At 43.0% G+C, this 56,816-nt stretch carries 59 protein-coding genes and 1 pseudogene (2 of these 60 cut by a window edge); 13 read left to right on the top strand and 47 right to left on the bottom strand.

Features of this window, described 5'->3' with window-relative positions; all coding sequences use genetic code 11:
• On the top strand, window positions 1-452 hold the end of the coding sequence (gene gorA / locus AC5FEC_RS00560) for a glutathione-disulfide reductase (RefSeq protein WP_493660939.1). 898 nt of this gene lie to the left of the window's left edge; only the last 452 of its 1,350 coding nucleotides appear in the window; its start codon lies beyond the left edge, outside the window; it ends in the stop codon at window positions 450-452.
• Window positions 453-972: 520 nt separating this feature from the next.
• Here gorA and AC5FEC_RS00555 read toward each other — a convergent pair.
• Window positions 973-2,115, bottom strand: a complete 1,143-nt coding sequence (locus AC5FEC_RS00555) for a 5-methyltetrahydropteroyltriglutamate--homocysteine S-methyltransferase (RefSeq protein ID WP_493660938.1) — start codon at window positions 2,113-2,115, stop codon at window positions 973-975.
• Window positions 2,116-2,558: 443 nt separating this feature from the next.
• Between AC5FEC_RS00555 and AC5FEC_RS00550 the strand changes: the two genes are divergently transcribed.
• The gene (locus AC5FEC_RS00550) at window positions 2,559-3,107 is read left to right on the top strand and encodes a biotin transporter BioY (protein WP_493660937.1); all 549 of its coding nucleotides are present in this window, start codon (window positions 2,559-2,561) and stop codon (window positions 3,105-3,107) included.
• 9 nt (window positions 3,108-3,116) lie between these two features.
• On the opposite strand, the gene AC5FEC_RS00545 is transcribed toward AC5FEC_RS00550, so the two are convergent.
• Entirely contained in the window at window positions 3,117-3,332 is a 216-nt protein-coding gene (locus AC5FEC_RS00545) for a YdbC family protein (protein WP_234550019.1), read from the bottom strand.
• 89 nt (window positions 3,333-3,421) lie between these two features.
• On the opposite strand from AC5FEC_RS00545, the gene AC5FEC_RS00540 reads away from it, so the two are divergent.
• On the top strand, window positions 3,422-3,778 hold the full coding sequence (locus AC5FEC_RS00540; protein ID WP_493660936.1) for a hypothetical protein: 357 nt from the start codon (window positions 3,422-3,424) through the stop codon (window positions 3,776-3,778).
• 277 nt (window positions 3,779-4,055) lie between these two features.
• Here the strand turns inward: AC5FEC_RS00540 and AC5FEC_RS00535 are convergent, their stop codons facing one another.
• Both AC5FEC_RS00535 and AC5FEC_RS00530 read right to left on the bottom strand, forming a co-directional pair.
• Window positions 4,056-5,342 (bottom strand): peptidase U32 family protein, encoded by a 1,287-nt coding sequence (locus AC5FEC_RS00535; protein WP_493660935.1) that lies wholly within the window; start codon window positions 5,340-5,342, stop codon window positions 4,056-4,058.
• A 159-nt stretch (window positions 5,343-5,501) separates the two neighbouring features.
• The gene (locus AC5FEC_RS00530) at window positions 5,502-6,431 is read right to left on the bottom strand and encodes a peptidase U32 family protein (protein WP_037616830.1); all 930 of its coding nucleotides are present in this window, start codon (window positions 6,429-6,431) and stop codon (window positions 5,502-5,504) included.
• Between the two features lie 129 nt (window positions 6,432-6,560).
• On the opposite strand from AC5FEC_RS00530, the gene AC5FEC_RS00525 reads away from it, so the two are divergent.
• Window positions 6,561-6,860: a DUF3270 family protein gene (locus AC5FEC_RS00525; protein ID WP_217472391.1), complete on the top strand. Its 300-nt coding sequence runs from the start codon at window positions 6,561-6,563 to the stop codon at window positions 6,858-6,860.
• Between the two features lie 192 nt (window positions 6,861-7,052).
• Here the strand turns inward: AC5FEC_RS00525 and AC5FEC_RS00520 are convergent, their stop codons facing one another.
• From AC5FEC_RS00520 to hprK, 5 genes are all read right to left on the bottom strand, one after another.
• Entirely contained in the window at window positions 7,053-7,862 is an 810-nt protein-coding gene (locus tag AC5FEC_RS00520; RefSeq protein WP_493660934.1) for a C39 family peptidase, read from the bottom strand.
• Window positions 7,863-7,942: 80 nt separating this feature from the next.
• Window positions 7,943-8,392: a YtxH domain-containing protein gene (locus AC5FEC_RS00515; RefSeq protein WP_234550014.1), complete on the bottom strand. Its 450-nt coding sequence runs from the start codon at window positions 8,390-8,392 to the stop codon at window positions 7,943-7,945.
• A gap of 15 nt (window positions 8,393-8,407) precedes the next feature.
• A complete protein-coding gene (locus AC5FEC_RS00510) occupies window positions 8,408-8,803 on the bottom strand; it encodes a DUF948 domain-containing protein (RefSeq protein WP_037616837.1) in 396 nt (131 codons plus the stop codon).
• Window positions 8,804-8,815: 12 nt separating this feature from the next.
• The gene (lgt, locus tag AC5FEC_RS00505) at window positions 8,816-9,595 is read right to left on the bottom strand and encodes a prolipoprotein diacylglyceryl transferase (protein ID WP_493660933.1); all 780 of its coding nucleotides are present in this window, start codon (window positions 9,593-9,595) and stop codon (window positions 8,816-8,818) included.
• Complete coding sequence (gene hprK / locus AC5FEC_RS00500; protein ID WP_493660932.1) at window positions 9,588-10,523, bottom strand: HPr(Ser) kinase/phosphatase; 936 nt, start codon at window positions 10,521-10,523, stop codon at window positions 9,588-9,590. Before hprK ends, lgt begins: the two co-directional genes overlap by 8 nt.
• A gap of 141 nt (window positions 10,524-10,664) precedes the next feature.
• On the opposite strand from hprK, the pseudogene AC5FEC_RS00495 reads away from it, so the two are divergent.
• Window positions 10,665-10,952, top strand: a pseudogene (locus AC5FEC_RS00495) (phosphoesterase); the annotation flags it as partial.
• 99 nt (window positions 10,953-11,051) lie between these two features.
• Here AC5FEC_RS00495 and AC5FEC_RS00490 read toward each other — a convergent pair.
• Together AC5FEC_RS00490 and AC5FEC_RS00485 are read right to left on the bottom strand one after the other, a co-directional pair.
• A complete protein-coding gene (locus AC5FEC_RS00490) occupies window positions 11,052-13,748 on the bottom strand; it encodes a cation-translocating P-type ATPase (protein ID WP_493660931.1) in 2,697 nt (898 codons plus the stop codon).
• Between the two features lie 207 nt (window positions 13,749-13,955).
• Window positions 13,956-14,342, bottom strand: coding sequence for a YwiB family protein (locus AC5FEC_RS00485; RefSeq protein ID WP_234550009.1), 387 nt, complete (start codon window positions 14,340-14,342; stop codon window positions 13,956-13,958).
• A gap of 117 nt (window positions 14,343-14,459) precedes the next feature.
• Here AC5FEC_RS00485 and AC5FEC_RS00480 point away from each other — a divergent pair, with 117 nt between their 5' ends.
• Genes AC5FEC_RS00480 through AC5FEC_RS00465 form a run of 4 tightly spaced genes read left to right on the top strand, consistent with a single transcriptional unit; the run spans window position 14,460 to window position 19,037 of the window.
• On the top strand, window positions 14,460-15,761 hold the full coding sequence (locus AC5FEC_RS00480) for an HD domain-containing protein (protein ID WP_493660930.1): 1,302 nt from the start codon (window positions 14,460-14,462) through the stop codon (window positions 15,759-15,761).
• A 2-nt stretch (window positions 15,762-15,763) separates the two neighbouring features.
• Window positions 15,764-16,573, top strand: a complete 810-nt coding sequence (gene yidA / locus AC5FEC_RS00475) for a sugar-phosphatase (protein WP_493660929.1) — start codon at window positions 15,764-15,766, stop codon at window positions 16,571-16,573.
• Window positions 16,573-17,787, top strand: a complete 1,215-nt coding sequence (locus tag AC5FEC_RS00470) for an aminoacyltransferase (protein WP_493660928.1) — start codon at window positions 16,573-16,575, stop codon at window positions 17,785-17,787. The genes yidA and AC5FEC_RS00470 overlap by 1 nt, the downstream gene beginning before the upstream one ends.
• A gap of 14 nt (window positions 17,788-17,801) precedes the next feature.
• Window positions 17,802-19,037, top strand: a complete 1,236-nt coding sequence (locus AC5FEC_RS00465; protein WP_493660927.1) for an aminoacyltransferase — start codon at window positions 17,802-17,804, stop codon at window positions 19,035-19,037.
• 115 nt (window positions 19,038-19,152) lie between these two features.
• On the opposite strand, the gene glmM is transcribed toward AC5FEC_RS00465, so the two are convergent.
• The 3 genes from glmM to cdaA are packed head-to-tail and all read right to left on the bottom strand — an operon-like array spanning window position 19,153 to window position 22,137.
• Window positions 19,153-20,505, bottom strand: a complete 1,353-nt coding sequence (glmM, locus tag AC5FEC_RS00460) for a phosphoglucosamine mutase (RefSeq protein WP_493660926.1) — start codon at window positions 20,503-20,505, stop codon at window positions 19,153-19,155.
• Between the two features lie 29 nt (window positions 20,506-20,534).
• Complete coding sequence (locus AC5FEC_RS00455) at window positions 20,535-21,293, bottom strand: CdaR family protein (protein ID WP_304948395.1); 759 nt, start codon at window positions 21,291-21,293, stop codon at window positions 20,535-20,537.
• A complete protein-coding gene (gene cdaA / locus AC5FEC_RS00450; RefSeq protein ID WP_304948396.1) occupies window positions 21,280-22,137 on the bottom strand; it encodes a diadenylate cyclase CdaA in 858 nt (285 codons plus the stop codon). The genes AC5FEC_RS00455 and cdaA overlap by 14 nt, the downstream gene beginning before the upstream one ends.
• Before the next feature lie 106 nt (window positions 22,138-22,243).
• Here cdaA and murT point away from each other — a divergent pair, with 106 nt between their 5' ends.
• The 3 genes from murT to AC5FEC_RS00435 are packed head-to-tail and all read left to right on the top strand — an operon-like array spanning window position 22,244 to window position 24,647.
• Complete coding sequence (murT, locus tag AC5FEC_RS00445; protein ID WP_493660925.1) at window positions 22,244-23,587, top strand: lipid II isoglutaminyl synthase subunit MurT; 1,344 nt, start codon at window positions 22,244-22,246, stop codon at window positions 23,585-23,587.
• Complete coding sequence (gatD, locus tag AC5FEC_RS00440; protein WP_493660924.1) at window positions 23,587-24,372, top strand: lipid II isoglutaminyl synthase subunit GatD; 786 nt, start codon at window positions 23,587-23,589, stop codon at window positions 24,370-24,372. Before murT ends, gatD begins: the two co-directional genes overlap by 1 nt.
• A gap of 17 nt (window positions 24,373-24,389) precedes the next feature.
• Window positions 24,390-24,647: a lipopolysaccharide assembly protein LapA domain-containing protein gene (locus AC5FEC_RS00435; RefSeq protein ID WP_037616871.1), complete on the top strand. Its 258-nt coding sequence runs from the start codon at window positions 24,390-24,392 to the stop codon at window positions 24,645-24,647.
• Window positions 24,648-24,661: 14 nt separating this feature from the next.
• Here the strand turns inward: AC5FEC_RS00435 and AC5FEC_RS00430 are convergent, their stop codons facing one another.
• From AC5FEC_RS00430 to AC5FEC_RS00275, 32 genes are all read right to left on the bottom strand, one after another.
• Window positions 24,662-25,843, bottom strand: coding sequence for an MFS transporter (locus AC5FEC_RS00430; RefSeq protein WP_493660923.1), 1,182 nt, complete (start codon window positions 25,841-25,843; stop codon window positions 24,662-24,664).
• 78 nt (window positions 25,844-25,921) lie between these two features.
• Window positions 25,922-26,785, bottom strand: a complete 864-nt coding sequence (locus AC5FEC_RS00425; RefSeq protein ID WP_493660922.1) for an Rgg family transcriptional regulator — start codon at window positions 26,783-26,785, stop codon at window positions 25,922-25,924.
• A gap of 539 nt (window positions 26,786-27,324) precedes the next feature.
• Window positions 27,325-29,220 carry an ABC-F family ATP-binding cassette domain-containing protein gene (locus AC5FEC_RS00420; RefSeq protein WP_493660921.1) on the bottom strand — a complete coding sequence of 632 codons (1,896 nt, stop codon included), beginning with the start codon at window positions 29,218-29,220 and terminating at the stop codon, window positions 27,325-27,327.
• A gap of 238 nt (window positions 29,221-29,458) precedes the next feature.
• Window positions 29,459-30,865: a 6-phospho-beta-galactosidase gene (gene lacG, locus AC5FEC_RS00415; RefSeq protein WP_493660920.1), complete on the bottom strand. Its 1,407-nt coding sequence runs from the start codon at window positions 30,863-30,865 to the stop codon at window positions 29,459-29,461.
• Between the two features lie 82 nt (window positions 30,866-30,947).
• Entirely contained in the window at window positions 30,948-32,660 is a 1,713-nt protein-coding gene (locus tag AC5FEC_RS00410) for a lactose-specific PTS transporter subunit EIIC (protein ID WP_493660919.1), read from the bottom strand.
• Window positions 32,660-32,977 carry a PTS lactose/cellobiose transporter subunit IIA gene (locus AC5FEC_RS00405; protein ID WP_037616882.1) on the bottom strand — a complete coding sequence of 106 codons (318 nt, stop codon included), beginning with the start codon at window positions 32,975-32,977 and terminating at the stop codon, window positions 32,660-32,662. The genes AC5FEC_RS00410 and AC5FEC_RS00405 overlap by 1 nt, the downstream gene beginning before the upstream one ends.
• 25 nt (window positions 32,978-33,002) lie before the next feature.
• The gene (locus AC5FEC_RS00400; protein ID WP_493660918.1) at window positions 33,003-33,836 is read right to left on the bottom strand and encodes a PRD domain-containing protein; all 834 of its coding nucleotides are present in this window, start codon (window positions 33,834-33,836) and stop codon (window positions 33,003-33,005) included.
• Window positions 33,837-34,164: 328 nt separating this feature from the next.
• On the bottom strand, window positions 34,165-35,145 hold the full coding sequence (gene lacD, locus AC5FEC_RS00395; protein ID WP_493660917.1) for a tagatose-bisphosphate aldolase: 981 nt from the start codon (window positions 35,143-35,145) through the stop codon (window positions 34,165-34,167).
• 3 nt (window positions 35,146-35,148) lie between these two features.
• A complete protein-coding gene (locus AC5FEC_RS00390) occupies window positions 35,149-36,078 on the bottom strand; it encodes a tagatose-6-phosphate kinase (RefSeq protein WP_493660916.1) in 930 nt (309 codons plus the stop codon).
• A gap of 12 nt (window positions 36,079-36,090) precedes the next feature.
• The gene (gene lacB / locus AC5FEC_RS00385) at window positions 36,091-36,606 is read right to left on the bottom strand and encodes a galactose-6-phosphate isomerase subunit LacB (protein ID WP_493660915.1); all 516 of its coding nucleotides are present in this window, start codon (window positions 36,604-36,606) and stop codon (window positions 36,091-36,093) included.
• Between the two features lie 16 nt (window positions 36,607-36,622).
• A complete protein-coding gene (gene lacA / locus AC5FEC_RS00380; RefSeq protein ID WP_009659075.1) occupies window positions 36,623-37,048 on the bottom strand; it encodes a galactose-6-phosphate isomerase subunit LacA in 426 nt (141 codons plus the stop codon).
• A gap of 186 nt (window positions 37,049-37,234) precedes the next feature.
• Window positions 37,235-37,990, bottom strand: a complete 756-nt coding sequence (locus tag AC5FEC_RS00375) for a DeoR/GlpR family DNA-binding transcription regulator (RefSeq protein WP_493660914.1) — start codon at window positions 37,988-37,990, stop codon at window positions 37,235-37,237.
• Between the two features lie 160 nt (window positions 37,991-38,150).
• Window positions 38,151-38,516: a hypothetical protein gene (locus AC5FEC_RS00370; protein WP_493660913.1), complete on the bottom strand. Its 366-nt coding sequence runs from the start codon at window positions 38,514-38,516 to the stop codon at window positions 38,151-38,153.
• Between the two features lie 4 nt (window positions 38,517-38,520).
• Window positions 38,521-39,237: a matrixin family metalloprotease gene (locus AC5FEC_RS00365; protein WP_493660912.1), complete on the bottom strand. Its 717-nt coding sequence runs from the start codon at window positions 39,235-39,237 to the stop codon at window positions 38,521-38,523.
• A 141-nt stretch (window positions 39,238-39,378) separates the two neighbouring features.
• Window positions 39,379-40,236 (bottom strand): DNA/RNA non-specific endonuclease, encoded by an 858-nt coding sequence (locus AC5FEC_RS00360; RefSeq protein WP_493660911.1) that lies wholly within the window; start codon window positions 40,234-40,236, stop codon window positions 39,379-39,381.
• A gap of 73 nt (window positions 40,237-40,309) precedes the next feature.
• The gene (locus tag AC5FEC_RS00355) at window positions 40,310-40,498 is read right to left on the bottom strand and encodes a DNA-directed RNA polymerase subunit beta (protein ID WP_037616288.1); all 189 of its coding nucleotides are present in this window, start codon (window positions 40,496-40,498) and stop codon (window positions 40,310-40,312) included.
• Window positions 40,491-41,771: a UDP-N-acetylglucosamine 1-carboxyvinyltransferase gene (murA, locus tag AC5FEC_RS00350; RefSeq protein WP_493660910.1), complete on the bottom strand. Its 1,281-nt coding sequence runs from the start codon at window positions 41,769-41,771 to the stop codon at window positions 40,491-40,493. Before murA ends, AC5FEC_RS00355 begins: the two co-directional genes overlap by 8 nt.
• Before the next feature lie 68 nt (window positions 41,772-41,839).
• Window positions 41,840-42,070: a DUF1146 family protein gene (locus AC5FEC_RS00345; RefSeq protein WP_037616426.1), complete on the bottom strand. Its 231-nt coding sequence runs from the start codon at window positions 42,068-42,070 to the stop codon at window positions 41,840-41,842.
• Between the two features lie 92 nt (window positions 42,071-42,162).
• Entirely contained in the window at window positions 42,163-42,585 is a 423-nt protein-coding gene (locus AC5FEC_RS00340) for a F0F1 ATP synthase subunit epsilon (protein WP_148881415.1), read from the bottom strand.
• Between the two features lie 7 nt (window positions 42,586-42,592).
• Entirely contained in the window at window positions 42,593-43,999 is a 1,407-nt protein-coding gene (gene atpD / locus AC5FEC_RS00335; RefSeq protein ID WP_217472365.1) for a F0F1 ATP synthase subunit beta, read from the bottom strand.
• Between the two features lie 37 nt (window positions 44,000-44,036).
• Window positions 44,037-44,915, bottom strand: coding sequence for a F0F1 ATP synthase subunit gamma (locus tag AC5FEC_RS00330; protein WP_485671209.1), 879 nt, complete (start codon window positions 44,913-44,915; stop codon window positions 44,037-44,039).
• Between the two features lie 15 nt (window positions 44,916-44,930).
• The gene (gene atpA, locus AC5FEC_RS00325; protein WP_037616296.1) at window positions 44,931-46,436 is read right to left on the bottom strand and encodes a F0F1 ATP synthase subunit alpha; all 1,506 of its coding nucleotides are present in this window, start codon (window positions 46,434-46,436) and stop codon (window positions 44,931-44,933) included.
• Window positions 46,437-46,451: 15 nt separating this feature from the next.
• Window positions 46,452-46,988 (bottom strand): F0F1 ATP synthase subunit delta, encoded by a 537-nt coding sequence (locus AC5FEC_RS00320; RefSeq protein WP_234549986.1) that lies wholly within the window; start codon window positions 46,986-46,988, stop codon window positions 46,452-46,454.
• Window positions 46,988-47,482, bottom strand: a complete 495-nt coding sequence (gene atpF, locus AC5FEC_RS00315; protein WP_037616299.1) for a F0F1 ATP synthase subunit B — start codon at window positions 47,480-47,482, stop codon at window positions 46,988-46,990. The genes AC5FEC_RS00320 and atpF overlap by 1 nt, the downstream gene beginning before the upstream one ends.
• Before the next feature lie 18 nt (window positions 47,483-47,500).
• Entirely contained in the window at window positions 47,501-48,217 is a 717-nt protein-coding gene (gene atpB, locus AC5FEC_RS00310; RefSeq protein ID WP_493660909.1) for a F0F1 ATP synthase subunit A, read from the bottom strand.
• Between the two features lie 32 nt (window positions 48,218-48,249).
• Window positions 48,250-48,450 (bottom strand): F0F1 ATP synthase subunit C, encoded by a 201-nt coding sequence (locus AC5FEC_RS00305; RefSeq protein WP_125381528.1) that lies wholly within the window; start codon window positions 48,448-48,450, stop codon window positions 48,250-48,252.
• Between the two features lie 611 nt (window positions 48,451-49,061).
• On the bottom strand, window positions 49,062-50,438 hold the full coding sequence (locus AC5FEC_RS00300; protein WP_037616307.1) for a sensor histidine kinase: 1,377 nt from the start codon (window positions 50,436-50,438) through the stop codon (window positions 49,062-49,064).
• Entirely contained in the window at window positions 50,435-51,091 is a 657-nt protein-coding gene (locus AC5FEC_RS00295) for a response regulator transcription factor (protein ID WP_037616309.1), read from the bottom strand. Before AC5FEC_RS00295 ends, AC5FEC_RS00300 begins: the two co-directional genes overlap by 4 nt.
• A gap of 21 nt (window positions 51,092-51,112) precedes the next feature.
• Complete coding sequence (locus AC5FEC_RS00290) at window positions 51,113-52,267, bottom strand: ABC transporter permease (RefSeq protein ID WP_493660977.1); 1,155 nt, start codon at window positions 52,265-52,267, stop codon at window positions 51,113-51,115.
• Between the two features lie 74 nt (window positions 52,268-52,341).
• Window positions 52,342-53,016 carry an ABC transporter ATP-binding protein gene (locus tag AC5FEC_RS00285; protein ID WP_217472362.1) on the bottom strand — a complete coding sequence of 225 codons (675 nt, stop codon included), beginning with the start codon at window positions 53,014-53,016 and terminating at the stop codon, window positions 52,342-52,344.
• The gene (locus tag AC5FEC_RS00280) at window positions 53,003-54,268 is read right to left on the bottom strand and encodes an efflux RND transporter periplasmic adaptor subunit (protein WP_037616314.1); all 1,266 of its coding nucleotides are present in this window, start codon (window positions 54,266-54,268) and stop codon (window positions 53,003-53,005) included. The genes AC5FEC_RS00285 and AC5FEC_RS00280 overlap by 14 nt, the downstream gene beginning before the upstream one ends.
• A gap of 28 nt (window positions 54,269-54,296) precedes the next feature.
• A complete protein-coding gene (locus AC5FEC_RS00275) occupies window positions 54,297-54,563 on the bottom strand; it encodes a hypothetical protein (protein WP_037616316.1) in 267 nt (88 codons plus the stop codon).
• Window positions 54,564-54,803: 240 nt separating this feature from the next.
• Between AC5FEC_RS00275 and AC5FEC_RS00270 the strand changes: the two genes are divergently transcribed.
• Complete coding sequence (locus AC5FEC_RS00270; RefSeq protein WP_493660908.1) at window positions 54,804-55,814, top strand: lactonase family protein; 1,011 nt, start codon at window positions 54,804-54,806, stop codon at window positions 55,812-55,814.
• A 267-nt stretch (window positions 55,815-56,081) separates the two neighbouring features.
• On the opposite strand, the gene metK is transcribed toward AC5FEC_RS00270, so the two are convergent.
• On the bottom strand, window positions 56,082-56,816 hold the 3' portion of the coding sequence (metK, locus tag AC5FEC_RS00265) for a methionine adenosyltransferase (RefSeq protein WP_493660907.1). It continues 456 nt past the right edge of the window; only the last 735 of its 1,191 coding nucleotides appear in the window; the start codon falls outside the window, past its right edge; the stop codon is at window positions 56,082-56,084.

Here is a 56,816-nt window from a genome sequence, read left to right as displayed (position 1 = left end):
TGGGCGATGTGACGGGCGAAAAAGAGCTGACACCGGTAGCAATCAAGGCTGGCCGCACCCTATCTGAGCGCCTCTTTAACGGCAAGACAGATGCCAAGATGGACTATACTATTATTCCAACTGTGGTCTTCTCCCATCCCGCTATTGGGACAGTTGGTTTGACTGAGGAAGAAGCAATTCGGAACTACGGCATTGAAAATATCCATATCTACACCTCTAGCTTTACCTCTATGTACTCAGCTGTCACCCAGCACCGCCAGCAGGCCAAGTTTAAGCTTATCACTGCTGGTCACGATGAAAAAGTTGTCGGCCTCCACGGCATTGGCTATGGCGTAGATGAAATGATTCAGGGCTTTGCCGTAGCTATCAAGATGGGAGCCACCAAGGCTGACTTTGACGCCACCGTTGCCATCCATCCGACCGGATCCGAAGAATTTGTCACCATGCGATAATACTGATGAGAACCTGAAACAAGATCAGCTTAGTTAAACATTTATATTATACTGAACTAATGACGCAGTAGCTGATTGACTTCTTCACTCACCTTTCAAGATTCGAGGAATTCTTAATCAGGCTTGGAGGTAGAATAATAAACTGATTTTATAAAAATTTAGTTCTATCCCACTCCCTTTTCTCCTTTCTAAGGCTCATTATTATCATAAAATAAACAAGAGAATGTAACCATAACTTATTCTTTCATTTTTAATTTTTATCTTACATTTTTGTAAGAAAGAGCTCATTATAAAATCTGAATAAGGTTAAAGAGAGAAAGCTAGGTTTGTTCTTTGATTTCTTTGTCTATGCTAAACGAAAAATTTCAATTATTATTCAAAAGCTTCTCAATTACTTCTAAAATAATTTACAGTTGAGCTTATTGGGATCCAAAATTATCGTCGTATATCTGCCCGTTTTAAGAAAAAGAGCGGGAAAACCTTCAAACAGGTCTTTCCCGCTTTCTCATATTCAGCCAGTTTACTCGCCCCAGACTTCTTTGACGATGTCAGAAATCAGCGCAATCTTCTCCCATTGATTTTCTTCGGTCAGGATATTGCCTTCCTCAGTAGAGGCAAATCCGCACTGAGTAGACAAATACAAGTTTTCCAGTGGAACATACTGACTAGCTTCCTTGATTCGGGCAATGACAGCCTCTTTGTCTTCCAGCTGACCACTCTTAGAAGTCAAGAGCCCTAGAACCACCTTCTTGCCTGGTGTTACCTTAGCCAGAGGCTCGAAGCCGCCAGCCCGCTCTGTATCAAATTCTAAGAAATAAGCATTAACTGCTTCTTTTTCAAAGAGTTCCTCAGCAATTGGAGCATAGCCGCCTGAAGATGCCCAAGTTGAATGGTAATTTCCTCGGCAGACATGAGTGTTGACTGTCAGATTAGTCGGTACATTTTCATAGACATCGTTATTAAGAGTTAAGAAAAGATTGGCCAATTCTTCGCGGACTTGGTCTTTCGTCTTACCCTGAGCTGCTCCCCAAGCGGATAGGAAATTGTCATCTACCAAGACACCCCAAGTACAATCATCCACTTGCAGAGTTTCGAGTCCAGCTTCCACCAAGTCTTGAATAACCTGCAGATAGGCCGTCTTAATATCCTCACGCAGCTGGTCAAAATCAGGGTAAATCTCATTCAGTTTTTCTACATGCTCAGCATCGCGAATCAGTTCAAAATAAAACTGAGCCGGCGCTGGAATGGTATATTTAGCTTCTACTTGGTCATTATCCGCTACCAAATCCCGCAAAAACTGATAATGTTGGACAAAAGGATGTTTTTCCCCAGAAATCTTGCCAGCTATCAGAGCCGAATCGGCTTTAGTTGTTTCCCCGTGGAAATGATAGCCTTCTGCAGCTTGGACATGGTCAATCCCCTGGAAACCCCAGAAAAAGTCCAAATGCCAATAGGCCCGACGGAATTCCCCATCTGTTACGCTTTTTAGCCCCGCCTTTACTTCCTTCGCGACCAAATCACGGATAGCCCGATCCTCAACTGCTGTCAGCTCTTCTTGACTAATCTTGCCTTCTGCGAAAGCCTCACGTGCCTTCACCAATTCTTGAGGACGAAGAAAGGAACCAACATGATCTACTCTGAAAGGTGCGTGTGTATGTGTCATAAAAATTACCTCTGCTTTACTAATTTAATCCTTGTTATAACTTTTAGATTCGTTATTGGATAAGAATTATTATATCAGTCAAGTGCCTAGTATTCAACATTTTATGGTGCTTTTAGATAATCTCATTTCATTGATCTAACTATAGTTTAAAACTATATCAATCTTCTTTCCTTTCTGCTATTCAAGAAGAAGTATTTTTGATATGATAGTAAAAAATAATAAAAGAAGGGGGATTGGAAATGAGCAAAACGAAAAAATTATTAGCAGCTCTAGGGATTATTTTCTTTAATATTTTTGGCCTAATTGCCTTTATCTTTCTCCTCATTCGGAGTCGTAAAAAGCGTAAATAGCCTCTCAACTGTCTAGTCTGATTTAAAAAGACTTGACTTTTTTTTATTTTGTTTTAAAATAGTTACCATATTTTAAAAAAGAGGTTTACTATTATGAACAAATCCTTTTCATTCATTCTCCCTGCTATCGGTGCTGCCTTATTGGCTGTGCTGTCTCAGCTTAGTTTCTCCATTGGACCGATTCCCATTACTCTACAGACCTTTGCTGTCGGCCTGATTGCAACCATCTTTGAGCGCCGCGAAGCTCTCTTAGCTGTTTTCTTATATTTGCTTCTCGGAGCTATTGGATTGCCGGTTTTTGCTGGCGGAAGTGGAGGCTTTCAAGCACTTCTTGGGCCAAGTGCAGGTTATCTTTGGGCTTATCTGCTCTTTGCACTGGTCACTTCCAGTCTAACGGGCAAAGATAGTAAATTTTACACGGTCTTTTTAGCTAACCTACTCGGAGATACTCTGGTCTTTGTTGGTGGAATTATCGGACTTCATTTTCTAGCTCAGATGAATTTTGCTCAAGCGATTTCCGTTGGTGTGACACCTTTCATTCTTCCTGATCTTTTAAAAATTCTAGCAATTACCCTAATTAGCATTCCTATTTTTAAAAGTCTAGCCTTTCATCCCTATTTTTCAAACAATAAAAACAGATAGACTCAAAGTCTATCCGTTTTTAAATGCATCTAAAAGAACTTGAAATTCTTCGTTAGAAAGGGTAATGCCCTTGCCCATCTTGCTATGATCAGGACTCCAAGTTCGGATATCGTACTTGGCAGGTGCACCGTTAAAGCTTACGCGGTTGAGCTCCTTGGTCCAGCCTTTATCATTTTCTGATAAAACGAGCAATTTTTCCTCGATTTCAAATTTAAAATCAGCCATATTTCACCTCTTTTTTACTTTCTATCTCATTATTCGTAAAAGATTTTACTTTTTGAATTATTTTATTATATAATATATTGTAACAAGTTATGGAGATTTTAGCTATGAAAAAATATCTCGAAATGATTTTGCAAAAAACCAATGAATTTATCAACTATAAAAAAACGGATAAAGAAGAGGAAGACAACAGTCATATTCTGCGTACGATTGACTTGGCCCTGCGAAAAAATTCTGGTGTCCATGTTATTTTTCTGGATAAGAATTTTACCGGCGATATTGTCAAATATGACCGTGACCGCCAACAATTAATTGTCAAGAATTTCAAAAAAAGTATGACAACCATCATCCGTGTACCTGATATCCAGCGTATCAGTCTTGTGCCAAATAATATCCGTGAAGCCCAGAAAAAAGATATTCAGCTCGAAAGTCGCAAATTCAAAAAATAAGAGTCTGGGACAAAAAGATTTCAATTTTTAAAAATCTTAATTATTAAGCCCTTCAAATCTATAATTAAATGCGAAAAGCGAACAAAGCAGAATTCTGATTACCAGAAAACTAGTTTTGTTCGCTTTTTATATTTGAGGTCGGACTTTTGTCTCAGACTCTTTTATTTTTTAAAGCCAATGGCAGAATTTATAGAATAACTACTTCTGCTATCAGTTCGCATCCACCATGTAGGCAAATCTGACTTAAGCAGCAAATTCGTCCAGATTTCGCTCCGAATTAAGCCCGAACAGTCACACTACTGCCATCTTCTTTATACAGATTGATTAAGCCTTCCTTGCGGGCACGGACCATATCACCAGGTTGGACTGGCTGCGGAACGGTAATCGTCAGCAATTCCATTGGATTTGGTGCGCGGTCAATCTTATTGCCCTGATCATCATGGAGGTCGGTAATATAGGTTTCAAAATGCCGGAAACCAGGTCCGTAGAATTCTACCTGATCGCCTTCATGGATAACATTCCGCTGGCGAATGGTCGCAGTTTGAGTGGCCTCATCATAAGCAACCACTTCTGCTACAAATTTGTATTCTGGAATCTTACGGCGAGCTCCGAAAAGCTGCTCGTTCTCTGTTGGCGTATGATAGTAAAAACCAGTTGCCAGCTCACGTTGGGCTACTTTCCACATTTCATCTACCAAATCTTGCTTAATAGATTCAAACTTTTCTGGACTTTCCAAATAAGCATCCACAGCCGCTTTGTAGCAGTTAGTCACCGTCGAAACATAGTGAATGGACTTCATCCGGCCTTCAATTTTCAAACTATCGACACCGTTTTCAATCATATCAGGAATCCGGTCAATCATGGACATATCAACCGCAGACATGGAGAATTCCTCTGGAACTGCTCCCTGTAAACTCTTGCGTTCTTGACCAAAAGGCATATCGTAAAGTTCATATTTCCAGCGACAAGATTGCGAGCAGCCACCACGGTTAGCGTCACGCATACTCATGTGATTGGAAAGGGTACAACGGCCAGAGTAAGAAATACACATGGCCCCGTGAACGAAAGCTTCAATTTCAACATCTGTACGCTTGCGAATCTCAGCTAGCTCGGCCATAGAAACCTCACGCGCCAAAACGACCCGTGTCAAACCAAGATTTTTCCAAAATTCAAGCGTTTCATAGTTAGTGGCACTTGCTTGCGTTGACAGATGAATCTCCAGACCAGGCGCTTCTGATGCCGCGATGGCAATCAGGGCTGGGTCAGAAACAATAACAGCTGCAATCCCGATATCCCGCAAACGACGGAACCATTCTCCAGCTCCAGCTTCATTTCCTTCGTGCATGACCATATTAGCTGCTACATAGACCTTGGCACCATACTCAGCCGCAAACTGAACCCCTTCTTCCATTTGCTCAAAAGTGAAGTTTCCCGCACGACTGCGCAAACCATAGGCTTGACCACCAATAAAAACAGCATCTGCCCCATAACGAACAGCTACTTTTAACTTTTCTAACGTACCAGCTGGTGAGAGTACTTCTGGACGTTTTAATTTTTTTGTCATCTTTTCTCCTATTTGCAATATAAAAGTGTTGATGTTTAACCTTATCTATTTTATAGCAATTTACTGCTAAAAGCAAGATAAGCAACTTTATTTTTACAATTCTAATTCCGATATTCGAATTAAATCAAAAAAGCAACTGGACATGCAGTTGCCCTATATTTATTTTACCATATCTGGATCATAATCATAAAAACCAGTATCCAGAAAACGATTCTTCGGATGCAGTTTATGAACCAACTCATCCAGCAAGAAGGCTTGGTCATGGGTAAATTCACCTTTTTCAAGCAAGTCACGGGCTCGGATAAAGAGCTTGACAATCTCGACAAAATTCTGACCTGGCGTATAAAGTCCTTCCAGCTTCCAGTGGGTAAAGCCATGTTCAACTAATTCTCCCAATTTGGTCATCAAATCCAGATCATTATTGGCAAAGATATGCGTACCATGATTGTCTTCAAAAATCGAATAATGACTTTTGGGATCACTTGGCTCTGCTAAGAAAAGGTCCCTTTCTCTGGTCTTTTCATCATCTATATGCGTAAAATTGTAGTAATTTTGCAGGAGAGGTCGCTTCGAATGATGGATAACACTGGCACCGTAAACTAAGATTTCGGCAGGGATTTCCAGAATTTCTGGCATCTTAAAGAGCTCAGCCGATGGGATTTCACGCGCTAAAACCGCTTCAGAGACACCAGCATTTTTGCCCCAAAAGTTGATCTGACGGCTGCTGGTAACCATAGTAGAGGCATCATAAATAGTCTTAAAATTGTAGCCATCACGCTGCAGGACGTAAAAAACACCTGCATCTCCGACTGTAATGTAATCAACCCCAATCTCTTGAAGATAGTCTAAATACGGCTTAATTTTATCCATCATATCTTGGTGCATGAGAGCGTTTACGGCAACTGTCAACTCTTTCCCGTGCTGATGGACTAGAGAAGAAATACGATTTAATTCATCATAAGTGAAATTATGAGGCAATCGAAGACCATAATTTTTTTCACCGACATAAATTCTATCAACTCCTGCCTGTAAGAGTTGCTCAACTTGCTCTACACTTTCAGCTGTAGCTGTAATAATTATCTTTTTCATACCATCTATTATAACAAAAAAATATTTACTAGCTATTCTTAATTCGAATTTAGTCGTTTTGTAATGTTCTTGTAATATTTTAAACAGACAAACATGGTAAAATTATAGAGTACTGAAGGAGAGAGAATTATGCCCGTAAGAAAATACCAACAATATGATGACCCTATTGACTATACCTATCAAGATGAAACTATACAATCCCCACTCTATCAAGAGTATCTACCTGAAGCTGAATCCGATCCAAAGTTAAGTGAATTGTTCTTCTTTTTAAATATTGCTGTTTTCTGCGTTTTAACCGTTTTATTTAGTTTTATATTTTTGACTTTCAAAGTAAATGCTTTTATAGCTTTTGTACTTGCCATCGCAACTAGTTTGTTTGCTATTCAGCTCTATCGAACATTTGCAAAAAAACATTCTGATAAAAATTAATTTATGTCCCTACAATTTTGAAAAGGAGGCTGAGACAAAAAGATTTCAATTTTTAAAAATCTTAATTATTAAGCCCTTCAAATCTATAATTAAATGCAAAAAGCGAACAAAGCAGAATTCTGATTACCAGAAAACTAGTTTTGTTCGCTTTTTATATTTGAGGTCGGACTTTTGTCCCAGCCTCTTTTATATTTACCAAGCATAATTTGGCTCCTGGCAGGCAACCATCGCAGTCAATAACTCTTCTGGACTGACCTTCTTCAACCCTCCATAAACAGGGTCCTGAACCAAATAAGAAGGATCTAGATAATAAACAGCCAGAATATCAGTGCCATCTACCGATAGCTCATACCCTGTTCCCACAACATTGTGCTCTCCCTTGCGGCCTGGATAGAGAAGAGCGTTATTAACTGTATAATACATAGGGTAGCCATCATCAATATTCTTGCGTAAGCGCTCCTTAAAAAGGCGCATATCTTCAGAATTCTTTGCACTACTGCTCACTGTCGCTAGATGGTAACCCGCTTGACCTGCCGGCACTTCCGCATAGCCAAACAGATATTGATTTAAGACACGGACAGCATTGACATTATGGGTACCGAATGTCTCGTCGGTTCCCATCGCTCGCGCCAATTCTTCCTGACTGACATTGACCCCCTTGTAAGCTAAAATCATACTGACAGAAGTCGGTGCACAAGTATTCCAAGCTCTCTGAACCTGCATAGGGACTTCCAAGCATTTTCTGATTGAAAGAGCTGCTTCTTTGCTGGAAGGCTGTGTCTCTTGCTTACCATTTTCACTGCTTTGACTGGGGCTTTCCGACTCTGAGGAAATGGAATTCTGGCTAGTGCTAGATTGCTTAGAACTAGGTTGGCTAGTGCTCGAAGCTTGAGAAGAAGAGGCAGAGCTTCTAGACTGGGGTTTGTCCGAAGATTTCTGCTGGGAACAAGCCAGCAAACAGAATGCCATCCCAAACAAGGCAATCATTTTTAAACTCTTCATATCAATACCTCCTTTTATAAATATGATAACGCTTTCTTCGGAAGAAGTCAAGATAGGCCAGCGGATGCCGACCTATTTTTTTATTTCTCATTCTCTTTTGCTTCTGTTTCTAAATCAATGATGATGTCTTCTGACGGAGTTATTTCCTCTTCTTCAGTTGGCATTTCAAAGACTTCTTCCTCAAAAATTTGCTCTTCTTTTTCAAATTTCTCTTTGATTTCTTGGAATTTGTCCTGTGAGTAGTCTACCACTGATTTAGTTGTGTCTTTTACAGATTCTAACACTGTTCCGGCTGTGATTTCACCTTTTTCGACCTTCTCTTTGGTTTGGTTGATAGTCTTCACAGCTTGGTCAGAAAAATCTTTTACTGACTGGACGACTACCTCATGTGTCTTGTCTGGATTTTCCCGATAATCACTAACAAAATCTTGTACTTTTTCCGTAACTTCTTTTCCCTTTTTACTGGTCAGAAAGTACGCTGCTGCTGCACCAGAAACAGCACCTAACAAAAGTGATGAAATTTTTCCCATAATAAACCTACTTTCTCATTTTTTGAATAATTTTGATGCAAAACGAAGAGCTGTTAAGCCTGCCGTTGTTTTAGCAGTTCCTTTTCCGGCTGCAACAGCCTTCTTGCTCAGTGTGCGAGCCTGATCATTCAAGTCAGATACAGACTCAGACAGATCTGCAACTGCCGTAAATAGCGGGTCAATGGTCGCGACCTTTTGGTTAATGTCATCTGTCAGAACGTTGACCTTGGCCAGTAAATCATTGGTTTGATGCAGAGTTACATTGACATCCGAAGTCAAAACTTTGATGGTATTTTCTGTCTCATCTAGCATTTTCCCAGCCTTATCGCCGAGAGTTTTGACGGTGATTGTCATGTATATTAGAAAGACAATCAATGCGACAGCAACTAAAGTATAAGCAATTTCAAGCATAGTTTTCTCCTCTCATTCTTGATAATAGGGGGCTTGTTTTTTTCTCTGATAAATGATAATGCCCAGGCCCAGTAAAATCAGGGCAACAGACAGCCACTGAGATACACGAACACCTAGGAACATGAGACTGTCGGTCCGCATACCCTCAATAATCATCCGACCAAAGCCGTACCAAATCAAATAAAAGGCTGCCAGCTCTCCCTGACGGAAAAATTTGGACCTACGTCGTAAGATCAGTATCAAGACAAAGCCAAGTAAATTCCAAACGGATTCGTATAAAAAGGTCGGCTGACGATAAGCTCCGTCTATATACATATTATTCCGAATAAAGGATGGCAGGTAGTTGAGATTCTTGACCGCTGCTCCATAGGCTTCTTGGTTAAAGAAATTGCCCCAACGGCCGATACTCTGGGCAATCAGGACACTTGGTGCCGCAATATCCAGAAAATCAACGGGATTGATCAGCCTTCTCTGTGAAAAGAAATAGAGGACTAGGGCGCCGGTCATCAAACCGCCATAGATGGCCAAGCCACCATTCCAAATCTGAAAAATCTCAATCAGAGGCTGCTTGCTATAATAAGACCATTCAAAAATCACATAGTAAAGCCGCGCTCCAAGGATAGCCAAAGGAAAGGCAATCAGGATAAAGTCTATAATATCATCTGGGATCATTTTCTTGCGTGGAGCTTCCTTCATGGCTAAGTAGACTGCTAAAATCAAGCCGCTGACAATACAAAGAGCATACCAACGGATGCTGAAGGGACCTACTGTAAAGGCTACTGGATCAAGCATCTGTCACCTCATTCTGGCTAATCAGATTAGTCAAGCGTTCCTCAAAAATCTTAGTGGCATCAAAGCCCATTTCCTTAGCCCGATAGTTCATCGCTGCCGCTTCAATGACAACGGAAATATTACGCCCAGTCTTAACAGGAATACGGATACGCGGAATACCAACCCCTGCAATTTCCAGTTCCTCGGCGTTATTTCCTAAACGGTCAAATTCTTTATGTGAGTCATAATTTTCCAGATAAACCGCAATCTGAACCTGTGATGAATCCTTGACCGCGCTGGCGCCGTAAAGACTCATGACATCGATAATCCCAACTCCTCGGATTTCCAGAAGATGGCGCAGAATCTCAGCAGGCTCTCCCCAGAGGGTCATCTCATCCTTGGCATAGATGTCCACTCGGTCATCCGCAACCAGACGATGGCCTCGTTTGACAAGTTCAAGGCCAGTCTCGCTCTTACCGATTCCACTGTCCCCCTGTATCAGCACTCCCATACCATAGATATCCATCAGAACCCCATGGACGCTGGTCCGCTCTGCCAAGCGTGAATCCAGATAACTAGATATTTCACCAGATAAGCGACTGGTCGGTGTCTTACTTCTAAGGATAGTAACCTTATTTTCTTCTGCAGCTTGGAGCATTTCCTCGGGAATTTCAAGGTTTCTCGCAATAATAACCACAGGCGTTTCAGGCTGAAACATTTTCAAAAGCACTTGATAACGATTGTGCGAGGTCATCTTCATTAGATAAGACCATTCTTTCATCCCGATTAGCTGAATACGCTCAGGTGTGTAGTAATCAAAATAGCCCGTCATTTCAAGTCCTGGACGAGAAATGTCAGAAGTCTGAATTTCTTTTTCTAAGAGATTTTCATCTCCGTATATCAGATGAAGCCGTACTTTATTTAATAGGTCTTTGACCTTTACAGACATCAGTTTCTCCCTTCAAATCTTTCTTTCTCTATTATAACAAATTTTTGGGGTAAGAGCGGATTTAAGGAGATATTTTCAAAGGGAAATACAGTATTCATGCAATTCAATGCTCAAAAATCAACTAGAAGTCTGCCTACCACTGCCCTGCATTTTGTTCTCTATCAAGACTTTTATTACGACCTTCTCCACCATCGTCACTCTATGTATACAATTGACACCTTCCCCTGCCACCTGCGGCCTCTGGGCTACAGCTGTGAAAGGGATCTGACTCGGAATGGTTTTAATGCCTTTCCTCAGTATAAGATTCCCCAAATGTATCGCCTGCACAAGCGTTATAATGCTGTTAAAGATTTAGTCGAATTTCGAGACTATAAGAAAAAACACCTGGCAGCCGAACTGCGAGATGCTTTAAAAGTGATTGAAATTGAAGTTTTAATAATGAAAACTTTAAATCGTAGCTCTCAGATGACTTGGGAGTTCATTTTTAGTGTTTAAGCAAAAAAGCCATCCGTAGATGACTTTTGGCTGTTAAATAGCATTTTTGTCCATACCTAATTTACGTTGGATGAACTTAACAATCTCAACAATGACAATCATAGAGAAACTGCCGACTAGGACAACCGTCCATTGGGTCAAATCTAACTTGGTCACATGGAAAATCTTTTCAAGTGGATCAATCACAATGGTTGAAATCAAGAGGATGAAAGAAACCAGAATTGACCAGTTGAAAGTCTTAGATTTGAATGGACCTACTGTAAAGATAGATTGGTAAACAGATTTTACATTGTAAGCATGGAAGAGCTGGATGAGCCCCAGAGTCGCAAAGGCCATGGTAAGGGCATCCGCATGAATCGCTTTTACATCGCCGATATGAACAGGATTGGCAATAGCATAGCCATAGACGGACAGAACGAGAGCACCTTGCAGCAATCCTTGGTAGATGATGGAACTCATGACACCACCAGAGAAGAAGCTAGACTTACGGCCACGAGGTTTGTGAGTCATGACGCCTGGCTCAGCAGGTTCAACCCCCAGAGCAATAGCTGGGAAAGTATCCGTTACCAAGTTAATCCAAAGCAGGTGAACTGGTTGCAAGACATCCCAACCAAACAAGGTAGCTAGGAAGATGGTCAGCACTTCAGCTGTATTAGCTGAAAGGAGATACTGGATGGTCTTTTGAATGTTTGAGAAGACCTTACGTCCTTCTTCTACGGCGACGATAATGGTCGCAAAGTTATCATCCGCCAGAATCATATCAGAAGCTCCCTTAGAAACCTCTGTACCGGTGATTCCCATACCGATACCGATATCGGCTGTTTTCAGAGCTGGTGCATCATTAACACCGTCACCTGTCATGGCAACGACCTTACCTTGGTTTTGCCAAGCTTTCACGATACGAACCTTATGCTCAGGAGAAACCCGCGCATAAACAGAGTATTGGCCAACCACTTTTTCGAATTCTGCATCTGAAAGCTCGTTGAGCTCAGCACCAGTCAGAACATGGTCTTCCGTATCTCCTGCTTCAATGATTCCCAAGCGCTTAGCAATCGCTTCAGCTGTATCTTGGTGGTCACCGGTAATCATAATCGGACGGATTCCCGCTTCTTTAGCGACGCGAACAGCTTCTGCTGCTTCGGCACGTTCAGGGTCAATCATACCGATTAAGCCTGTAAAGATTAAATCGTTTTCTAGATTTTCAGAAGTTAAGTCAGCCGGAACTGCATCAATAATCTTGTAAGCACCAGCCAGCACGCGCAGAGCTTGGTGAGCCATTTCTGAGTTATTAGACTTGATCAGCTGTGATGTAGCATCATCAATCGCTGCAATATCTCCAGCCTTATCACGGGCAACACAGCGTTTCAAAAGTTGGTCAGGAGCACCCTTGACTGCCACTAGGAATTTCCCGTCTGGCAATGGGTGAACAGTAGACATGAGCTTACGATCTGAGTCAAATGGTAGTTCAGCTACACGAGGATATTTCTCTAAAAATCCTTTAACATCATAGCCCTTGTCCAAGGCATACTGGATGAAGGCTGTTTCTGTTGGGTCACCAATTAGCTTCCCTTCTTGGTCAATCTTAGTATCATTGGCTAGGACAACCGAACGTAAGAGTGGCAGCTCCAAGCCAAGTTCAATAGCTTGTCCAGCTTCATTCAGGACTCCGTCATAAAAGACTTTTTCGACTGTCATCTTATTCATGGTCAGCGTACCAGTCTTATCAGAAGCGATGATCTCAGTTGAACCCAAAGTCTCAACAGCTGGAAGCTTACGGACAATCGAATTCCGCTTAGCCAAAACCTGAGTTCCCAAAGCCAAGACGATAGTAACGATAGCTGGAAGGCCTTCTGGAATCGCCGCAACCGCAAGAGCAACCGAAGTCATCAGTTCACCAAGTGGATCTTTCCCTTGAATGAAGACGCCTACTGCAAAGGTCACCGCGGCAATCACTAGGATTGCATAAGTCAGAACCTTGGACAGGCTATTGAGATTTTGCTTAAGCGGTGTGTCGGTTTCATCCGCATCTTGCAACATACCTGCGATATGGCCGACTTCGGTGTACATCCCTGTATTGACAACAACCCCTACTCCTCGGCCGTAGGTGACATTGGAGTTTTGGAAGGCCATATTGACCCGGTCGCCGATACCAGCATCTGCAGCTACTGCAACAGTCAAATCTTTCTCAACTGGCACAGACTCACCTGTCAAAGCTGCTTCTTCGATTTTCAGGGAATTAGCTTCCAAAAGTTGCATATCTGCTGGGACAACGTCACCGGCTTCCAATCTAACGATATCACCAGGAACCAAGTCCTTAGAATCCACCTCTGTGACATGGCCATCACGCAGGACACGCGCAGCTGGGCTGGACATAGATTTAAGGGCTGCAATGGCTTCTTCTGCCTTGCCTTCTTGATAGACACCAAAGATGGCATTGATGATGACCACAGCTAGGATAATGATAGCATCTGCAATATCCTCACCACCTGATGTGACGACAGATAAGATTGCTGCCACCAACAGGATAATGATCATCAAATCCTTGAACTGCTCAATGAATTTCATCAAGAGGGACTTTTTCTCCCCTTCTTCTAATTCATTGCGGCCGTAGTCTGCCAAACGTTGCTGGGCCTGACTGCTAGACAGTCCCTGCTCTGAGGTTTCCATTGCCTGCAAAACTTCTTCAGGGCTTTGAGTATAAAAAGCTTGGCGCTTTTGTTCTTTTGACAAAATGTCTCCTCCTTTTGATGGGCCTCTTTCAAACAAAGAAAAAGAGACCTGTTAATTAACAAGTCTCGCTATTTCATACAAGGCCGGAAATTTCTTTCGTATTGACGACCTTGTAACGGTGTGACCGTTAGCTACTCCCTTGAGTGTATTTATTATACCAAAATTCTTGTAATTTTCAAGGCGGAGCAGCTAGTTTTCAAATTTTTCTTATTTCCATTCGATTTTCATCTGATAGGAAGCGAAGAGCTGGTCATCATCGGCTCTTTTTAAATCATAATGGAGTTCCAAAGCCTGATTTTCTAGATCCAAGTGGTAATGACGAGTATCCGTCAGAAAGTGTTGAGCTCCCAGCGGTGTTGGAATCGCCACCAAATGCTGACTGTCTTTGACAAAGGATAATATGGACTTAGGCTCGGAAAAACGGGTCATGGTCAGCTTATCGGTATTAAATTTCAAAACTACCTTCTCCTTCTCCTCATTCTTATAGAGCAAGTAGTGATAGTCACCTTTTTGTGTCCATTCTACATCATAGATTTGGTCAATCAACTCTATTTGATCGTCTAATTTGATTTGATTTTTCATTCTGATTTTCATTATTGTCTCACATTTCTTTTTTCCTTTCTCTATTTTATCAAAAATTTCTGTAGAATTCTCCCTTTCTACCTCACCCTTTGAATTTCGTCCGCTGAGCATTTATGATATAATAGGACTATGGTTGAAAAAGTATTTCGAGACCCAGTCCATAATTACGTTCATGTGGACCATCAGGTCATTTATGATTTAATCAATACCAAAGAATTTCAACGGCTGCGCCGCATCAAACAGCTTGGCACTTCTGGCTATACTTTTCACGGCGGGGAGCACAGCCGTTTTTCGCATTGTCTGGGAGCTTATGAGATTGCCCGACGCATCACCGAGATTTTCAATGAAAAATTCAGCAATATCTGGGATAATCACGATAGCCTGCTGACTATGACGGCCGCTCTTCTGCATGACTTGGGACACGGCGCCTATTCGCACACCTTCGAGCGGCTCTTTGATACCAACCACGAAGACATTACACGTCAAATCATCACCAGTCCAGAGACTGAGATTCATCAGGCACTGGTGCAGGTTTCACCTGATTTCCCAGAAAAGGTAGCCAGCGTCATCAATCATACCTATCCTAATAAGCAAGTGGTCCAGCTGATTTCCAGTCAGATTGATGTGGACCGAATGGATTATCTCTTGCGAGATTCCTTTTTCACTGGAGCTTCTTATGGGCAGTTCGATTTGACTCGGATTCTGCGAGTGATTTGCCCTGTAGAAAACGGCATCGCCTTCAAGCGCAACGGTATGCATGCAGTGGAGGACTATGTCGTCAGCCGCTACCAGATGTATATGCAAGTCTATTTCCACCCGGCCAGTCGAGCTATGGAAGTCTTACTGCAGAATCTGCTCAAGCGGGCCAAGTTTCTCTATCCAGCTCAGAAGGATTATTTTGCCCTATCATCGCCCAATCTCATTCCATTCTTTGAAAACAGAGTGACCCTGCAGGATTATCTGGCCTTGGATGATGGTGTTATGAATACCTATTTCCAAGTGTGGATGACGAGTCCTGACAAGATTTTATCTGACTTAGCTCAGCGTTTTATCAACCGCAAGGTCTTTAAGTCTATCGTCTTTTCTCAAGAAAACGAAGCGCATTTGGATATCATGCGAGACCTGGTTGGGCAAGTCGGCTTTGACCCTGATTACTATACTGCTATCCATCGTAATTTTGATTTACCTTATGATTTCTACCGGCCTGACGTTGAAAAACCTCGGACTCAGATTGAGATCCTGCAAAAAGATGGTGGTTTGGCAGAACTATCCAGCCTATCTCCTATCGTCCAGTCCCTAGCTGGGACCAGACAGGGAGATAACCGCTTTTACTTTCCCAAAGAAATGCTGGCGGAGACTGGGCTTTTCAGCGAGAAAAACCATACCTTTATGCACTATATCAAAAACGACCAATTTACTTACGGAGAATAAATATGTCTATCAAATTAGTTGCCGTTGACATTGACGGTACCCTTTTAAATAACAAACGAGAAATCACTCCTGAAGTGTTCTCTGCTATTCAGGATGCCAAGGCTGCTGGTGTCAAAATCGTCATTGCAACTGGCCGCCCGATTCCCGGTGTCCAAAAACTGCTGGAAGACCTGAAGCTTAATCAGCCGGACAACTATGTTGTTACTTTCAATGGCGGACTGGTTCAAGATACGGTCACAGGTCAAGAATTGATTAAAGAAATCCTGACCTATGATGACTATCTGGATATCGAGCTGCTAGGACGAAAATTAGGCGTTCACATGCATGCTATCACCAAGGACGGCATCTATACAGCTAACCGCAATATTGGAAAATACACGGTCTATGAATCTAGCTTGGTCAATATGCCCGTCTACTACCGCACACCTGAGGAAATGACTGATAAAGAAATCGTCAAGTGCATGTATATTGATGAGCCGGAAATTCTGGATGCGGCCATTGCCAAGCTACCGCCGGAATTAGCAGAAAAATATACGCTGGTTAAGTCCGCTCCTTTCTATCTGGAAATTGTCAAAAAAACTGTCAATAAAGGAGCTGCTATCCTCCATCTGGCTGAAAAACTTGGCTTGAGCAAGGAGCAGACCATGGCTATCGGTGATGAAGAAAACGACCGCGCCATGCTAGAAGCAGTCGGCTCTCCTGTTGTCATGGAAAACGGCAGAGAGGAACTCAAGAAAATCGCCAAATACATCACTAAATCGAACGAAGAATCCGGCGTAGCACACGCTATTAGAGAGTGGGTTTTAAAATAATGTATAGCTACAAAATTGGAATTTCAGCTCAGGAACACGACGATTTTGTCACGGCTCATCCGCAGGCCAATCTCCTGCAGAGCGCAGCCTGGGCTCAAATCAAGGACAACTGGGGAAACGAGCGCTTGGGCTTCTATAAAGATGGCCACTTGGTTGCTGCAGGCAGTATCCTGATCAAACCATTGCCCTTGGGGATGACTATGCTTTATATCCCGCGCGGTCCCATCATGGACTATAGTGACAAGGAGCTGCTGACCTTTGTTTTGGCGTCGCTCAAGAAATTTGCCAAGGAGAAAAAAGCTCTTTTTGTCAAGTTTGATCCCAGCCTCTTTCTGGTAGAAAGCAAGATGGGTGGCGAATTGCAAGACAAAGCAGAGACAGTTGAGCTGATTCAAGAACTGCAGCAAGCAGGAGCTGTCTGGGTCGGACGGACTGAGTCTCTGGATGAAACCATCCAGCCTCGCTTGCAGGCCAATATTCATAAAGAAGATTTCAGCGAGGATCTGCTTTCTAAGAGTACTCGGCAGGCTATTCGTACAGCCCGTAACAAAGGTATTCAAATCCAATTTGGCGGAGCAGAATTACTGGATGACTTTTCAGCCCTGATGAAGAAAACGGAAAATAGAAAAAACATCCACCTACGCGGCAAAGACTATTACCAAAAACTCTTGGATACTTATCCTGAGCATTCCTACATCACCTTGTCCAGTATTGATCTAAAGGCACGCTTGGAAGACTTGCAGACTCAGCTGACCAAGACACTTAAAGAAGCAGAGAAATTTACCGAGAAAACCAAACCCGGCAAGATTGAGAATAACCAGCAAGAACAGAAACGCCTACAAGAAGAAATTGACTTTCTGCAGGACAAAATCAGCCAAGGTGCTGCAGTCGTTCCTCTGTCTGGCACCCTGGTCTTAGAATACGGCAAGACCTCTGAAAATATCTATGCCGGAATGGACGAGGAATACCGTCGTTACCAACCAGCTATCATCACTTGGTACGAAACGGCCAAACATGCTTTTGAGCGTGGAGCTGATTGGCAAAATATGGGCGGAATCGAAAACGACCTCAAGGGCGGTCTCTACAGTTTTAAATCGAAGTTCAATCCAACCATTGAGGAATTTGCTGGTGAGTTTAACCTGCCAACCAATCCTCTTTACCACCTCTCCAATCTGGCCTACACACTCAGAAAGAAACTGCGCAGCAAGCATTAAAAGAAAGGAAGCCTATGACCTTCAAACTTCTCAGCCAAGAAGAATTCATCCAGCATACCTCAGCTAGCTCCCAACGCTCCTTTATGCAGACCGTGGAAATGGCAGAGCTGCTGAGCAAGCGTGGCTTCAGTACCCAGTATATCGGCTACACTGACCCGCAGGGACAGGTAATGGTGTCTGCTGTCCTCTACAGTATGCCTATGACTGGCGGCCTCCATATGGAAATCAACTGCGGTCCTGTCTCTACCGATGCTCAATACCTGACTCCCTTCTATCAAGCTTTGCAGGTTTATGCAAAAAAAGAAGGCGCCCTAGAGCTGATTATCAAGCCCTACGAGACTTATCAGACTTTTGACAGCAATGGCCAGCCCACATCTGATGAAAAAGTCGACCTTATCCAGCAACTGACTGACTTAGGCTTTGCCTTTGACGGTCTTCAGACGGGCTATCCGGGCGGGGAACCTGATTGGCATTATGTCAAAGACCTAACTGATCTGACAGAGAAAGACTTGCTAAAATCCTTCAGTAAAAATGGCAAGGCGACTGTCAAAAAGGCGAATACCTTTGGTATTAAGCTAAAAAGGCTAGAACGTGACCAACTCAGCGTTTTCAAAGACATCACAGCTGCTACTTCTGACCGGCGGGAATATGATGACAAGCCACTAGACTACTATCAAGATTTTTATGATAGCTTTGCTCAGCAAGCAGACTTTATGGTAGCTAGCCTTAACTTCAAGGACTATCTTCAAAACTTACAAAAGGATCAAGAGAAACTGGGCCAGAAAATTCAGAAACTGCAGGCAGATTTGGAAAAAAATCCTCAATCTGAAAAGAAGCAAAATCAGCTGCGAGAGCTTTCCAGCCAGTTTGATAGCTTTGAAACCCGCAAAGCAGAAGCCCAAGAACTGATTGACAAGTACGGCGACCAAGACCAAATCCTGGCTGCCAGCCTCTTTATCTACACTCCTCAGGAAGCAACCTACCTCTTCAGCGGCTCCTATCCTGAGTTTAACAAATTCTACGCTCCAGCCTTGCTGCAGGAATACGTTATGACCGAAAGCATCAAGAGAGGCATTCCATTTTATAATTTCCTCGGTATTATGGGAATTTTCGACGGATCTGACGGCGTTCTGCGCTTCAAGCAGAATTTCAACGGCTTCATCGTCCGAAAAATGGGGACTTTCCGCTACTATCCCAACCCTCTTAAGTTTAAAATCCTTAGCTTAATTAAAAAAATGCTAAGGCGTTAAAAAGGGAGCCCTATTCATACTCCGCATTCTTTTTCATAGAAAAGGCTTGAAATCAATTGATCTCAAGCCTTTTTCTTCCCCACTAATGTATTTATGAAATTAAATCCGAACTTAATTATTCAATGCCAATCTCGGCACGTACGACGTCCGCAATCGTATCGACATAATAATCCACTTCTTCATGAGTTGGAGCTTCAGCCATGACACGCAGAAGGGGCTCTGTTCCACTTGGGCGGACAAGGATGCGGCCATTTCCTGCCATCTCAGTTTCCATCTTTTCAATAATCTCTCTGATAGCAGGAACTTCCATAGACTTATCTTTCATGGCATTTTCGACGCGGATATTGACCAATTTTTGTGGGTAAATCGTTACTTCTGCAGCTAATTCAGACAAGCTCTTGCCAGTTTCTTTCATCACTTTTGTTAATTGCACCGCTGATAATTGACCATCTCCAGTGGTATTATAATCCATGATAATGACATGTCCAGACTGCTCGCCGCCTAAATTGTAGCCCGATTTCCGCATTTCTTCTACCACATAGCGGTCGCCGACAGCGGTCACCGCTTTATTGATTCCTTCGCGATCCAAGGCTTTGTGGAAACCAAGATTAGACATAACAGTTGTTACAATCGTATTGTGGGCTAATTGACCTTTCCCTGAAAGATATTTACCAATGATATACATAATCTTGTCACCATCTACAATATCTCCATTTTCATCAACGGCAATCAGCCGATCACTGTCTCCATCAAAAGCAAGTCCAATCGCAGCTCCCGATTCACGGACTGTTTCTTGCAAGGCTTCTGGATGTGTGGAACCAACGTTTAAGTTGATGTTAAGACCATCTGGGCTTTCCCCAATAACTGTCAACTGGGCTCCCAAGTCTGCAAAAACTTGCCGGGCACTGGTTGAAGCTGCGCCATTTGCCGTATCAAGTGCAACATGCAAGCCTTCCAGCTCTAAACCAGTTGAAACTAGATATTGTTGATATTTCCGCAAGCCTTCTGGATAATCCATCAATCTTCCCAGACCTTCTGCACTTGGACGCGGAAGCGTATCCTCCTCAGCGTCTAGCAGAGCTTCGATTTCGAATTCGCGTTCATCATCCAATTTGTATCCATCACCACCAAAGAATTTGATGCCGTTGTCGAGAGCAGGATTGTGGCTGGCAGAAATCATAACACCAGCACTAGCTTTTTCTGACTTGACCAAGTAAGCCACGCCCGGAGTGGCAATCACACCAAGCTTATAAACATGAATACCGACTGATAACAACCCCGCAATCAATGCGCTTTCCAGCATTTCTCCTGAGATACGCGTATCACGGCCGACAAAGACCCGAGGCACCTCACTTTCGTGTTGGCTTAGAACGTAGCCCCCAAAACGACCTAACTTAAAAGCCAATTCCGGCGTTAATTCTACATTTGCTTCTCCACGAACACCATCGGTTCCAAAATATTTACCCATTTTATAAAAATTTCCTTTCAAATTTTACTTTACTTACTTGATGAAGTCAAACTCGAACTTGATCCAGATTTCGAACTGGATGACGAGTTTGAATTTTTTGCTTTTGTGATTACTTTTATGGTTGTTTCAAATGGTGTCACAACACTAGGCATGACGTTTCCATTGGCATCAACAGCTTGGAGCGGCACCGTACCACTGTAGTTTCCTGAAATCGTAACATTTGACGGTAAAATCGCCGCTACATACTCAATATTATCTAAAGTCTCTGCATCACTCGTCACCGTTACTTCTGTGTCTTCAAGAGCAACATTCGTGATGGAGACATTTTCAGCTACCTGACTATTGGTAATCAGGTGACGAACGGCTACTTTCTTACTTGCTTTCTGCCCTATCTTGACCGAAATCTTTTGCGGATTGACTGTTGCAGACAGGCCGCTTGGCAGATTTTCCACTTTTAGCTGAGCCTCCACTGTCCCTTCGGTTGCATTGGATAAGTCAGCCACCACACGAAACTTCCGTGTGCTCTCTTGCATTTCACTGCTCAGGCTAACTCTATTTGCCCCGGTTAAAACAACTGTGGCTTCTGAGGTAAATCCACTGATAAAATAGCGTTCACTGTCGTATTTGATATCAATCGGTACATTCGAAATTGTATTGCTGTAGGTTTCTGAAGTTATTTGCCGGATACTGATACTATTTTGAAAACTACTGGATGTCGCATAAACAAACAAAACTATAGCAAAGAATAAAGAGGAGATAATATAGAGAATTTTTTTACTTTGTTTCATTCTTCCATCCTCCTAGCAACCTGTTTTTTAAATTCTTTTTCTCCTGTTTATCTGACAAAAAGACCTTGCGCAGCTCGAATTCAAACTCGCTTAAACTTAGATCGTGCTTGAAAACTCCATTATGTGTCGTAGAAATGCCACCTGTTTCCTCAGAAACGACAAAGGTGAAGGCATCCGAAACCTCTGAAAGTCCAATCGCTGCCCGATGTCGGGTTCCAAATTCCTTAGAAATACCTGTACTTTCTGTCAGCGGAAAATAGGCACAAGAAACAGCAATCTTATCATCCTTGATAATAACAGCACCGTCGTGCAGGGGCGTGTTGGGAATGAAAATATTAATCAAAAGTTCCCCAGATACATCCGCATCTAGTGGAATCCCTGTCGCAATGTACTCCTGCAGCGTCCGCGTTCCCTGAATGGCTACCAGAGCACCGATCTTACGCGGACTCATGTAGGCAACTGCCTTGACAAAGGCTTGAATCATTTTTTCTTCGTTGCTAATCGGGGTTGCTGAGAAAATCTCGGTCGCTCGCCCCAGCTTCTCAAGACCTGTCCGAATCTCTGGTGAAAAAATCACCACGGCAGCAATCACCCCATAGGTAATGACCTGATTGATCAGCCAAGAGATTGTCGTCAGACCGATGATGTTGGCCAAAATCTGGGCTAAAATAAAAATCATAACCCCACGAACCAAGATCATAATCTTCGTCCCAGCAATCGTTTTGGTAAGATAATATAAAATCCCAGTTACCAAGACAATGTCAATAATATTAATTACAATACTCCAAGGACTGTCAAACAAATTAGACCAGTATTGGAGATTGGTTAGCTGATGAAAATTCATTACATACTCGTCCTCACATTCAAAAACAAACGTCCTCAATCATTATATCACTTTTAATGATATTTTTCTGTAACCTTCTTTACTTTTTTATGATAAAATATTTCTTATGAAGATAAATACAATATTGGGCCTTCTGGCAGGCAAGTCCTCCCACTTTGTTCTCAGCAAAATGGGACGCGGCTCGACTCTGCCGGGGAAAGTTGCCCTGACATTCGACAAAAACATTTTACAAAACTTAGCCAAGAACTATGAGGTTGTGGTTATTACTGGAACCAACGGCAAGACCCTAACAACGGCGCTGACGGTAGGCATCCTCAAGGAAGCCTTCGGAGAAGTGGTGACCAATCCCAGCGGTGCCAATATGATTACGGGGATTACCACAACCTTCCTAACCGCTAAGAAAGGCAAATCTGGCAAGAATATCGCTGTTCTGGAAATCGATGAAGCCAGCCTATCTCGGATTTGTGATTATATCAAGCCTAGCCTCTTCGTCTTTACCAACATTTTCCGTGACCAGATGGATCGCTACGGTGAGATTTACACGACCTACCAGATGATTCTGGATGCAGCGGCCAAGGTTCCTGAAGCGACTGTGCTGATGAATGGTGACAGCCCACTCTTTAACTCAGTGAGCCTGAAGAATCCTGTCCGCTACTATGGATTTGATACCGAGAAAGGCCAGGCTCAGCTAGCTCACTACAATACAGAAGGCATCCTCTGTCCCAAGTGCGAACATATCCTCAAATACGAGCTCAATACCTATGCCAATCTGGGGGCTTATATCTGTGAGGACTGCGGCTTCAAGCGTCCTAAGCTTGACTACAGCCTGACCGCTCTCAAAACACTTGAGCATAACCGCTCTGCCTTTACCATTGATGGACAAGACTATCAAATCAATATCGGCGGTCTCTACAATATCTATAACGCTCTAGCAGCAGTGTCAGTAGCTCAGTTCTTTGGCGTTGAGCCAGCCACTATCAAGGCTGGTTTTGACAAGAGCCGAGCTGTCTTTGGCCGTCAGGAAACTTTCAAAATCGGCAACAAGGAATGTACCTTAGTCTTGATTAAAAATCCGGTCGGAGCTACTCAAGCCTTAGACATGATTGAGCTGGCGCCTTTTGACTTTAGCCTATCTGTCCTGCTCAATGCCAACTATGCAGACGGCATTGATACCAGCTGGATCTGGGATGCTGATTTTGAGAAAATTTTAGAGATGGATATTCCTCAGGTTATCGCAGGCGGTGTGCGCCACTCTGAGATTGCTCGTCGACTGCGGGTAACGGGCTATCCAACAGATCAGATTACTGAAGTCAAAGATTTGGAAGCCGTCTTCAAGGCCATTGAACAGCAAGAAACCAAGCATGCCTATATCTTAGCAACTTATACCGCCATGCTTGAATTCCGCGAGTTGCTGGCAGACCGTCAAGTGGTCAGAAAGGAGATGAACTAATGGTTTACAGATCCCTCACTTCTCCTGAAAACCAGGACTATCGCTATGATATAAAGATTGCTCATCTCTATGGCAATCTCATGAATACATACGGCGACAACGGCAATGTCCTCATGCTCAAGTATGTGGCTGAAAAGCTAGGCGCTAGAGTTGAAGTCGATATCGTCTCTCTAGAAGATGACTTTGACAAGGACAGCTACGACATCGTCTTCTTTGGCGGAGGTCAAGACTATGAGCAAACCATCGTAGCCCGTGACTTGCCAACTAAAAAAGAAGCTTTGGAAAGCTTTATCAATGAAAATGGCGTTGTGCTAGCTATCTGCGGTGGCTTCCAACTCTTAGGCCAATACTATATCGAAGCTTCTGGCCGACGAATCGAAGGTCTAGGCATCATGGGTCACTATACCCTCAACCAGACCAAAAACCGCTATATCGGTGATATCAAGATTCATAACGAAGAGTTTAACGAGACTTACTATGGCTTTGAAAATCACCAAGGTCGTACCTTCCTCTCTGATGATGAAAAACCTCTGGGCAAAGTCGTCTATGGGAATGGCAACAACCAAGAAGATGGCAATGAAGGCGTCCACTATAAGAATGTCTTTGGCTCCTACTTCCATGGTCCCATCTTGTCCCGCAATGCCAACTTGGCCTATCGTCTGGTGACTACTGCTCTGAAAAATAAGTATGGCTCAGATGTTGAACTAGCTGCTTATGAAGACATCCTAGCCCAAGAAATCCCAGAAGAATATGGAGATGTCAAAAGCAAGGCAGAGTTTGAGTAAATAATAGGAGAATCACTATGAAAGAAAAATTACACTATATTCTGCTTTTGATTACCATTCTATTGGTGGCCAGTATTTCCTTGGCCAATATGCAGAGCGTTAATGTTAGCTTTATCTTGTTCACCTTCAAACTTCCCTTAATCATATTGATTTTGGTCTCAGTGCTCCTAGGCTCTGTCACGACCTTTCTCATCAGCATGACGAAAAATTTTTCACTGAAAAGAGAACTGAAAAAAACAAAAGAAGTGCTTAAAAATTCCCATACAGAAAACTAGGTTGGAACTCCAGCCTAGTCTTTTTGTATTCTCTTTTGAAAAAGGTAGGAAATCAAAGCTAATCCCATCACTCCGAAACCGATCAGAAGAAAGGAAAGGGTGTGAACACTTGGCAGAAGAGTCATCAGAAAAGTTGCAGGAGGCATGAAAAGAATTGCCAACGTGTAGATTGTTGAGAAAACTCGTCCTAGGTACTGCTTGTCCACTTTGGTCTGGACCTGACTGAAGAAATGAATATTGAAAACCGTCATAAAGAGCTCGCAGATTAGATTACCAGAATAAGAAAAATATGGATGAACCGGTAGCAAAGCAGAGACACCCATGACTGCTACCCCGACACCGGTCAATAACAGGGCTACAAGTAAATTGCCCATACTGGCCTTAACCTTGCTAGCTAGAATAGCTCCAACGATTGAGCCTACAGCTCCCAAACTCAAAATAGTTGCATAAGAGCCGGTCTTGCCGTAGAGCTGATTGGTGAAAGGCAATAGATAATTAAAAGCCGCAAAGAAAAAGTTGACGGCAGAAGCTACCAAGAGCAGAAAGAAGATTTCCTTTTGCTGGCGGATATAAACTAGTCCTTCCTTGATATCTCTCAGGATATTTCCAAGATTGATGGGAGACTTCTGCTTGCTTGGCTCATGATCGGGCAGAAAGTAAACCAAGGCAAAAGCCAGAAAGAAGCTCAGCGCATCCAGCTGAAGGGTCATTCGTAGATTTGCATACTGCATCACGATAAAAGACAGAACTGGAGCAGAGACACTGATGACCTGTAGCACCAATTCTAGATGAGAATTGTAGGCCACGATATCTTTCTTGTCCACAATCTCTGTAATGTAGGATTTATTAGCTGGCCGAGAAAAGGCAAAGGCTATAGCCTGGACCACATTAGCAAAAATCAGCGCCCCAATCATGAGTCGGTCATTAGAGATAAAAGAAATCAGCAGACAAAGTCCAGCACAAATCAAGTCCGTTACCATCAGCACCTTACGTCTGGAAAAGCGGTCCGTAATGGCTCCACCCAAAGGATTGAATAAGATAGAAGTAACTAGCTCCGATATCTGGTAAATGCCCAAGACCGTCTGTCCTAGAGCTCCCAAAGAAGCAAGCCAGATGCTATTCCCATAGTCATAAAGCATATTCCCAATTTTATTAATAGCAGCCCGTGTAATCAGCTGTGCTGCATGTCGATTCATAAAAATACCTCCTTCCATTTCTGAAACTATTGTATCAGGAATGGAGAGAGGTTCTTTGTTTTTCCCATATTTGGGAAATCATACTTTCACAAACTTATCGAAATGCTCTTGGTAATAGGCGACTTGCTCAGGTAATCCCAGCACTTCAAAGATATGCATGACTTCCTGCATTTGCTTGATTCCCTGCTTCTTCTGTCCCTTCTGATAAGCCGCAAAACCCTTGAGATAGAGGAATACATTGCGTTCATAGAGTTTGATGCCCTTGCCAATAATCTTCTCTACGTAAGCCTCAAAATAACTAGCCATATCAAAAGAACAACTTTCCAAACAATGCTGGTAACAATTGAGCGCTATAATCAAGACTAATTTCTTATGGCGACCAATTTCTTTGTAGTAGTCCTCCCGCTCCATGACTTCCTTGCCCAGACGGTAGACGTAGTCCACATCATAGAAGCTATAGAGATTGCCAAAGAGAATCAGCTCATACATGGTCCAATCTTCCACTTGGAAGAGATAATCAGCCACCTTATCTAAATCCTCTTGCCTCATGCGAAACTGACTGTCTCGCTGACAAATCAAGCCCTGCATCAAAATCCAATTCAGCTCATAGTAGAGAGGAGCACTACTAGCTTGGGCTTTTTTCAACTGCTCCGCTTGCAAGTCTTGAAATCCCTTGATGTCATTTGAGTAGTAAAGAGGGATAATCTGACCCATCATGGCCACATGCTCATGCTGCTGGAAATTCCGTGCCTTGTCCATAAAATTTTCAAGAGTCACATGGATATTATCCAAAAGATCTAAAAATTTCGAGAGAGTCATATCCGACTCACCCAGCTCAAAACGAGACAACTGAGAGGTCGAGCAAACCTGACCCGCCGCTTCCTTCAAAGAATACTGTCCATTTAAACGAAAATCGCGAAAAACTTTGCCTAAATCTTCCATTTGTTTACCACTTAAATTCCTTTAATTGCTGTTCTGCTCCCTAGTCGCTTCTTTCAAAACTACCTTCCAGCCCCTTTGTTCGGATTCTACTTTCGGACGAGCCTCATTTCGTCAAAATCTTATCGGCGGAAAATCGGAAAAGGCAAATTCCACAAAAAGAACTCGTCCGAAAATAGAAAGTTCGGGTTTTGGTCTCAGACTAACCGTCCGAAAATCGGATGACCTCACTTTTCTCCAAAATAGCTTTTCAGAAAATCTGACGGACTGACTTGTCTTTAAAAGAACTTAGATTGCATGAAGAATGCTTTCTTTTCCTCGAAAAAATCTCAGAACACATGTAAAAGTTCGTCTCTCGCTCTCAGGAAAACAATTCTTCATGAAGGATTTGTCTTTTTGTCACAGAATCAGAAATTTCACATGTGAACATTCGGTTTTTGCTCTTTTGGGACTGATTTCACATGTGAAATTAAGTATTTTGAGCTCTGGGAAGCTCATTTCTCAAGGAAACTAGGCATTCTTACACAGGTTCTTTTTCCTTCTCACACCTTCTCCGCCAGTTCTTCCCATTCTAGCATGGCTTCTTCTTGTTTGGCGGTCAGCTGGTCGATTTGCTGCTGGCTCTCCATGAGTTCGGCGGCATCATTAGTGGCCTGCATGGCTTCCTGAAGCTGACTAATCTGGCTGTCCAAGTCTTCGATTTGCGCTTCCAATTGCTCTAAGCGACGGGCCAGTCGGCGCTGTTCTTTCTGGTTTTCCTTTTGAAGCTGATAGTCATTGGCAGGTGCTGGCTTGTCAGGACTAGTCTGCTCCGTCTCCTCACGCAAGGCTTCCTGCTCTGCCTTTTTCTCAAGATAGTAGTCATAATCACCCAGATAAAGGGTGGAGCCTGTTTCAGAAAGCTCGATAATCTGAGTGGCCACACGATTAATAAAGTAACGGTCATGGCTGACAAAGAGCAGGGTGCCGTCAAAGTCAATCAGGGCATTTTCCAGCACTTCCTTGCTGTCAATGTCCAGGTGGTTGGTCGGCTCGTCCAGAATGAGGAAGTTGTTGTTTTCCATAGACAGCTTGGCTAGAAGCAGCCGCGCCCGCTCTCCACCTGATAGCATGCCGACCGATTTCTTGACATCGTCACCTGAAAAGAGAAAGGCCCCCAAGCGATTGCGAATCTCGACCTCTGGTGTCAGCTTGAAGTCATTCCACAGCTCATCGAGAACCGTATTGCTGGCAGTTAGTTTGCTCTGGGTCTGGTCATAGTAACCCACTTCCACATTAGCTCCCAGCTGCTCCTTGCCTCTGATGAAGGGCACTTGACCAATTAGTGACTTAATCAAGGTCGTCTTTCCAATCCCATTTGGCCCGACAATAGCTACCGCATTAAACTTGCGAATGTCGAGGTTGATCGGCTCCGACAGGACTTCCTCACCATAGCCAATAGCTGCGTCTTCCAAGGTCAGAACAACGTTTCCTGAAACCTTATCAGCTTTGAAGGTCATATTGGCCGAGCGACCGCCGGTTTCTGGTCTGTCCAAACGCTCCATCTTTTCCAGCTGCTTACGACGGGACTGAGCTCGCTTAGTTGTGGAAGCCCGAACTAGATTGCGATTGACAAAGTCCTCCAGCGCAGCGATTTCTTTCTGTTGCTTTTCATAGTTCTTGGCTTCAGTGACCAGCTTCTGCTCCTTTTGGACCACAAAGCTAGAGTAATTGCCCACATAGCGATCCAAGGAATGCTTGGTCAAGTCCAGCGTGATGGTCGCAACCTTGTCTAGGAAATAGCGGTCGTGGCTGACGATGATGAGGGCTCCCCGATAGTTGACCAGATAGTTTTCCAGCCAGGCAATGGTCTCAATATCCAAGTGGTTGGTTGGCTCGTCCAGCACCAGCAACTCGGGCTTTTCCAAGAGCATCTTGGCCAGAGCCAGCCGAGTATTCTGCCCGCCCGAAAGTTCAGAAATCTTCATCTGCCACATGGACTGGTCAAACTTGAAGCCATTCAAAATCGCTCGAATATCGGCCTCGTAGGTAAAACCACCCTTTTGGCGAAAATCCTCTGACAGCTGGTCATACTGGGTCATGAGAGCAGTCAGGTCTTCCCCTGACAATTCTCCCATTTGCAGCTCCATCTGGCGTAGTCGCTTCTCCTGCTGGCGCAGGCTATCAAAGACCAGCAGCATCTCGTCGTAGATAGTATTCTCCGACTCAAAGCGGCTGTCCTGAGCCAGATAGGACAGGGAAAGGTCTCGTTTTTTATTGATCTGACCAGAAGTAGGCTCTTCCTCGCCCACCAAAATCTTGAGTAGGGTTGACTTACCAGCTCCATTTTTACCGACTAGGGCAATCCTATCGCCCTCATCCACCTGCAGGTTAATATTGTCAAAAAGAAGCTCCCCTGCAAAAGAGCGCTCAATCTTGCTTGCTTGTAAAATAATCATAAGACCATTATAGCAGATTTCTAGGTGCAGAGCTATTAGCTTCAACTAAAAAATACAACCGAAACTCTCTGTCCCTCAATCCAATTTAAAGGAAAAAGTTTAAATTTTTCCAACGAAAACTCAGACCAACAATTCAGTCCAATGATTCTATACCAGACCACTCCTGCTATAGAATCAAGTTTTTATGCATGAGCACACCAAAAAAGCCGAAAGAGTTCAACTCTAACGGCTTTATTTTTTATTCAATGATTTGCGTTTCAGCTAGTTTCTTATACCAGTGAGCAGATTTCTTAGGGTAGCGCTCCTGAGTTTCAAAGTCTACGTAGAATAAGCCGTAGCGTTTTTCATAACCGTTAGACCAAGAAAAGACATCCATCAGAGACCAGATAAAATAGCCCTTGACATTAGCTCCATCCGCAATCGCATCGGATAAAACTTCCAGATGCTGCTTGACATAGTCAATGCGAGCATCGTCGTAAACCGTATTGTCCACAAACTCGTCTTTATAACCCAGACCATTTTCGGTGATATAGATTTTCTTGTAGTTTGGATAATCCTTCTTAATCCGCATGATTTGGTCATAGAGACCTTGCGGATAGATAATCCAATCCCAATCAGTTTTTGGAATATGGGTTGGAGATTCTCTGCGTCCCACACCCTTAATCTGGTACTTAGAGCTTCCCTTTTCACCTTTTCCGTTATGGATGATTTCCGTTTCCCCATCGAAATGACACATCCAGTCACTCATATAGTAGTTGATGCCGAGGAAGTCATTGAGGTCTTTGGCTGCTTCTAAAGCCGCAAAGTCTTCATCGCGCAGGTCGAGCTGGCCACCATTGACTTGGAGAATATGATTCACTCCTGCCATCGTCTCATCTGAGTAGTGCCCCAGATAAGTCGCATCAAGGATAAATTTGTTATGGATAATATCTTCCAACTCTGCTGCTCTGACATCTGCTGGATTTTCTGGATTGTAAGGATATTTTGTCGGCAGTGCATGAACGACACCAATTTCACCCTTGTAGCCCTTGTTCTTATAAAGCTTAACAGCACGGGCATGGGAGACCATCATGTTGTGATGGGATTGGAAAACCTTGGCCAAGTCATACTGAATACCTGGGGGGAATTTTCCAACTAAGTACTGGCCATCACCAATAGGACCAATTTCATTGAAAGTCGTCCAATAGCGAACTTCCGGAAATTCTTCAAAACAGAAAGCCGCATAGTCTACAAAGTGCTCAATATTCTCCCGATTCAGGAAGTCTCCGTTTGAGTGGAGGGCTTCTGGCGTATCAAAATGGTGAAGGGTCACAAAAGGTTCCACATGCCGCTTGTGACATTCTGCGAAAAGGTTGTGGTAAAATTCTACACCTTTCGGATTGACTTCGCCATAGCCCGTCGGGAATATCCGTGACCAGGCAATGGAAATCCGAATACCATTGACACCATACTCTTCAGCCAATTTCAGATCCACAGGGTATTTGTGGTAAAAGTCACTGGCAGGTTCTGCCGTATACCAGTAGTTATCCTTTAGGTACTTATCCCAGGCAACAGGTCCTTTTCCATCTGTGTGGGTTGCTCCCTCAGCTTGATAGGCCGCTGTTGCACCACCGAAAATAAAATCTTTAGGTAAGCTTTTTATCATCTTATTTTCCTTTCAATAGCATTTAAGATGAAGTCAAGCTTGACTAGATCTTATCAAGTTGCTTCATCTCAAATAAATAGATTTAGTTGTTAAATTGCTCCTGAACGAAGGCTAGCGCCCCTTTACCATCACGAGTTAGTTTGATGTATTGGCCACCTTCTGTTTTAGCTAGTTTGATACCCAATTTATCCGTTTCCACCTTCATGTCTTCAAAGTTGGAGGCAACTTGAGGAGCCAGAATAACCAGGTCAAACTCAGGCAACATTTCCCGGTGAGCACCGTAGCCACCAGCTGCTGCTTTGACAGGAACATTGTATTCAGCTGCTGCTTTATTTAAAGCGTTAGCCAGCAATCCGCTAGTACCACCGCCTGCACAGAGCACCAGAACATTGGTCTCTTCGCTAATATTGTTTTGCGCAGGAGCTTCTTCTGCTACAGCTCCTGCATTGGCTTTATCGAGAATAGCATCTGCTTTGGCAGTGTTGAAATTCGCTGCAACTTTTTCTTTCAATTCATCATTTGATTTACCAGAACGTTCGTCTTCCAGAATTTGTTCATCATAAACTTTAACGAATGGATAGTAGATGATAAAGTCTACTGCAATCAAAGTTGCTGCCAAAACTACAGACAGAAGTTGGAAGTTGGTTCCAAGAATAATCCCCAGTGGTCCTGGAGTCGTCCAAGGCAGGTTAGCTGTAAAGCTGTTCATACCCAGAACATCAATAAAGAATTTGAAGATCCAGACATTGGCAATTGGCGCCAAGATAAATGGAATAAAGAAGACTGGATTCAATACGATTGGAGCACCAAAGAGGATGGGTTCATTTACCCCAAAGAAAGTTGGTACGACAGACGCACGGCCGATAGCCTTATTACGTTTAGACTTACAGATCCACATGAACATGAATGGGACAATCAAGGTTGCACCTGTACCTCCCATAGTAACGATAAACATTTGTGTACCAGATGTCAAAATCTTATCTGCGTGTTGTCCTTGTTGGAGAAGCTGCAGATTGACCTCCGCATTGGCATAAGTGATGGCCGCAATCGCTGGCTCAACGATAGAAGGACCATGGATCCCCACAAACCAGAAGAAGGCAAAGGCTCCAAAGATAAGGGTGATACCCAGATAGCCATCAGCTGCTGAGAAGAGTGGTGCAAAGAATTTACCAACTGACTCGGCCACACCAGCACCGACAAAGTTCCGTGCGAGAATATCTAAAACATAAAGTGATACAACAGAAAGAGTGAAAGGAATGACGTCTTTAAAGACTTGTGAGATATTCGGCGGAACCTCGTCTGGCATCCGAATGGTCACATTATTCTTCACACATACCTTATAGATATTGACAGTTACAAAGGCTGAAATGAAAGCAGTTAGCAGTCCTTTGGTCCCCAAGAAACCAGTCGCAAAACCATTTTCTATTGGATCAGCTGCCAGCAGCAATAAACCAACAATAGCTGCCAGAAGTGTAGACATATAGTTGATTTGATTGGTTTTCTCCATGCTTCGATTGACAGAATCGGTTAAAGATTTAGCCGTTGTACCAGCTACCAAAAGGGCTAAAATCCCCATAGAGTAACCGTAAGGTTTCATCAGGAGCGCTTCAATATCTTTTGGCCACTGGAAGCCCCAGGAATTTGGCACATAAGTAATCAGGATAAAGAGGGAGGAGAAAAGAATAACTGGCATCCCTGCGATAAAACCATCACGGATAGCCCGCAAGTAGATGTTACGTGATAGTTTTTCAAAGAAAGGCTTCCCTTTCTCAATAATTCCAATAAGTTTGTTCATTATTTTGCTCCTCTTTTGTATAATTCAATCATGTGTTTCATCAAATCCTTGAGCAACAAGGTTGTCATCAGGTGATCTTGACCGTGCATCATGGTCACACTGTAAGCCAAATCTTCACCTGATGCTTCTTTGGTCAGCAGGTCTGTCTGAGCGTGGTGTGCTTCAATAATGCAGGCATTAGCTTCCTCCACCAAGCTTTCTGCTCGGTCAAATTCTCCTGCTTGAGCTGCATTCAATGCTTCCAACAATTTGGAACGAGCATCACCTGCGTAGGCTACGATTTCAAAACCAAGTAATGTAATTTCCTCTCTGTTCATAATAGAACCTCCTTATATTTTTTAGTTATAGTAATCGTTGAATATGTAAGACTAGATAAACTCGCTCACTATGATACAAGTCTATTCCAGTTTTCTGAGCAATAATCTCATAGAGGCTACTTCCAATTTGATAGGCTTCAGGATAAGTCAGTTTAATCTGGCTCTCCATTTCTAGCAGCGCAACATTGTCATCGCGACTTCTTTCCAAGTAATCTAAGAAATAATTGAGATGAATCATGAATCGGTCATAGAAGTTACTATTATTAGCTGTTCTTCTAATGCCTTGTTTCCTTAACTCCTCTTCCACAGCACCTAGAATTTCTTTCCGCTTATCTAAGTGACTTTGACCTACAGGAGTGGAGGTGCCTTCTGCATTGATAAAATGATAAGCAATTCTGTTCACTTCATCATCAGGAAAACTATCTAAGAGCCGGCCCCGATAAATAGCCACTGCTTCTTGTGCGATTTGATAAGGAACTGGGTATTTCTCCGAAGCATCTGGGAGAGCGCTATCCTTGTAACGGCCTTGCTGGACTGCTTGATAAGAACAGTAGATATGATCCGTCAGTGTAACGTAAATGTACTCCTGAACAGGGTAATGATACTTCTTAGAAAGAGTGTCAATCACATCATAAGTCACCGTGATAAAGTCCAGCGGAACATCTTTGAGCAAAGCTACAAAATTCTCTTTTGATTCTTCTGTCCTTAATCGGAAGATTTTTTCAATCTTGCTTTCAAGAACAACATCCCCTTTCTTCTTATTAAAAGCGATGCCACTGCCAATCAAAACAACTTCTTCCTGATGCTCATTCTTAGCTAAGGCAACATTGTTATTCATAGGAAGTATGATTCGATACATAGTTCCCTCCTTATCATTTTATTGAGCTTTCGTGAAATAAAAATGACCGCAAATAAACGGAAAATAACAAGAATACTTGACTTTCCAATTCATTTGCGGTCACGCCTAATCCAACTTAGTAACGCTCACCCTATTCAACTTATGGTTTAATTATAACATATCAAAACGACAATGTAAACCCTTACTTTTGGTTTTTTTAAACATTTTTCATTTATTTTTGATGATTTCAAACTAAAACCAATCATTGGCCAATCTTACAGATCAAATACCAATGATTGACTTTAGTTCAAGAAAGCTTTAGACAGGCGTATTGAACTAAAATACTGCTTTAAACTCTCTCTTTCCAAGAGGTAGCTGTTTTTTGAAGAACCTTGTTGAGCTCATCAATATTTTCAAATCCAGTTGTACGGAGCCACTTACGAGCTGCCTCTTCGCCTTGCTCAATGTAGTCTTTGACACTGCCAGCCCAAGTTGCACGTCCGCAGAGAACGCCGTTGAAGTTAGCACCTGACTCATGAGCGAAAACAAGTGTTTCTTGGAAAAGTTTAGCAGATACACCCGCACTCAAGTAGATGTATGGCAGGTTGGTTGCCTCATCTTGTTCCTTGAAGAAAGCAGCTGCTTCAGCTTTTGTATGCACCACTTCGCCATCGCCAAATCCTTCTACATATTTGACATTGACTGGAACTTCCACTTTCAAGACATCAATATTGAAACGTGGATCTGAGAAGACTTTCATAGCTCCGATAACCTTGTGAGGTTTCACTTTCGCGTACTCAGCGCTGGAAGCATCCGCAATCTTTTCATCGTAAGCCAAGATTTCAAGGAAGAAAGGAATATCTTCTGCCACACACTCAGAACCCACACGCTCGATATAAGCCTGCTTTTGCTGGTTGAGTTCTTCAGAGCTGTCTACATCATAGTAAAGGAGGAATTTCACCGCATCCGCACCTTGTTCTTTGATGCGTTTTGCAGACCAAACATCTAGACAGTCTGGCAGGCGCTTAGTGCTAGAAGTATCGTAACCTGTTTTTTCATAGGCCAATAGTAAGCCAGCATTCTTGTCCAAAGCCTTCGTAGCAGGCAGGCCATACTCAGGATCTAGGAGCATAGATGAAGCATAAGGAGTCAGCTCTTCTGCTACCAGAACTTTCAGCTCTTCCATCTGTTCTACTGTTGGTTCTGCTTCTTGGTATTGAGCCATGAGGCGTTTCAAAGCACCGCGTTGGTCAAAAGCCAAGGCAGAGATAATGCCATTCTCGTCAGAAAGTTTTTCCATATACTTGCATTTTTGTTCTGTTAATACCATTCTTTATACCTCTTTTACTGTGATTTGATTGTATAGACTGTCATAGTTTTCAATGTTGACATGACCAGTCATTTTTTCTTGGGCATTGAGCATGCCCAGCACATTTGCCTTTTTGAGCAGAGAGACAGCATCTTCTTGATGGCTCAAGGCTGAAGAAATACCTGCAACAGTTGAGTCACCAGAGCCAACTGGATTAACCACTTGGATTTTAGGAATATCTACTTTATAGAAAGTATCCCAGTGTTTTGCAAAAGCGCCATCTGCACCGAGTGATACGATGATCCACTCGATTCCTTCAAATAGCGGTTCTGAAAGGACAGCTTTTAACTCATCCAAATCTTTGGAAACTTCGCGGCCCAATAACTGAGAAAGTTCCTCGTTATTTGGTTTGATGGCAGTTGGTTTGACATCTGATTTAAGTACAGCTTCCAGAGCTGCTCCAGAGCAATCCAGCACCACCTTATTGCCAGCTTGATTAGCCATTTCAATCAGCTGGATATAGTATTCTGTCGGCAGGCCCGCTGGCAAACTGCCCGAGATACTGACAACATCTGCCTCAGCCATCAAAGACCGGAAGTGTTCTTGGAAATCCCTCGCCTCAACTGCTGTAATAGTCGGACCGGCTTCCAGGATTTCTGTTTGCTTACCTTCGTGTAAGATAGCAATACAGTTTCTCGTCGCTCCTGAAATATTGTAAAAGGAAGATTGAACATTTGGATGAAGATTTTGTAATAAAAACTCTCCATTAGTTCCGCCGATAAGCCCCGTCGCAGCGACATCGTCTCCAATTTCTGCCAAAACTCTGGTCACATTGAGGCCCTTGCCGCCTGCTGTCTTACTGACTTCTGCAACACGATTAACAGTATCAATTTTCAATTCTTCTAAAGGATAGGAAATATCGATAGAAGGATTCATGGTCACTGTAAGAATCATCTGGCTACCTCACTAGTCGTGGTACTCTCCACGATCCCATTTTTCAAGGAATTCTGTAAAGAAATTATCATCTGCCTGATGAGCATTGTGACTTTCTACATGCTCAATCTTGGCAATCAGCTTCTTGTTTTCTTCAGTCGGCTTGTACTCCGCATGAATGAAAGCTTCGATGATGTCACACATGAGGAGCTCACCAGTGATTTTTCCGCCAAAACCGATAACGTTGGCGTTGAGCTCTTCCTTAGCATAGAGAGCTGAAGTCATGTCGCGCACCAGAGCTGAGCGGATACCAGACACCTTATTAACCGCATTGTTAATCCCGACACCAGTACCGCAAATACAGATTCCCAGATCCGCCTTGCCACTCGCCACAGCTTCTCCTACCTTTTTTCCGTAGATAGGGTAGTGGGTACGCACATGGTCATATGTTCCGTAGTCCTGTACTTCATAGCCTTTTGACTTCAAGAAATCTACGACCGCCATTTTTTCATTGGTAACGATATGGTCACATCCAATTGCAATTTTCATTTGATTTCTCCTTTTCTTAGCACATCTTGTTGAGCATGTCAACTCGGATTTGGTGGCGGCCGCCATCGTATTTCCCATTGACAAAGCCTTTGGCAATATTCTTAGCCAGACCTTCACCAACGATTTCAGCTCCCATTGTAATCATGCGAGAGTTGTTATGGCCGCGAGTCATGTAAGCAGAGCGTTCATCTGAGACTTCTGCCGCAACCATGCCTTTGATTTTGGTCGCCACCATGAATGGACCAGCCCCATAAGCATCAATAACAATACCAAGATTTTCCTCCTGCTTATTGACCTCAGCTGCAACTGCAAGGGTCACATCAACAAAATCTTGACCTTCTTTCGTCACATCTACCACTTCAAAGTTTTCTCCGACGAGAAAATCCTTGACCACATCTTTCAGCTTGCTTCCAGCAGCATCTGCTCCAATAATAATTGCCATGAGCATTCTCCTTTTGATTATTTCTAACAGATTTATGTTTATCTAAATCACCATCTGTTTTCTATAATCATAATATACTCCTTTCTAAGTTTATTGTCAACATCTTTTTGTTTATTTTAATCAAAAAAATAAATAATGTTATAGATAAACAAAAAAGCTCTTATCCAGAGCATTTTTGTCTATTACTTATGAGATAACTTTAGTATGCACTTCTAATTCCTCATGAGCTGTATCGGAAGTTTGATCAATGATAACTGCTGTAATTTCAGATAGAGGACAGATGGAAGTGAAATCTTCCTTATCAATCTTAGAAGAATCAATCAACAGATATGTCTCCGTCGAGCGTTCTAAGGCCAGCTTTTGGGTGTAGGCCTCTTCAAAGGAAGAGGTCATGATTTGTCCACCTTTAATGCCATTACAGCTGAAGAACATCTTAGTAAAATACATGCGCTCCATGATAGCGTTGGTCATCTCTCCTACAAAGGCTTGACTAGTCTCCCGCATTTCCCCTCCAAGAAGAAAAACTTTAAAGGTATCTGACTTTTTCTTGAGCAGGTCATTAAAGATAGGCAGGCAGTTGGTAATCACGCGCAGATTTTGATTGCTTATTTGCTCGGACAGCACTTCTACAGAAGTCCCTGGACCAAGGAAAATGGTGTCCCCATCCTCAATCAGCTGCACAGCCTTTTTAGCAACGGCTCGCTTAGCTTCAATATTCTTGAAGAGTTTCTCTTCGTGAGGAATTTCGTGATATTGTTGGGCTTTATTACTTTTAGCTCCACCAAAAATACGAGTCAATTTCCCTTGATTTTCTAGCTCTGTCAAATCACGTCGAACAGTCATGTCAGAGACTTTCAGGCTTTCCACAATTTGAGCAACGGTAATCGTTCCAAGTCTATCTACCAGCTTAACCAATTCGTCTAATCGTTCAATCTTATTCATTTTCGACTCCTCCATCTCCCGTTTTCTTCATTATAACTCTTTTCTTTTTCATTTTCCACACTTTTTGTTTGTTTTAAACAAAAAACTTTAGATTTCACATAAAAAACGAGCAAGCATGCTCGCCCTTCTTGCTCTGGTAGCTAATAAACTGATGCCTACTTTAGATAAAACTACTTAAAATCCCCTGATTCTGCACCACTAGGTAGATACCTAGTAAAATGAGCAAAACAAAGAGAAGCAACTTAATCAGTCCTTTGACAAAGCGGATTGCCACAAGAATCATCATCGAACCGACCAGCCATATAAAGGCTGAAGTCTTAAAGAAGCCTTGAACAGCTTGACTGCTTTCGCCGAAAAATGCCTGAAGCGGTACTGGAATATGATTTTGCCAAACATCGGCCAGACCGATCTGACTGGCAATCTCTGTCCCGCTTGTCCAAAGCCAGGCAAAAACTCCTGAATTAAAGATAAAAAGGAAGACTTGCTCGGGAAAGCGTCTAATAAAATAGAAAATAGTTTTTAACATGATACTATGATTGATACAGTTCTCTTACAGCTTGAACATCTACTGGCTGGATACTGTAAAAAGAACCAGCCGACTGCATCACAGAATCCTCCTCGTTATGATTTAATCCGATAGCATGACCCAATTCGTGCGCTGCTGTATTTACGATGCGTTCGTGTGAATAGCCGTAGCGGTCATTGAGTAAGTAGTAAGCATTCAAACGGACGGTAACCTTTGTAAAGCGCTGAGTGAGTAGATTAGTCTGAGACTCTGCTTCACCAGCTGCTGGCACATTCCCATCGTTCATCTCCGTTGCAATAATATCTGCCGAATCCTTATCTTCAGTGAGGGTAAAGGTAAAGGCCCCTGTCTGATTCCAAGAATCAATAGCTTCTAGATAAGCAGACCGAAAGGTTTCGTTTTGTGTATCAATGTAAATGCTGGCGCTTGCCTGCTCCCAACGACTGCCTGTAGCGATATGCTCATCTGTCATTTGATTGGTTTGCTGGCTGTAGCTGTCAAATCCTGTTGTAAACCCTTGGCCATTGAAAAGTTGCTCCACTCGCACTACCGCAGCCTGAACTGCTTGGGACAAACCAGCTGGCCCACTATCTGTCGAAGTCGTAAAATAAAAGACACCAACGATTACTACGAAACTAAGAACTGCGGACCACATCAAGCCCCAGACCAGCCGCCAAATAAAACGAAATAAGAAACAAATACAATTAAAAATAAATCTCATAGCAACCTCCACTTCTCGGATTGTAAGAGAAGATAGATTCTATCAATACTGTCTTAAACAAAACTAAAAAGCTCTCCTTCTATAACTATAAAAGAAAATGACTACAAATCTGCAACCATTCCTTTTCATTCTAATTAAATATTAAGAACCTGTAGTCAGACTGACCCGACCGCTGCTATAGTCTAGCTGAATCCCTTTTTGCACATTGGGAACGAAGACATTGAATTCCAAACTTCCATCACTGGACTTGGCTTCTAAATGCGAGCCAGATGGTACAAAATCATTGTCCGAGGTATAGATCAAAGTGACACGATAACGCACCCGCTTATTCTGGTCCAAAGCACGACGAATCTGAGTTTCATAGTAATTCTGTCCCGTCGAGTTGTCTTTATTGGCCTGATTGGCCCAGGCTGTTTGGACTGCGATATTGGCTGGATTGCTAGTGGAAGCATCAAAGCCCTTTAAACCACCGACCAAAGAGTAAGCCAAGAGATGCCCTCGATCCACCGCATGATGATAGTCACCTGATAGATGTTTGACTTGGTGCCAACCAGCAGGAACCCAAGAAGTAGAGCCATTTCCCGTTTCTTCCCGTGATTTATACTGGCGTGTTGATTTGGTAAGCAAGGCATTGGCGACTGTAGGAACAGTCTGCCCCTGAACAATCTTCGTTTTATTATCCGCATAAGGCAAACTAGAAACTTTGGCATTCAAGTTTGTTTGATTTCCATTGATGACGAAAGCCCCTGCCCCATTCCACTCGATTTTTCCTCCAAGTTGAGAGCGCACTGAGTCTGTAAGAACACTTTCTGACAGAGCTTGGTCAGGTGTGCTAGTCTCCTTATTTTGGCTGACAACTGCAGGTGTGTTTAGCGCTGGTGTTTGATTGCCATTTCCAAAAAAGTAGGCTCCCAGCGACAAGCTAAGTGCAACCAGAAGCCCTGCCACAGTCTGCACAGATTTATTACTTTTTTTTAGGATTTTCTTTCTTTTTGGCATAATTCCTTATCCATTTAAAAGGACTGTGCTAGGATAATGCACAGTCGGGATGCTATGTCATACTCTTGGAAAATCACTGACCCGTAAATTTGGAAATAATGGTATCCCAAGTCTTGGGCGATAAAATAGACCAAGGATTGTCTCCATTTCCAATCACACCATAACCGATGACCAGACCAAGACAAAAAATGATAAAAGCAAGTAGCAGAACCAAGGCAACAATTCCGAGCTGTTTACCTAAATATTTTAAATTTTCACTCATCATCTTCTTCCTTTACACGTTTGATATTTGCACCAAGAGCTGCCAGCTTTTCGTGAAATTTATAGTAACCGCGGTCCAAATGGACTAGCTTGCTAACTTTTGTTTCTCCATCAGCAATCAAGCCCATCAAAATCAAGGTTGCACTGGCCCGAAGGTCTGTTGACATCACTTCAGCTCCTTGTAAGCTTTCACCGCCCCAGATACGGGCTGTGTCCCGCATAATGTCGGAGTGAAGCCCCATTCGCCGCATCTCTTCTAAGTGCTGGAAACGATTCTCAAAGACCGTTTCAATCATGACGGATTCTCCTTGGGCTATCGCCATCAAGGCAGTAAACTGAGCCTGCATATCCGTCGGGAAACCTGGATAAGGCAAGGTCTTAACTGAAACAGCTTTTAACTTCGAAACATCCGAGCGGATGCGAATTCCTGCATCTTCTTCAGTCACTTCTACTCCCATTTCCTGCATTTTTGATAAAAGCGGACGGTTGTGCTCCCAGATAGCGTCCTCAATCAGCAAATCACCGCCTGTCATGGCAGCACCCACCATAAAGGTCCCAGCTTCAATGCGGTCTTGAACTACATTATGCTCAGCTCCATGGAGTTTTTCCACACCGATAATTGTTATATTCTCCGTTCCTGCTCCTCTGACTCTAGCGCCCATTTTATTTAACAAAAGGGCCAAATCGACAATTTCGGGCTCTCGAGCAGCATTTTCGATAACAGTTGTGCCTTTAGCAAACGTCGCAGCCATCATAATATTCTGCGTTGCGCCAACACTTGGGAAGTCCATATAGATATGCGCTCCCTTTAAGCGGTCTGCTCTGGCCTCAATGTAACCCGCAGACTGTGTAATCTGAGCGCCCATTGCCTCCAAGCCCTTCAAATGAAGGTCAATCGGACGACTGCCAATCGTACAACCACCCGGCATGGATACTTTAGCATGCCCATTTCGAGCAAGAATCGGCCCCAATACAACAATTGAAGCCCGCATTTTGCTGACATATTTATAAGGAGCTTCCTCAGACAAAGGCTGAGTTGCATCCACGACTACAGTGTTTTCGTCTCGGTTAAAGTTCACCTGCGTATTCAAACCGCGAATAACATTGTTCATGGTAAAAACATCCGAAAGGACTGGAACATTTTTGAGTGTCGTTTTTCCTTCACTGGCCAATATCGTTGCAGCTAGCAGCGGCAGCACCGCATTTTTAGCTCCCTCAATCTTGACTGTTCCAACCAGACGATTATTTCCACCCTGAATAATAATTTTTTCCATACTAACTAGCTACTCCAAACATTAAAAATTCATCCCTACTATCATACCATAAAATCAAAAATCTGACCTTACAAAGTACCGTTAAAGATTGCCCGACTCATATCATAGATGCCAATAAAAAATAGACTGGCCATGTAGCCCAAGGCAATACTCAACAATAATATCAAAAAACGAATTTTGAGAGCATTATCAGCATTTACTTTTAGAAATCTTTCCCAACTTACTACAGTAGACAGAAGATGAAAAGCAAAGAAAATAAAGAGCAGGTGACTGCATAGTCGAAATGTTAATTCTATCATAGTTTTTATTATACCATAAGACCAGCCATTCCTAGCAGAAAGAAACGTAAGCCAACAAAAAAAGAATGGCATTTCCATTCTTTTTTTGCTTATTACATTCTTGTTCCAACGTTAATCCGGTTGATGGCACGCTGAAGGGCGATTTTAGCACGGCGCTCTTGGTCAATCAGATGCTTGTCTTGAGCTTCTTCGATCTCTTTCTCAGCACGCAGTTTAGCCCGCTCAGCACGGCTAATATCAATATCACGCGCACGTTCTGCTGAGTCTGCGATAATGGTAATCACATTGTCAGCTATCTCTACAATACCACCGTTGACCGCAATCCAATCAATATGCTTATCATCATCGACCCGGCGCACCTTGACCTGATCCACTTCCAAAACAGCGATTGTATTGATATGACGAGGCAAAATCCCCATTTCTCCGTCAATCGTTTTTACGGAAACAAATGCAGCACGGTGGTCATAGACAAGACCATCCGGTGTAACGATTTGTACTGTCATTTGAGCCATCATTCACCTCTTAGAATCCCATTTTTTCAGCTTTAGCAATGACATCCTCAATTGAACCGACACCGCGGAAGGCATCTTCTGGTAACTTATCATACTTTCCTTCGAGGATTTCTTTAAAGCCACGAACTGTCTCAGCTACAGGCACATAAGATCCCGGCTGACCAGTAAATTGCTCAGCAACGTTGAAGTTTTGAGAAAGGAAGAATTGAATCCGACGCGCACGCGCAACCAAGGTCTTTTCTTCATCTGACAATTCGTCCATACCTAGGATTGCAATGATATCCTGCAATTCATGATAACGTTGCAATACGCGTTTAACTTCAGCAGCCACCGCATAGTGCTCTTCACCAACAATCTCAGGAGAAAGAGCCCGAGAGCTTGAAGCGAGCGGATCCACTGCTGGATAAATCCCCAATTGAACCAATTTACGTTCCAAGTTGGTTGTAGAATCCAAGTGAGCAAAAGCCGTTGCTGGAGCTGGGTCAGTATAGTCATCGGCTGGCACATAGATGGCCTGAATAGAGGTTACAGAACCCTTCTTGGTTGAGGTAATCCGTTCCTGCAATTGTCCCATTTCTGTCGCAAGTGTTGGTTGGTAACCAACGGCTGACGGCATCCGACCCAAAAGGGCAGAAACTTCAGAACCTGCTTGCGTGAAACGGAAGATGTTGTCAATGAAGAGCAAGACATCTTGACCTTCCACATCGCGGAAATATTCTGCAATCGTCAAGCCAGTCAAAGCAACACGCATACGTGCCCCTGGTGGCTCATTCATCTGACCGAAGACCATGGCTGTCTTTTCGATAACGCCAGACTCCTTCATTTCCCAGTAAAGGTCATTCCCTTCACGCGTCCGTTCTCCAACACCGGTAAATACAGAAATCCCACCGTGTTCTTGAGCGATGTTGTGGATCAATTCCTGAATCAGGACGGTCTTACCAACTCCGGCACCACCGAAGAGTCCGACTTTACCACCTTTCAGATAAGGTGCTAAAAGGTCGATAACCTTGATACCTGTTTCTAAGATCTCTGATGAAGTAGACAACTCATCAAAGGTTGGAGCTTTCTTATGGATTGGCTGGCGCTCTGCATCATCCGCAAAAGGAGCATCCAAGTCAATGGTATCTCCCAAAACGTTAAAGACGCGACCAAGTGTTTCTTTTCCGACTGGTACAGAAATTGGACGGCCAGTATTTAGCACTTCCATGCCACGAGTCAACCCATCCGTTGATTCCATAGCGATGGTCCGAACCACTCCATCACCAAGCTCAAGAGCTACTTCAAGGACGATTTTTGATTTTTTTTCGTCATTTTTATAGACTACAAGTGCATTATTGATCTCAGGTAGCTTGTCGCCAGCTGCAAACGCTACGTCTACAACCGGTCCGATAACCTGAGTAATTTTGCCTGAGCTCATTCTTTTCTCCTCTTTATAATATTTATTTTCTGTGACACTATTCCAGTGCACTTGCACCCGCCACAATTTCAGTAATTTCCTGCGTGATAGCTGCTTGTCTAGCACGGTTATACTGAATGGTCAAATCATTGATAACTTTTTTAGCGTTATCCGTTGCTGTCTGCATGGCTGTCATACCAGCAGCATTTTCAGCAGTTTTTGCGTCAATAATGGCCCCGTAAATCATACTTTCAGCAAACTGAGGTAAGAGCTGATCTAAAATCGCATTTCGACTGGATTCTAGTTCTAGATTGAGGATATAGTTCTTATCCGCTTCACTAGGATCCAAATCGATGATTGGTAACATCTGCTCTACCCGCATCTGACTGGTCAGACTGTTGACATGGTGGTTATAACAGACATAAAGTTCATCAAAAAGTTCATTCTGATACATTTCAATGGTCTTAGAAATGATTTTCCGGACTTCATCAAAACTCGGATGATTGGCTAAGCCGCGCAATTCATAAATTGGCTGAATGCCCCGTGCTCGGAAGAAATCAGCTCCCATTCCACCGATCGAAATAATGACATAGTCATCCTTTTCGTGGTATTCAGAAATCAATTCCATCATTGATTTGAGGATGGTTGCATTGTAGCCACCGACCAAACCCCGATCAGACGTAATGACGATATAAGCCGTTTTCTGAACTGGTCTGCTCTTGAGCAAGGGATGATGACTAACATTTTCTGTCTCATGACCATGCAAAAGGTCGGTCAAGAGTTTCCGAACCTTAGAAGCATAGACTTGAAAGTTCTTTGCTGCTTCTTCGGATTTCCCTAACTTAGATGCAGAAACCATCTGCATAGCATTGGTGATTTGACTGGTGTTTTTTGTGGATGCAATTTTATTTTTGATATCATTTAATGAAACTGCCATCTGACACCTCTATTCCTATTTGAAGTTAGACTGATTGATAAATTCAGTAATAGCGGCGTCCAGCACTTCTTCACTCGGCAAATCTTTTGTCTGACGAATTGTTTCATAAATGTCTTCATGATGAGCATCAAAGTAAGTGAAAATCTCATCTTCAAACTGAAGAATCTCATCTACTGGTACTGTATCAAGGAAGCCGTGAGTCAGTGCATAGAGGATCACAACCTGTTTTTCAACTGGCAGTGGCTCATGAACTGGCTGTTTCAATACTTCTACTGTGCGGCGTCCGCGATTGAGTTTAGCCTGAGTTGCTGCATCCAAGTCACTACCGAACTTGGTAAAGGCTTCCAGCTCACGATAAGAAGCAAGGTCGATACGCAGAGTTCCTGCAACCTTCTTCATGGCCTTGATTTGGGCAGAACCACCGACACGAGATACGGAAGAACCAGCATCGATAGCTGGGCGGATACCTGCGTTAAAGAGGCTATCGCTGAGGAAAATCTGACCGTCCGTGATTGAAATCACGTTGGTCGCGATATAGGCTGAGATATCTCCTGCCTGCGTTTCGATGAATGGCAATGCAGTGATTGAACCACCACCTAGCTCATCAGAAACCTTAGCCGAACGCTCAAGCAAGCGGCTGTGAAGGTAGAAAACATCCCCTGGGAAGGCTTCACGACCTGGCGGACGGCGAAGCAAGAGAGAAAGTTCACGGTAAGCTACCGCTTGTTTAGACAAATCATCATAAACGATGAGGACATGTTTGCCATTGTACATGAATTCTTCTGCCATTGCTACACCGGCATAAGGTGCCAAGAAAAGCAAAGGAGAAGGTTGAGAAGCTGATGCTGTTACCACAATGGTATAGTCTAAGGCTCCATACTGGCGGAGGGTCTCAACCTGTGTCCGAACAGTGGATTCCTTTTGACCGATGGCAACATAGATACAGATCATATCTTGCCCTTTTTGGTTGAGGATCGCATCGATGGCAATACTGGTTTTACCAGTCTGACGATCACCGATAATCAATTCCCGCTGGCCACGACCAATTGGTACCAGTGCGTCAATGGCTTTTAGACCTGTTTGTAATGGTTCAGAAACGGATTTCCGCTCCATAACTCCTGGAGCTGGCGCTTCAACAGGACGTGTTTTATCCGTAACAATCTCACCCAATCCGTCAACAGGACGACCGAGCGGATCCACGACACGACCAATCAAAGCATCCCCAACAGGAACCTCCATGATTTTACCCGTGCGGCGAATCGTATCCCCCTCACGAATATCTGTAAAGTCACCCAAGATAATGATCCCGACATCAGTTGACTCCAAGTTTTGGGCCATACCATAAGAACCATTTTCAAAAATCAAGAGCTCCCCGCTCATGGCATTATCAAGACCGTGGGCACGAGCGATTCCATCACCAATGTAAGTGACGACCCCAGTTTCTGTGACGTCAAAATTTGGCTGGAAATTTTCAATTTGTTGCTTAATTAAAGCGCTGATTTCTTGTGCGTTAATCGCCAAAATTCACACCACTTTCTATTTCAAATTTTCTTTTACGAGTTGTAATTGACGTTTTATACTTGCATCAATTGTCTTATTATTGGCTGAGATGACAAAACCACCAATCAAATCGACATCCAATTCCTGCTTGAGCGCGCGAACCTTGAGGCCCATTTTCTGCTCAATAATTGGTTTCAATCTCTCTTTTTGGCTTTCTGTCAGTGCTTGGACAGATCTGACTGTCACTTCAAATTCATTGCTTTGCTTCTCAATCTGATGCTGAATTTCTAATAATATATCGTAGAATAAAGCAGCTCGATGATTGAGAATAATGACTTCGATAAAGTTATCAATCAGCTGTGAATCTGAGTTTTGGAAAAGTCGAAGAGCCTTCTCCTTCTCTTCCTCATCAACGCCAATATGTGATAAAAAGTCAGCAAGATTTGTTTCCACAAACACGGCCTTAATCTGGCTTAGTTTATCAAAAACATCCTGTTGCTGACCTTTTTCAAATACTAATTGAACAAAAGGCAAGGCATATTTTTCAATTACCGCGTATTGCTTTTTGTCCATTAAGCATCTCCTAATTTATCAATATAACGATCAATGAGCTCGCTGTGTTTCTCTGTATCGAGCTGCTGACTCAAGATCTTACTTGCGAGACTTACTGTTAGGTCAGCCACATCATCTTTAATGCTATTCAAGGCATCTGCCTTGCTCTGAGCAATTTCCTGATTGGCTTTTGCTTTCAAACGTCCAGCTTCTTCAGCTGCATTCGCTAAAATTCCAGCCTTATTTTTTTGAGCTGTTTCCTTAGCATGTTCGATAATCGTCGTTGCTTCCTGACGACTTCCTGCTAATTCATTCTCACGTTTTTGCGCAAGTTCCTCAGCCTTTTTACGGGCTGACTCAGCCCCGTCAATATCATCCGTAATCTTTTTAGAACGTTCTTCTAAAATACTGGTAATATTGCCCCAGGCAAACTTCTTTACTAAAAAAATTAATAAAAGGAAGGAACCAGCGATGAGAATAAAGTCACCAATAATGGTACCAATAGTTAAATCCATCTTCTACTACTCCTCTACTTACTCTTCCTCACCGTTTATTTTTTTACCAATGTACATTGAAGACAACATGGTAAATACATAAGCTTGGATACATGAAATGAAAATCGAAAAGGCCGTCCATAACATGTTTCCGATAAAGGCTGCTGGATACCAATAAAAGGCTTGTTGAGACAAGGATAAAAGTAAACCTGCCAATACTTCACCGGCAAAAATGTTCCCGTAAATCCGAATTGCTAAGGAAGCAAAATTGGTCACTTCTTCCAAGAGGTTCATCGGGGTCATAAAGCCTGGTGTTGCAAAAGCCTTCAAATATTCCTTAAAGCCTCGACGACGAACCCCTTCTATATGTGCGATCAAGGTGATCATAAAGGAGAGAGATAAGTCGTAGCCGAGGTTAGCCGTTGGGGAAGTCCACAAGTTATAACCGTTTGTTGTTTGGACTTTTGCCATCAACCCAATATTATTGGCCACCAAAATAAACATAAAAAGAGAAAACAAAAATAAAGAATAATTCTTCATATAATGCTCTCCAATGTTACCCTTGGTAAAGCTAATGACAAAATCATAGATCATCTCAAGAGCATTTTGTTTGCCCTTTGGACGAAGGGTCATTTTGCGACTTGCCCAGTAGACAAAAGCAAAGACCATCAAAACAGTTACAAGAGACATGGCAAGTAGGGTCAAATCAAAGGATATTGGTCCAATATTTAAGGTCGGATTTACACTTTCTTCCATGGTTTGACACCTCCTTCTCTAAATAGAGTGGTCTATTTAATGACGAAGGCCATGGCCAAGGTTACAAAGAAGGTACCTTCTACAAAAGCAACACCGAGAATTAAGAGGCTACGTAGTTGATCAATAATTTCAGGTTGACGGGCAGATGCTTTGAAAAGATTACTCATAATCAAACCTTCAGCTAATGAGACGCCAAAGCAGGCAATACAAAGTCCTAAAAATGTTAAATTCATGACGAATTCTCCTTTTATATTTTTTAAATGTACCCCATTAGTTTACTCCTAATAAAGGTAATAGTCAATTATTTTGTGATATTGTAAGCGTTTTTTTGGCTTTTCTTTTTAATCCATGAAAGTCCTTAGCTCAACTGGCTTTTACTGAACGACATCCCCTTGTCAAATTCCCATTTCCAGAACCCAACAAAAAAAGAGCATAGGATTTCCAGTTAAATCATTGCTGATTCTGAACAGCAATCAGACATATTATACTGCTGTCTGCGACATCCTGATTAAAGGTAGCTATATTTTCAACCGCATCAGCCAAGCTTTTTTTGAACATTAGCACTTGTTTCTTGATACTGACTCCCAAATGCTCAAAATCAATTATTCGGCCTGCCCCTCTGACAGTTCTATCTTTATCTACAATATCTTCAACATCATCTCACTATTAAAGCTTTATTCGGATAAGCTCATTCTTATATTTTATAAAGGTATACTATCTTTATTATTAATTTCTATTTTACCATATTTAAGAGAGAATTTCTAGACAATGCCAATAGTAGGCATGACAAATGCATAAAAAATGTATGGAATCCTTTCCTGATTCCATACATCTTCGACTTCGTTTAGTCCTTATCTATTTGAGGTAAAAAAATCGTAAAGCGCATCCATCTATTCTCAACGGCTTCAAAGCGATAAGTGAGATGGTGCTTTTCTAAAATTTGCTGAACGATGAAGAGTCCTAGTCCTGTACCGCCATCCTTGCGATTGCGACTATAGTCTGGTCGATAAAATGGCTGGAAAATCTGCTGAATCTGTGACTCGTCCAGTACTTTCTCAGCTTCATTTTCTACGATTAACATCCTATCGTCTAAGCGAACCAAAACTTCTCCACCTTCCACTGTATAATGAAAGGCATTATCAATCAGATTTTTAATCGCTTTGAGTAAATAGGTCTTATTTCCCCGAACTGTCGCTTCTGAAAGTTGAACATTAAAGCGATAATGCTTGAGATCAGCCAGAATCTTGTAAGTGCTGATATTTTCTTCAAGCAGCTTTTTCAAAGAGAAGGTTTCTCGTTCTGTCTCCGTCGTCATCTCCAGTTTTGAAATAGCCAGAATAGACTGAACTAAGTCCGACTGTTCTTCTAAGATTTCGCGGCACTTCTGCAGATACTTATCACGATCTTTAAACTCACCCACACCATAAATCATTCCGTCGATCATTCCCATCATGCTGGTAATCGGCGTTTTCAGTTCGTGGGAAGTCATACGGAGAAATTCTGCTTTTTCGCGCTCACTTTCTGCGACTTTTTCATTTTCTAGGCGCAGAGCCTCCATGCTAGCTAATAAATTCGTATATAAATGATTAATATCCTGAGCCAAATCGGCTATCTCGTCTTGCCCTTTTACTTGACACAAGACATCTGGAAGCAGAGTCGTCATTTGACGGGTGCTCAAGGATATATCCTTGATCCGCTGGCTGGAAGTCCGGCTATAGAGATAGGCAACTACGCCTCCTAGACTCAGCGACAAAAATAGCACAAAAGGATAGAGATTAAGCAAAATCCGGCTGGCATCCGACACTGGCTGCAAAGAATACTCACCTCTAAGGACAACTTCCTTACCATCTGAAGTCCGAAAGCTTTCTGATAGGGTCTTGCTCTCATAGTCACTGCTAGGAATCGTTGGGACAATTGTCAGCTGTAGCGAGCTTTCTCCGCCATCCTCAAGAGAGGGATACAGAATTGTATTGTCTTGAGCCAGCAAGGTAAACCAAATCTGATTATTTTTTTTGCTATAGTTGCTCAAAAGCTCACTGATTTCCTGACTAGACTTTCCTTTAACCTGCTTGGCAACCTGATCAAACTCTCGCTGGGCTTCGCCACCCTTGACCTGCTGGTAATAAACCGGCATAGCAAAGTAAAGACTAGCCAGCACGATGGTCACTACCACGAAAATGATGGAGGAGGTCAAGAGGAAGTTCTTTTTGACAATCTTCACTTGTCTTCTCCTCCAAGCTGGTAGCCCATACCTGTGATTGTTTTCAGAGGAATGCCTGGAATTTTCTTACGAATGTTCTTGATATGATTATCCAACACTCGGCTATCTAGCTCACTATAGCCCCAAATGGTATTCATCAGCTGATCGCGCGTCACCAAGTGGTCCTTTCTCTTGGCCAGAGCCTGCAAGATTTCATACTCTTTCTTGGTCAGAGGCATCTTTTCGCCATGCCAATAAACCGTGCAGTCATCAATGGAGACTGTCAGCTCACCGACAGCAATTTCTGAAGCGACGGTATTCCGACGCAGAATATTCTCAATCCGTTTGACTAAGATCAGCGGTGAGAAAGGCTTGGTCACATAATCACTAATGAGGTGATTAAAGCTGACTAGCTGGGTGTACTCGTCATCTAGTGCCGTCAGAATCATGACGGGAATTTGAGAAGTCTTGCGAATTTCTTTGAGCACATCCAGTCCACTCATGGTCGGCAACATCATATCCAAAATCACTAAGTCAAAAGACTCTGCTTCAAATTGAAGCAAAGCCTCGCCTCCATCAAAGACTGGTGTAACAGCATAGTTACTTTCTTTTAAAAATTCACAAATGACTTGATTAATCGTAGTATCATCTTCCACTACTAAAATCTTTTGCATATATGCTTGATTCTCCTTTATTTATTCAAATCGCAGGGCTTCAATTGGATCCAGCTTGGATGCTTTCACAGCCGGCAGGAGCCCAAACACTACTCCTATTATACAACAAAAGAGCAAACTTACAAAGACCGAAAAGAGGGATAAAATATATGGATAGGCTAAAGACTGGGTAATAGCAAAGCCAGAGGCAATTCCAGCAATTACACCAATAACACCACCCATCAGAGTCAGGATGACCGCTTCGATCAGAAACTGCTTAAGAATAATCTTGCGCCGAGCTCCCAGAGCCTTTTTAATCCCGATTTCACGCGTCCGCTCCGTCACTGATACCAGCATGATATTCATAACACCGATACCTCCAACTAGGAGAGAGATGCTAGCAATACCCGCCAATAGTACGAAGTTGGACTTGTTGAGATTTTCCAGTTGCCGTTCAAATTCCTGTAGGTTCAGCACACCAAACATATAGTCTGACTGCGACATCTGCTGATTGAGATAGTCACTGACCTTCTTAGCCACCTTCTTCAAATCATCGGCTTTATGGGTTTGGACCGTTACTTCTGGACTGACATTGATGGTATCAAAAATCCGATGCCATTGTTGGAGAGGAATATAAGCGACCTTTTCTGATCCAGCTGTCAGTCCACTCTGCTCGGTGGACTCAAATACGCCGATGACTTTAAATGGGTTGCCCATGACTTCTACATACTTACCGATGCCATCCCCATTGGGAAAGAGGGTGTCATAGAGCGTCTTTTCCAAATAGGTCACTTGCTCTTGATTTTTGAAGGCTTCTGAGTCAAAGCCCTCCCCTTCCAACAGCCGTTGTTGTTTTATATCAGCTACTGACTGCGAAACCGCCTGAACCTTCCCAGATGACTTCTGACTGAGATAGTAAATCTTTTCGTCCGTACCATAGGTCATCAAAGCATTTTTAACGCCAGAAATTTCCTTTATTTTGGACAAGACATCCTCTCCCATAAAGGGAATGTAGGAAGGCTTCTGAGCTTGGGATTTTTCCGGAATGGACGGATCAATCGAACTTTTCTTGTCATAGACGACCTTGATTGTATTATTGTTGCCGCCGATGAGCTGACGCTTGGTATTTTCCGTATTTCCTTCAATGATGGAAAAGATAGCAATAATGGCACCAATCCCGATGATAATCCCCAGCATGGTCAGCATAGAGCGCATTTTATGCGACAGGATTGAGTTTAGAGCTACAAAAATATCTTCCATATAGCCCCCTTCTATCCTAATGCCCTAGTCTCTATATTGCCATCCCGCAAGACAACTGTTTGCTTGCAAAGCTGGGCCACTTCCGGCTCGTGGGTAATGATGACAATGGTCTTGCCTTGTGCATTAAATTGCTTGAAAAGCTCCATAATCTGAACACTGGTCTTAGTATCCAGCGCTCCAGTCGGCTCGTCTCCCAAAATAAAGCTGGGATTGGTCACCAGGGCACGAGCAATAGCTACCCGTTGCTTTTGACCACCAGACAGCTCCATAGGCTTGAAGTCACTTCTTTCTTCCAGACCGACCAGACGCAACATTTCCAAGGCGCGTTCACGTCTCTCTTTTTTAGGAACTTTCATGTAAGTTAGAGGTAATTCTACATTTTGGCAGGCTGTCAGCTTGGGCATGAGATTAAAATTTTGAAAAACAAAACCAATCTTCTGATTACGCAAATCAGACAGCTGATTGTCGGACAGGTCAGAGACATCAGTTCCTTCGATATGGTAGGTCCCTGAGTTCGCCTTATCTAGGCATCCGATGATGTTCATCAGGGTGGACTTACCAGATCCGGACGGCCCCATAATCGCTAGAAAATCCCCCTCTTTCACATGCAGATCAATTCCTTTTAAAATCGGAAATTCCTGACTGCCCTGCTGATAAGATTTGTGGATATCCTTAAGCTTTAACATTCTGTCCTACCTCCATCCCTTCTTCCATGCCCTCTTTTGGTGTCGAAATGGTATCCTGCATTGTCAGGCCTTCTGTAATCTCCACCAAACGGTCGGAAACTTTCTGAGTCTTAACTTCCTGCATTTTCAGCTTCTTGCCATCTACTTTCCAGACATAGGTTTTACCATTTTTGCTGAAGGTATAAGATTTATTGACAACTACCTTGCCTGCCTCAGGAGCATTTTCTACAACATTGACATAAGAATGGGAGCCTATCAATGGCATTTCTCCGCCTTGATCCAGCTCAACAGTATAAGGGTACTTGCCTTGGTTGGGGTTTTCCTGTTGTTTGTTTCCGCCGTTGCTATTTCCAGTATTTGCTGTTGTCAAAGTACCGACCTGGGTCACCGTGCCACTCCAGCGTTTCTTCGGATCCTTACGGTCCACGACATCCACTCTCTGTCCCACGCTCAGCTTCTCACGGTCAAACTCACTAACAGACCCTTTGATCAAAGTTTTGGACTTGTCCATGATTTCAATAAAGTTTTCTTCTTCTTTTTTGGTCTTGGACTGAGTTGGCAAATCTTCATTCATGGATGTAATGGTTCCAGCTGTATCGGCTGTCACGGTATCATATTTCATCCGGTCTGATTCCGTCTGAGCGGTCACCTGAGCCTTTTCAGCCTCAATCTGAGCTGTCGTCACTTCATTGTCAGCAGTCTTAGCATCAGTGAGTGCTTGAGCCAGCTCGTCTTCGGCAGATTTTATCTGCTCAAGCAGGGACTCGTCTTGACTAGAATTATATTTTCCCTTGAGTGCATTGAGACTAGCCAGCTTACGGTTATAGGTTTCCCATTTGATAGCGGCGCTATTTTGAGCAGTTGTAATGGCGTTGGCCTTAGACTGGGCGTCGTATTGAGCTGACTGAGCTGTCAGTTCCTGCGATGTCACATAGGAGAAGAGAGGTTGACCTTGTGTCACTGTATCGCCATTTTTAACAAATACTTCCTTGACTTCTCCCTTGGAAGGGTCAATCTTGACCTTACTGCTATTGTTAGCAACTACTTCCCCAGATAAAACTAGGCTTGTTTTCTTACTGTTATTGACAGCTTCCTGAACCGTCAGCGAATCAATCTTTTTATCTACCATTTGCATGGCCTGTTGCTGATTGACCTGCTTGAGAAGCATATAGCCTCCCAGACCAGCACAAGCAAGAATGACTGTGCTGCCCAATATAATGGTTTTACGATTCATTTTTTTTCTTCGAAACATATTGCCTCCAACCTACAAGTTTTATCTTTTATTCATTAGCTGATTCAGATTCATCCGTTGGCATTTCTTCACCGTCAGCTGGGATCTGAATAACATTTCCGTCTGGCATCGTGTATTCTGTCACTTCCTTGCCGTCTACTGTCTTAGTTTTTTGGTCAACAGCGTCTTTCTTGAAGTCCACTTGTTTGCCGTCAATGACTTCTTGATTATCAGCATTTTTAGACCCACATGCGGCTAAAAAGAATCCAGACATTCCGATAAGGGCAACAAGCATAGCAATTTTTTTTGTGTTCATTTGATTTCTCCTTTGTTTTATAACACAGGAATCTTGAGCTTTCCTGATTGTATTTGTTTTTTTGAACAATCCCATTCTATCAAAGCAGTCTATCCCCTTCCTAACCGCTATCTGTTTTTTGTCTGTTTTTTAGAACTGATACTATTCTTTTAAAAACATGTCTTATCCTATGCCTAAACCCCTTTCAACTGATTTTATGGTATAATAGATTGATCTATTTTAAAAGAATGAGGTGTAGAAATGACTCAAACAGTTTATTTTGGAACATATACCCGCCGAGATTCGCAAGGGATTTATAAGGCAGATTTTGATACTGAAAAGGGCCTGCTATCAAACTTGGAGTTAGTAGCTGAGGAACCAAGCCCCACCTATCTAGCCTTTGACCAAGCTGGTCATCTTTACACAGTTGGTGCAGAAGATGGACAAGGTGGAATTGCTGCCTACGACCAAAAGGCTCAGCTGCTCAATCGTGTGGTGGAAGACGGCGCTCCGCTTTGCTATGTCGCTGTTGATGAGGAGAGAGGGCTTGTTTACGGAGCCAACTATCACAAGGGGCAAGTGCTAGTCTACAAACAGCAGGAAGATGGCAGCCTAAAGCTGGCTGATGTGGACACTCATATCGGCCAAGGTCCTCATGCTAACCAAGCCTCTGCCCATGTCCATTATACTGACTTGACACCCGATCAATACCTGATTACTTGTGACCTCGGAACGGATCAAGTGACCACCTACGATGTGACAGAAGCTGGAAAACTGAATAAACTTGATACATACACATGTGCTGCTGGAGCTGGAGCACGCCACATTGTCTTTCATAATCACCATAAATTGGCCTATCTCATCTGCGAATTAAACTCAACCATTGAAGTGTTGATTTACGATGGCGTTGGGCAGTTTGAGCACCTGCAGACCATCTCAACTCTCCCAGAAGGATTTGATGAATTTAATGGCACCGCAGCCATTCGCCTCTCTGCAGACGGCAAGTTCCTCTACGGCTCTAACCGCGGCCATGATTCGATAGCCGTTTATCAAATTCTGGCTGATGGGAGTTTGCAGCTTGTCGAAATCACGCCAACAAACGGCAAAAATCCGCGCGATTTCAATATCACACCTGACCAAAACTATATCATTGCCGTCCATCAAGACTCCGACAATGCAACTGTCTTCAAACGCGATACTGAAACAGGAAGATTGACTGAGTTATCTCATGATTTCTATGTACCAGAAGCTGTCTGTGTTACTTTCAAATAAGCAATTGCAAAATGTGATTTTCCAATAAGGAGCCTTCACAAGGTTCTAAGCATTGATTTGGAGGCAGTCCGTTAGAAAACAACACCTTTTATAAGTAGTCATTCAACTCTTATTACAGCATTGGCTCATTTTGCTTTAAGCCTCTAGTGCTTCCACCTCACTGTTACAAGCAAGCTGAAAACCATAAAAGAAAAACAACAAACAACCCATCTCCAGAATTTTTCTGGAAATAGAGCTTGTTTGTTGTTTTTGTATCAAGTAAAATACTTATTTCACTGCTGCTTGCAAAGCCTCTACCTTATCCAACTTTTCCCAAGGCAAATCAATGTCTGTCCTACCCATGTGGCCATAAGCTGCCGTCTGACGATAGATCGGACGTTTCAAATCCAGCATTTGAATGATACCGGCCGGACGCAGGTCAAAAATCTGACGAACAGCTTCCTGCAGCTTGCTTTCTGCAACAAGTCCAGTCCCAAAGGTATCAATACGTACAGAAACCGGCTGCGCTACACCAATAGCATAGGCCAACTGTACTTCTGCTTTCTTAGCTAGTCCAGCTGCCACGATATTTTTAGCAATGTAGCGAGCTGCGTATGAAGCCGAGCGGTCGACCTTGGTTGCATCCTTACCCGAGAAGGCACCGCCACCATGTCGAGCGTAACCACCGTAAGTATCTACAATAATCTTGCGTCCTGTCAAGCCAGAGTCCCCTTGAGGACCGCCGATTACAAAACGGCCGGTTGGATTGATGAAGAATTTTGTCTTCTCATCCAAATACTGGGCTGGGATAACTGCTTTAATCACTTTTTCGATCACATCACGATGAATCTCTTCATTGGTCGCTTCTGGGTCATGCTGGGTCGAAATAACCACCGTATCCACGCGCACTGGCTGGTCATTTTCATCATACTCAACGGTCACCTGTGACTTCGCATCTGGACGCAGATAGGCAATCTCTCCTGATTTGCGCAACTCTGCCAATCGACGGACCAGCTTGTGACT

It is taken from the genome of Streptococcus sp. STC1396 (assembly GCF_058933875.1).
This window is presented reverse-complemented; position numbering and strand designations above follow the sequence as displayed.

Excerpts from the sequence above, each read along its gene's own strand:
- AC5FEC_RS00555 (WP_493660938.1), bottom strand. The coding sequence starts at position 2,115 with ATGACACATACACACGCACCTTTCAGAGTAGATCATGTTGGTTCCTTT.
- AC5FEC_RS00550 (WP_493660937.1), top strand. The coding sequence starts at position 2,559 with ATGAACAAATCCTTTTCATTCATTCTCCCTGCTATCGGTGCTGCCTTA.
- AC5FEC_RS00545 (WP_234550019.1), bottom strand. The coding sequence starts at position 3,332 with ATGGCTGATTTTAAATTTGAAATCGAGGAAAAATTGCTCGTTTTATCA.
- AC5FEC_RS00540 (WP_493660936.1), top strand. The coding sequence starts at position 3,422 with ATGGAGATTTTAGCTATGAAAAAATATCTCGAAATGATTTTGCAAAAA.
- AC5FEC_RS00535 (WP_493660935.1), bottom strand. The coding sequence starts at position 5,342 with ATGACAAAAAAATTAAAACGTCCAGAAGTACTCTCACCAGCTGGTACG.
- AC5FEC_RS00530 (WP_037616830.1), bottom strand. The coding sequence starts at position 6,431 with ATGAAAAAGATAATTATTACAGCTACAGCTGAAAGTGTAGAGCAAGTT.
- AC5FEC_RS00525 (WP_217472391.1), top strand. The coding sequence starts at position 6,561 with ATGCCCGTAAGAAAATACCAACAATATGATGACCCTATTGACTATACC.
- AC5FEC_RS00520 (WP_493660934.1), bottom strand. The coding sequence starts at position 7,862 with ATGAAGAGTTTAAAAATGATTGCCTTGTTTGGGATGGCATTCTGTTTG.
- AC5FEC_RS00515 (WP_234550014.1), bottom strand. The coding sequence starts at position 8,392 with ATGGGAAAAATTTCATCACTTTTGTTAGGTGCTGTTTCTGGTGCAGCA.
- AC5FEC_RS00510 (WP_037616837.1), bottom strand. The coding sequence starts at position 8,803 with ATGCTTGAAATTGCTTATACTTTAGTTGCTGTCGCATTGATTGTCTTT.
- lgt (WP_493660933.1), bottom strand. The coding sequence starts at position 9,595 with ATGCTTGATCCAGTAGCCTTTACAGTAGGTCCCTTCAGCATCCGTTGG.
- hprK (WP_493660932.1), bottom strand. The coding sequence starts at position 10,523 with ATGTCTGTAAAGGTCAAAGACCTATTAAATAAAGTACGGCTTCATCTG.
- AC5FEC_RS00485 (WP_234550009.1), bottom strand. The coding sequence starts at position 14,342 with ATGAAAATCAGAATGAAAAATCAAATCAAATTAGACGATCAAATAGAG.
- AC5FEC_RS00480 (WP_493660930.1), top strand. The coding sequence starts at position 14,460 with ATGGTTGAAAAAGTATTTCGAGACCCAGTCCATAATTACGTTCATGTG.
- yidA (WP_493660929.1), top strand. The coding sequence starts at position 15,764 with ATGTCTATCAAATTAGTTGCCGTTGACATTGACGGTACCCTTTTAAAT.
- AC5FEC_RS00470 (WP_493660928.1), top strand. The coding sequence starts at position 16,573 with ATGTATAGCTACAAAATTGGAATTTCAGCTCAGGAACACGACGATTTT.
- AC5FEC_RS00465 (WP_493660927.1), top strand. The coding sequence starts at position 17,802 with ATGACCTTCAAACTTCTCAGCCAAGAAGAATTCATCCAGCATACCTCA.
- glmM (WP_493660926.1), bottom strand. The coding sequence starts at position 20,505 with ATGGGTAAATATTTTGGAACCGATGGTGTTCGTGGAGAAGCAAATGTA.
- AC5FEC_RS00455 (WP_304948395.1), bottom strand. The coding sequence starts at position 21,293 with ATGAAACAAAGTAAAAAAATTCTCTATATTATCTCCTCTTTATTCTTT.
- cdaA (WP_304948396.1), bottom strand. The coding sequence starts at position 22,137 with ATGAATTTTCATCAGCTAACCAATCTCCAATACTGGTCTAATTTGTTT.
- murT (WP_493660925.1), top strand. The coding sequence starts at position 22,244 with ATGAAGATAAATACAATATTGGGCCTTCTGGCAGGCAAGTCCTCCCAC.
- gatD (WP_493660924.1), top strand. The coding sequence starts at position 23,587 with ATGGTTTACAGATCCCTCACTTCTCCTGAAAACCAGGACTATCGCTAT.
- AC5FEC_RS00435 (WP_037616871.1), top strand. The coding sequence starts at position 24,390 with ATGAAAGAAAAATTACACTATATTCTGCTTTTGATTACCATTCTATTG.
- AC5FEC_RS00430 (WP_493660923.1), bottom strand. The coding sequence starts at position 25,843 with ATGAATCGACATGCAGCACAGCTGATTACACGGGCTGCTATTAATAAA.
- AC5FEC_RS00425 (WP_493660922.1), bottom strand. The coding sequence starts at position 26,785 with ATGGAAGATTTAGGCAAAGTTTTTCGCGATTTTCGTTTAAATGGACAG.
- AC5FEC_RS00420 (WP_493660921.1), bottom strand. The coding sequence starts at position 29,220 with ATGATTATTTTACAAGCAAGCAAGATTGAGCGCTCTTTTGCAGGGGAG.
- lacG (WP_493660920.1), bottom strand. The coding sequence starts at position 30,865 with ATGATAAAAAGCTTACCTAAAGATTTTATTTTCGGTGGTGCAACAGCG.
- AC5FEC_RS00410 (WP_493660919.1), bottom strand. The coding sequence starts at position 32,660 with ATGAACAAACTTATTGGAATTATTGAGAAAGGGAAGCCTTTCTTTGAA.
- AC5FEC_RS00405 (WP_037616882.1), bottom strand. The coding sequence starts at position 32,977 with ATGAACAGAGAGGAAATTACATTACTTGGTTTTGAAATCGTAGCCTAC.
- AC5FEC_RS00400 (WP_493660918.1), bottom strand. The coding sequence starts at position 33,836 with ATGTATCGAATCATACTTCCTATGAATAACAATGTTGCCTTAGCTAAG.
- lacD (WP_493660917.1), bottom strand. The coding sequence starts at position 35,145 with ATGGTATTAACAGAACAAAAATGCAAGTATATGGAAAAACTTTCTGAC.
- AC5FEC_RS00390 (WP_493660916.1), bottom strand. The coding sequence starts at position 36,078 with ATGATTCTTACAGTGACCATGAATCCTTCTATCGATATTTCCTATCCT.
- lacB (WP_493660915.1), bottom strand. The coding sequence starts at position 36,606 with ATGAAAATTGCAATTGGATGTGACCATATCGTTACCAATGAAAAAATG.
- lacA (WP_009659075.1), bottom strand. The coding sequence starts at position 37,048 with ATGGCAATTATTATTGGAGCAGATGCTGCTGGAAGCAAGCTGAAAGAT.
- AC5FEC_RS00375 (WP_493660914.1), bottom strand. The coding sequence starts at position 37,990 with ATGAATAAGATTGAACGATTAGACGAATTGGTTAAGCTGGTAGATAGA.
- AC5FEC_RS00370 (WP_493660913.1), bottom strand. The coding sequence starts at position 38,516 with ATGTTAAAAACTATTTTCTATTTTATTAGACGCTTTCCCGAGCAAGTC.
- AC5FEC_RS00365 (WP_493660912.1), bottom strand. The coding sequence starts at position 39,237 with ATGAGATTTATTTTTAATTGTATTTGTTTCTTATTTCGTTTTATTTGG.
- AC5FEC_RS00360 (WP_493660911.1), bottom strand. The coding sequence starts at position 40,236 with ATGCCAAAAAGAAAGAAAATCCTAAAAAAAAGTAATAAATCTGTGCAG.
- AC5FEC_RS00355 (WP_037616288.1), bottom strand. The coding sequence starts at position 40,498 with ATGAGTGAAAATTTAAAATATTTAGGTAAACAGCTCGGAATTGTTGCC.
- murA (WP_493660910.1), bottom strand. The coding sequence starts at position 41,771 with ATGGAAAAAATTATTATTCAGGGTGGAAATAATCGTCTGGTTGGAACA.
- AC5FEC_RS00345 (WP_037616426.1), bottom strand. The coding sequence starts at position 42,070 with ATGATAGAATTAACATTTCGACTATGCAGTCACCTGCTCTTTATTTTC.
- AC5FEC_RS00340 (WP_148881415.1), bottom strand. The coding sequence starts at position 42,585 with ATGATGGCTCAAATGACAGTACAAATCGTTACACCGGATGGTCTTGTC.
- atpD (WP_217472365.1), bottom strand. The coding sequence starts at position 43,999 with ATGAGCTCAGGCAAAATTACTCAGGTTATCGGACCGGTTGTAGACGTA.
- AC5FEC_RS00330 (WP_485671209.1), bottom strand. The coding sequence starts at position 44,915 with ATGGCAGTTTCATTAAATGATATCAAAAATAAAATTGCATCCACAAAA.
- AC5FEC_RS00320 (WP_234549986.1), bottom strand. The coding sequence starts at position 46,988 with ATGGACAAAAAGCAATACGCGGTAATTGAAAAATATGCCTTGCCTTTT.
- atpF (WP_037616299.1), bottom strand. The coding sequence starts at position 47,482 with ATGGATTTAACTATTGGTACCATTATTGGTGACTTTATTCTCATCGCT.
- atpB (WP_493660909.1), bottom strand. The coding sequence starts at position 48,217 with ATGGAAGAAAGTGTAAATCCGACCTTAAATATTGGACCAATATCCTTT.
- AC5FEC_RS00305 (WP_125381528.1), bottom strand. The coding sequence starts at position 48,450 with ATGAATTTAACATTTTTAGGACTTTGTATTGCCTGCTTTGGCGTCTCA.
- AC5FEC_RS00295 (WP_037616309.1), bottom strand. The coding sequence starts at position 51,091 with ATGCAAAAGATTTTAGTAGTGGAAGATGATACTACGATTAATCAAGTC.
- AC5FEC_RS00290 (WP_493660977.1), bottom strand. The coding sequence starts at position 52,267 with ATGCTGGGGATTATCATCGGGATTGGTGCCATTATTGCTATCTTTTCC.
- AC5FEC_RS00285 (WP_217472362.1), bottom strand. The coding sequence starts at position 53,016 with ATGTTAAAGCTTAAGGATATCCACAAATCTTATCAGCAGGGCAGTCAG.
- AC5FEC_RS00280 (WP_037616314.1), bottom strand. The coding sequence starts at position 54,268 with ATGTTTCGAAGAAAAAAAATGAATCGTAAAACCATTATATTGGGCAGC.
- AC5FEC_RS00275 (WP_037616316.1), bottom strand. The coding sequence starts at position 54,563 with ATGAACACAAAAAAAATTGCTATGCTTGTTGCCCTTATCGGAATGTCT.
- AC5FEC_RS00270 (WP_493660908.1), top strand. The coding sequence starts at position 54,804 with ATGACTCAAACAGTTTATTTTGGAACATATACCCGCCGAGATTCGCAA.